Genomic DNA, 57,671 nt, shown 5'->3' on the forward strand with positions numbered 1-57,671 from the left:
AATAGGACTCCTACTTTCTTCGATACTAGTAAAAAGTTTGTTTTTATTATTTGCTCTTCATAATTTTTAAAAACTGGAAATCCATAGTACAAAATACCATCTTCTAAACCCAACTCTTTATCATAAGAATTAATATAATCAATTAAGGCATTGTCCAAACCGGAAGGATTCAATTCTGTTGCTATTATTGTTTCTATTGTCACAAGAAAATCCTAAAAAATATTAATTTAATTTGACATAATACAATACCAAATTTAAAAAAAAAGAAAAACCCGCCAATCAGCGGGTTTTATTTAAATCAATTCAGTCTATTACAGACGAACCAACTCAACAATTTTCTCAGCAACTTCTTCAGCAGTCTCCACTGTATAAGTCACATCAGTACCTTCAGCAGTATCCGTAATCACAACCACACCTGTTTCACGAACTAGTGCAACTTGCTCTGTAGTCAAACCTGCTTTCGCAATCGCAACTACACCTTGCTGAATCAACAAGCTTTCAATCGCTTGCGCATTTTCAAGGGCTTTAGCAGTCACAGTCACAGCAGCAGGTTTTTGACCTAAACGTGCAGCACGCGCTTCAGCAGTTACAGGCTCGTTGTGTGCAGTCCATTCAACTGCAGATTCAACCATACCCGCACCAACAGTCACGTTGCTTAAACGGTCAATAAATATAAATGAACCTGTGTAACGACTGTCTTGGTAACGGTCAAATACCACTGGCGCATCAAACTCAATCGTTACATCTGCAATCGCATTCAATTCAAGCTGTTCAACTTCCGTTTTTTCCAGTGTGTTCACATTGGTACGATAGTTAATTTTCGCAACTTTCGCAGGAATAGTTTGTGTACCAAACTTCACATTATAAAGTTTGCCAACTACTAAAGGCGCATCTGTCATCCATACCACAGAGGCACGTGCAGAACGTGAAATTAACGGCTGTTCGCCCGCTTTTACCAATACGTTACCGCGTGAAATATCAATTTCATCGTTCAGTGTTAAAGTCACTGCTTGACCTGCAACAGCATGGTCTAAGTTACCGTCAAAAGTGACGATTTCTTTAACAGTCGAAGACTTACCAGATGGTAATGCAGTAATGGTATCGCCAACTTTCACTTCACCAAGTGCAATCGTACCGCAGAAGCCACGGAAATCGAGGTTCGGACGGTTGACATATTGAACAGGGAAACGGAATTCGTGCTTGCTCGTATCATGCGAAATTTCAACAGTTTCCAAAGTCTCCATTAAAGTCTGACCTTGGTACCACGGCGTATTTGGCGATTTGTTTACAACGTTATCACCATTCAACGCAGAAATAGGCGTGAAGATGATATTCGCAGGTTTACGGTCGCCTAATTGGTTCACGAACTCGTTGTATTCAGCTTGAATCTCATTGAAGCGTGCTTCAGAGAATTCAACCAAGTCCATTTTGTTCACTGCAACCACAATATTACGAATACCTAAAAGGCTCGCAATAAATGAGTGACGACGCGTTTGAGTTTGAACGCCATAACGCGCATCAATCAAGATGATCGCTAAATCTGCAGTCGACGCACCAGTTGCCATGTTACGTGTGTACTGCTCATGCCCTGGGGTGTCAGCAATGATGAACTTACGTTTTTCTGTAGAGAAATAACGGTAAGCCACGTCAATGGTAATACCCTGCTCACGTTCCGCTTGCAGACCATCTACAAGTAAAGCCAAGTCAGGCGCATCACCCGTAGTACCGACTTTTTTAGAGTCACGAGTTACGGCTTGCAATTGATCTTCATAAATCAATTTTGAATCGTAAAGTAAACGACCAATTAGAGTCGATTTACCATCATCCACGTTACCGCAAGTGAGGAAACGTAGAAGGTCTTTATTTTCGTGTTGTTTTAAATACGCCAAGATGTCTTGGCTAATTAAATCTGATTGATGAGACATTGCTCAAAGCTCCACATATTCTTTTGAAATCGGTTTCTTTTATCCCCTGTTTCCCCTTTATAAAGGGACTTTCTCCTCTCTTTTTCAAAGATGAGCAGCAATGCTGCGCAAGGGGAGAGATTTTTAGAAGTAACCTTCCTGCTTTTTCTTTTCCATCGAACCTGCTTCATCATGGTCGATCATACGGCCTTGACGTTCAGAGGTGGTGGCTAAAAGCATCTCTTGGATAATTTCCGGTAAAGTTGTTGCAGTTGATTCAACAGCACCTGTAAGTGGGTAACAACCTAAAGTACGGAAACGCACCGATTTCATTTGTGGCACTTCACCTTCGTTCAAACGCATACGCTCATCATCAACCATGATCAGAGTACCGTTACGCTCAACCACTGGACGTTCAGCAGCCAAGTACAAAGGAACCAATTTAATATTTTCAAGGTAGATGTATTGCCAAATATCCAACTCAGTCCAGTTAGACAATGGGAACACACGAATACTTTCGCCTTTGTTCACTTTACCGTTGTAAAGATTCCAAAGTTCAGGACGTTGGTTTTTAGGGTCCCAACGGTGTTTGGTATCACGGAAAGAGTAAACACGTTCTTTAGCACGAGATTTCTCTTCGTCACGGCGCGCACCACCGAAAGCCGCATCAAACTGATATTTATCAAGTGCTTGTTTTAAGCCTTGAGTTTTCATGATATCAGTATATTTTGAGCTACCGTAATCGAACGGATTTACACCTGCATCTTTACCTTCTTTGTTTTGATGCACGATCAAATCAAAGCCATGCTCTTTTGCCATGTTGTCACGGAAAGTAATCATGTCTTTAAATTTCCAACCCGTGTCTACATGCAGTAGTGGGAATGGAAGTTTGGCAGGATAGAATGCTTTTAAAGCAAGATGCAGCATGACCGCTGAATCTTTACCGATTGAATACAGCATGACTGGGTTTTCGAACTCAGCAGCAACTTCACGGATGATATGAATACTCTCAGCTTCAAGCTGTTTAAGATGAGTAAGTCTTTCCTCATTTAATGACATGGACAACACCAGCTTAGAATATGTGTACTTATTACACTTTTAAAGATATATATACATTATAGTGATTAAGCTTTCATAACGATTGCTTGTTTTGTGATATTGATATTCTTATTCGTCATATACAAATTGTCTGATACTGCTTATCAATTTTAATTAATTTAATACGATAGACTTATCAATTTCATTATTATTCTAGTCCGAGATCCGTAATTTTACGCAATTTTTTATCAATTAACTAATCGCTAAATCCTCTAAACAATCGGTATTCAAACTCGCTCAAATTACCTAAAGTAGCTATATCACTCTCCAATAGTTATTGATATGCCATATAGTCACTATACGCTTGAAACCTTAAAGTCGCTGATTGAAGCCGCAGGTCTTGCTGGCTATATTTATCAGCATTCTTCACACATGCTCGTGCTCCAAGAAGCCTTGAATGATGACGGCAGCCCATTGAATAACTTTATTCAGCATGAGCTGAGTGCTGACCAAATTGGCCTTCAGTTCGGCCTACGACTTTTGGACAATAAACTCGAATTTTTGATTGGGGTGACTCACAGTAACCAAGATCGCGGCTACGAAATTGGCGCTGGCAATTTAAAGGCCGATCAACGCGCATTTAATCTGCTCTATGCTTTTTATAATTTTCCCAAAGCATTTCACTTAATCCATTTCCCGCTCGCAGCCAATAGCACCCAGTTAGAAGAAGAGATCGAAAAGCAATTGTTTCAACTTGAAAGCATGGGCTTTTTAGACACTGCGATTAAAACCAATCCGATGGGCGAACAAGTGAAGTGGATGAAAACCTTTATTGTTCAAGCGGCTTTAGATATGAAAGTACGCATTCAAACCTCATTGTTATAAAAAGGGTTAAAGCTTACTAAAAAGCGCTCTATTGAACGCCAGTTCAAATCTTCATATGACATCGAAAGTCACGGCAAAGCCCTCAGCACTGCTGTGACGCTTATAAATTTACATTTCCTAACATTGTTTTCTGTGCCGTTTAACAGGCCATTTCTCTCCCTTGAGCACGACCACTTATATATCTGCAATTAGACTGAAAATTTGATTGATCACAATGACTTAAATCTTAAATGGGTAAAGCAGAAATACTATTAACTTTAGATTTAGATAATCCTAACTTAATTGATCAACTATTTTTAAAGAAAAACTTAGTAATAGCTCACATAAAAGCCGACTTTTTGTTAATCCGATCTGTAATTTTTTTACACAATTTCGACAGATAATGTTATTTTATTTACTGAAAAAAATTCAGCCAGAATTATTTTTTTTGATTTTTTATAAGCATAAATATAGAGATAAATATAATGTGGGAATTGTTTACTCACCCGTCTAATATCGTGTTTAGCATCAGTCTCTGCTTAATGTTCTTGTTTGGACTTTTTGAGATTGTGTTAACAATTTTAGGGGGTGGTTCTCAAGGCTTCTTAGATCAATTCCTACCTGAGGATGTTGGTCATAATGCAGAGCTAGGTGTAGATGCCGATGCAGGTATCGTGACACGTGTGCTCGATTGGTTGTATTTAGGTCGTATTCCGCTGTTTGTATGGCTCATCATTTTCTTATGTGTCTATAGTTTATTGGGCTTTACTATTCAAGCCGTCGTTAACCAAATGACCAGTATGATGTTCAGTGCATGGATTATTGCACCAGCCTGTATTTTTCTGTGCATGCCCTTCGTACGTTTTAGCGCAATGCTCATTGCCCGTATTTTACCGCAAGATGAAACAACCGCCATTTATAGTGATGAATTGATCGGTAGAACGGCCACGATCATTTTGGGTGATGCACGACCACAGTCTCCTGCTCAAGCCAAAGTCAAAGATCAACACGGATTGACCCATTATATTTTGGTTGAACCTGAACAAGATGAAATTTTCAGCCAAGGTCAATCAGTGGTTTTAACCCAAAAAACAAATGTAGGCTTTCAAGCCACCATGCTCTAAATTTTGAATGAATTGATGCTCGATCAGTTCTTCTAACACCATATAAATACATTTAGCGCGTCATTCCTTCTGTAAATCTCGAAGTCATGATGAGTCAACAAAATACTGATTTTTAAACCAAACTTGTTAGCACTTTAGAGGGTTAACTTGAACTACAACAAAAGAGATAAACGTCCATGTTAGACATTATTCCAAGCGGTATCCTTGTAACAGTCGGGATAATTTTTGCCGCACTTATTTTTATTGGTTTTATTATTGCTCGACTTTATCGTCGCTCAAGTAAAGAGATTTCATTTGTGCGTACAGGCTTCGGCGGTGAAAAAGTGATTTTAGGTGGCGGTGCTATTGTGCTTCCTGTGCTGCATGAAATTATTCCAGTCAATATGAACACCCTACGTCTTGAAGTACGCCGTGCAGATGACCAAGCGCTGATTACACGTGACCGTATGCGTGTCGACGTGATGGCGGAGTTCTATGTCCGTGTGAAACCAACCGCAGATTCGATTGCTACCGCAGCACAAACGTTAGGTCAAAAGACCATGTCGCCAAATGAGTTAAAGAATTTGGTCGAAGGTAAATTCGTTGACTCTCTACGTGCAGTTGCCGCAGAAATGGCGATGGAAGAGTTGCATGAAAAACGTGTCGACTTCGTACAAAAAGTTCAGCAAGTGGTGTCTGAAGATTTACATAAAAACGGTTTGGAACTTGAAACCGTTTCATTAACTGGCTTAGACCAAACAGGCTTTAAATATTTCAACCCACAAAATGCGTTCGATGCTGAAGGTTTAACTAAACTGACAGAAACCATTGAAGACCGTCGTCGTAAACGTAATGCGATTGAACAAGATGCAGATCTTGCAATTAAGACCAAGAACTTAGAAGCAGAACAAGCACGTCTACAAATTTTGCGTGAAGAAGAATATGCAAAACTGCAACAAGAACGTGAAATTTCAATCCGTCGTGCAGAACAGCTTGCAGAAATTGCATCACAAGAAGCTGCTAAAAAACGTGAAGCCGAAGAAGCGCGTATTGCTGCTGAACGTGAAGTTGACTTAAAGCGTATTACTGCTGCACGTGACGTTGAAAATCAAAATATTCAAAAGTCACAAATTATTCAGCAAGCCCAAGTGGAACAAAAGAAAACCATTGAATTGGCTGAGCAAGACCGTGCCATTGCCATTGCTGAAAAATCTCGTGCTGAATCTGAAGCTAAAGCACATGCCGATCAAGCACGTGCTCAAGCGGTAAAAGCCGAAGAAGAAGTGATTACCGTTCGTCAGATCCAACAAGCTGAACGTCAAAAAGCTGTCGAATTAGTCTCTGCGAAAGAAAAAGCGGAGAAAGATGCGATTGCCATTACTGTCGCGGCTGAAGCGGGTAAACAAGCAGCCGCAGATGATGCAGAAGCGATTCGTATTGCAGCTGAAGCCGAAGCTGAAAAAGTTCGCTTAAAAGCCAAAGGTGAAGCTGACGCAAAAGTTCTGTTGGCTCAAGCGATGGAAAAACAATACCAAGTTGATGCTGAAGGTACACGTGCAGTGAACGAAGCAAACAACGTATTGTCATCTGAACAGGTTGAAATGCAAATTCGTTTAGCGATGCTGAAATACTTACCAGAAATCATTCGCGAAAGTGTTAAACCAATGGAAAACATTGATGACATTAAGATTTTGCAAGTAAATGGTCTAAATGGTGGTCATGCAGGTTCTTGCCAAGGTGATGCTCACCACGAAGGCAGCGGCAATGTTGCCTTATCAGACCAAGTGGTGAATAGTGCCTTACGCTACCGCAGCCAGGCCCCACTGATTGATAGCTTGATGAGTGAGCTTGGTATCCAAGGTGGCGATATTAACGGTTTAACTCAGAGCTTAAACAAAAAAGCTGGTTAATTCGTTTTACACGCTAAAAAACCGCAGCTTAATCCTGCGGTTTTTTTATTGAGATCATCGACAAGGAAGACTTACGAGAGCTTAAATAATTCGTTCAGTACCAAATCATGACTGTAAAATGACGAAATACTGGATCACAACAAAGTGCAAACCAAATCACACTTTTAAGAATAACCCTTCCCCTGCAATCTTGCTACAATCTTCAAATTCATCATATTCTGCTTAGCTGTACTTGCTAAAACGTGCAGCAAAATATGCGATGAAAACATTTACGAATGATAATACGCTCAGTGCAAGTATAAATATGACTTCTTCCTTAAATGCCGTTACTTCCCTACGCCCCTTTAAAAAATTAATAGGTCTAATGACCTGCTTCGGTTTGGTCTTTTCAGGCTGTAGCAGTGCTGAAACGGTACGTATTATCCACCACCCTATACAAGACTTGGTCAAGCAATATCCATCAGCCAATTCTATACATCAAACTTCGACCAACAATACACAAAAGCCAAGTACTCCTGAACGTATGCGCATCATGCATATCGACTTAGATTATGTATATGATGCCAATCAGGCTCAACAAGAACAAAATATCCGTGCATTGATCGAACGTATCCGTCACATTGAAGCCAATACGATTTTTCTACAAGCTTTTGCAGACCCTGATGCCAATGGTTCGGCTGATGCGGTGTATTTTAAAAATCGCTATATCCCAATGCGCTCAGATTTATTTCAACGTGTTTTGCACGAAATACGACAGCAGACTCAAGTAAAAACCGTATATGCATGGCTGCCTTTAATTGCGTGGGAGTTCCCGAAACAGTACCCGCTGCAATATGTAAAAAGCCAAAGTGAAAAGAAAGGTTATATTCGAATATCGCCCTTTGACCCAAGAAACCAACAATACACAGCAGAAATTTTTCTAGACTTTATTCAGCAAAATAAAGTGGATGGCATTCTTTATCATGACGATATCACTCTCAATGATTTTGAGGATAATAGTACCGCAGCGCTTCAGACCTACAAAACATGGGGCTTCGATCAACAATTGATTGGACAACCAAAGCATGCGCAGCAGCTTGAATTTTCACGCTACAAAACCGCTTATCTAGACCAATTTGCTGAAGGCATCAGTCAGATTTTAAAACAGCAGCAACCCGACTTACATTTTGCTCGCAATATGTATGCTGAAGCTGTGCTGAACCCGAACAGTGAAAAATGGTTTAGCCAGTCCAATGCCAGCACGTATCAACATTATAATTACAACGCCATCATGGCCATGCCCTATATGGAAAAGGCAAATGACCATCGTCAGTTTTATTTAAACTTGATCGAGCGTGCCAAAATATATGATCCCAATTTGAGCCGTACCATTTTTGAACTTCAAGTGACCGATTGGAATCATCAAAAACCTATTTCCAATCAGGAACTGACTGACACCATCCGTTTACTGGAACAACATGGTGTGCAACATATCGGGTATTATCCAGATGATTTCATGCAAAATCATCCAGATGCACAGCAAATAAAAAAGGCATTTGCACCTGCCCTAGCTAATGACTGATACAAATGCCTACATCATCAGATCTAGGATTCTAGATCTGATGAAGAACGCTGATTAGCTGTTGATTTTATAGTGTTCTAATTGACCATCATCCGTATAGTGCAATGTGATATTTTTTGATTCTCGCATCGTGGCTATATCACTGGCTTTTACGTGAAAGCTTTTCGCCAAATCTTCATCTTGAGCATTCTCTGGCGCCTTTCTACGGTCTTCCCCATGAAAACGCATCCAGTTATAACTTGCCCAAACAAATAGACAGCAAATAAAGATTCCGATTGAGAAAATCAATTTCATGATCGATAGACTGGTCATCGGTTGGGACTGATCCATAACCTGTGAATACACCACCGTGCCTTCAAACCACCAAAACACAAGGGTTAATAGCGGTAAAAACAACCACATCCAAAGCATCCACCCGACTGCCATCAGACCATAGCCTGCTGACTTGCGTTTGACGTATTCAGGTTTATCAATATATTCAGGTAATTCAAGCAATGATTCATCTTGAATAATTTTAAAATCTGAATCTGCAACTGGCTTCTGATTTTGTAAATTAACTTGGTTCATTGTTTTCCTCCCCTCTAAATCCACGGTCTGGACTGACCCAACGCGCACGCTTTTGGGTTTTAAAAATAGTCTTTGGCAAAGCAACGACCGTTGTCAGCATGGCTAAGATCCAGAAAAATAAGGGATACCAAATCACCCAAAAATAATTTCGCAGTAAGCGTTTTTTGTCGTAAGCGCGATCGATCCATAAACTCACGAGGAACTGGAATAAACAGGTCACGCCTAAAATCACTCCATACCATTGAGGTAAAAGTGATTGAATCGCCCACTCACCCGGTAATGAGAAAAATAGACCATAAAAATACAAGATAAAAATACTGAACATGACATATGCCCAGATCACGCTAATGATAGATTCGAATGCAATCGGCCACATCCGACGTAAACGCCATTTAAATATTTTAGGTAAATAGGCAAATAGTACTTCGATGCCGCCTTGAGCCCAACGTAAACGTTGTTTCCAAAGTCCATTAAATGTTTCTGGCATATAGATATAGCAAAGGGCTTGCGGTACATAGTGCAAATCCCAATGATCAAACTGCAAACGCCATGACACATCAATATCTTCTGTGATCATGTCATCACGCCAATAACCGATGCGGTCTAGTGCCGTTTTTCTGAAACCTGCAATTGCACCTGATACTGTAAAAATACGACCATAGGTTCTTTGAGATCGCTTGATTAAGCCAATAATCGAAGAAAACTCTCCAACCTGAATTTTACCCAAGATGCTTGAACGGTTCACAATACGTGGATTACCGGTTACAGCGCCCACGCGTGGAAAACTGGTCAGATGATGCATCATCCAAAGTGCCGAATGCGGATGCAGCAATGCGTCACCATCTATACAGATCAAGTATTCAAATTGGCTGACCATCGCGCCTGCACGTAACGCATACGCTTTACCCTGATTCTCAGCCAAATGCACCACACGCAATCTCGGATATTCGAGTGCCAATTGGTCTAAAATTTCAGCGGTTCGATCTTTGCTGCCATCATTCACCGCAATCACTTCAAAATTTGGATATTGGCTCTGCATCGCATATCGAATCGTGTCACGTACCTGTGCTTCTTCATTAAAGCAAGGAACAATAATGCTACAACCGTGTACGGTTGGCACGGGAAGTTCAGGTTGTTTCCATTCTCGCTTTAAGTAGAACCACACGCCTCCAGCAATCCAAATCCACGCCATAAACAAGGGGTATAGGAAAGCAAAGGCAAAAAACAGATCGTTAAAACTCAGTTCCCATTCTTGCATTACTGACCTCCTCGTATATACGGATCACGATAAGTCAGTGGACTGCCATTCAAGCTGATGCTTTGATATAGGTGATGTTGAACGCGTTCGCCATCCTGAAGCTGATAATTATTCAGTCCGATTTTTTGAACCGACGCTGCCCGTAAAGCCTGATAGTTTTGCTGATACTGTGTCCAATCTTTCTCGCTCATATTTGGATTGATATCTAAACTGACAATCAAACGTTGCTTTTGCTCTGTATTCAAAGTCTTCAATGCGGACATAAAAGCTTTAAAACTTTGCGGATGCTGACCTGGATTAATACTTAAATACAGAAAGTCCGATGCTGTTAAGGCACGAGTCACTAAAGGTTTTAATCCAGAAAATTGATGTCCAGTTAAATTCACTTTGAGCGCGGTTTGGTTGTCATTACTAATATTGGAATAAAAATGCGCTTGCGCCTTACTACGCTCTTTAATCGCAATAATTTTTTGCACTTGCTCAGTACATGCGATTGACCACTGTGCTGAATGAATAGCGCAGTCCAAGCTGTTACCGGTGTTAATAATTAAACCTTCAAGCGAACTATTGTTTTTCAATAGATCTGCCGTTAGGTCTGTCAAATTAATCCCCTGCTGTAACTCCAAACTGATTGGAAGCTGTGCATACACTCGATTACCAATTCGTGTACGGGCCTGCCATACAGTGCGATTCAGTAAATCTTGTTGCATCGGTAGTTTTGAATTTGGGAAAAATAAGGCATCAATTTTGCCGTCACCATCATGATCAACCGCAGCATTTAAAAGCAATGTATTGGTTTTTAACGCATTGACCTGGTCTAATAATGTCCCCAACTTCTGATCTGATTGCTCAGACGTTGGCGCTTGTAATTCAGCCAAATTAAAATTCAGGAATGTTTTACGTTGTTTATAAGGCGCACGAGCTTCAACGATAAAGTCTTCCATATTTTGGTGGATAAACTCTGGTGTTGGGTTATCCATAATCAAGGCACGCTGATAGGTATGCACTGAATCTGCCTGACTGACCACATTACCCAAGCTAAAGGACATGGGCAGTCCTGCTTTACGTGCATATCCCTCAATTTCCGGTGTAACTGCACCGTATGGCCAGAAGATTGCCATACTATGAATACCCAGTTGACGATCGAGTTCTTGTTTAGATTTCTTCAAATCTTGCACAATACGCTGCTCAAACTCAGCATCGGTTTCATAACGATTTTGAGCTGGAAAATACTGACGTGTAATCGCAGCAGGTTCCATATTTTTTTGTGGGTTTGCCAAAATACCATGATGCAGATCATCCGAATGCGACACAAATTCGGCATATCCCGACTTTTGCATTTCCCGCATTTGATCCCAATTCATCAAATTACCCACACCATAAGCTTCATAAGCATCTTTGGTATTACCATTAATCCAACTGGTTGGAATAGCAAAAACTGCAGGAAATTGATATTGCTTTAACAATGGAAAAACTTTGCTATAACTACTTAGCGCACCATCATCAAAGGTTAATAACAGTGCCTTTTCAGGTAACTTTTTCTTTTGTAAGCGAGCCTGCATGACATCTTCTAAACGAATGGGTTGCCAACCTTCTCGTTTAATCCACGCAAAATATTGCCCAAGATTTTGCGTACTTATCGCATAGACATCTCGATCACCACGTTTGGCAACATCATCCCGAACATCATGAAAAGTCAGCGTTACAAATTGGTTATGTGCGGTACTTTCATCAAGTTCAGGCATCGCCAAATTTGCAGTTTTTGGCACATTATTTTCAGCAAACAGATATGTCGTACTGATGGGCAAAGTCACAGCTAGAACTAAGCTTTGCTTCAACATGCGGTGTATTAATGTATTTTTCATTAGAAGCGCCCCTCAAATCCAACAACTGCATAGCTACGATCTTCATCTTTTCCGTCATACGGATGTGAACCCCAACCTATGCCGTAGTTCAATTTCCACGTGCGTGAGAGTTGCCAATCATGTTGATAATACAAATTATAAATCGGACGACTTGAGTAGCCTTTTTGTCCGAATGTACCGATAGTTGCTGCAAAGTGCTGGTTAAAATGACGTTCATAGTCACGCCATGTCATCCAATCATGTTCCAATGTCACTTCAGCGCTATAGCTATGTTCAGGGTTAAAATATGGCACATCAACCGAATCATTTTTTCCGTAATAACCACGCAGTGTTGCCGCAGAAATATGATGCGGGGATTGTTGGAATTGTTGTTTAAAGTATCCAGAGAGTTCTTGGCGTAGATTTCCATCATCAATATCGGTCAATTGATAACTTGCGCCTGCCTTGCGTGATTCATTTTGTTGCCAGTTCAATGCAAAACGATAAGCCTGCCCTTCGTGGTCCTGTGCCAAAGATTGCAATGGAATATCCGCTTGGCTGTCATAACCCAGTGCATAGTTCCAATGATCATTTAACCAATGTGACCAATCCAATTGCACACCAAAACGGTCGCCATCGGTGCTTTGAGAGAATAATGCAGATGCAGCTTTACGATCCGAAGCCCACTCTAAACCCATGCCAATCCGCTGGTCTTTTAATTTGCCAGACTCATACTTCGACCAACGATTGCTATGGTCTGCAAAGAGTCGATAATTATCGTAAAACCATGGGCTATTGATACGCGTCCAGTTTTCCTGTTCACGTGAACCTTTCAGGCGATTTTGTACACGAGGATCATCCGACTCACTTTTTGCAAAGGTACTCTGATGTTGAATTGACGCACGATTCCGATCATCCAATTCTTTTTTACTTTGTTTTACGCCCGTATCATCACCGACATGGCTGACCATATATTGATTGAGTTCACGCCAAGCTTGAATTTGACTTAAAGCTTGGAAATTCTGCATGCGGTTAATTTGCGTTCCCTGTGAAATGGGCTCCAAGCTATTCTGCTGCGCCAAAGTATGCTGAGACTGCTCTGGTTTTTCACGCCAACGTTGAATTAATGCCAAATTATTTTGATAACCGATATTGCCGGGAGCCTTTGCGGTTAAGTCATTAAAGTAACGTTCAGCTTTTTCATGTTCATTGCGATAAGCAAAGTTCAATCCCTTCAACGCAATAAATTCAGTACGATCATCGTGTGGCGCCTTATCTACCCCTTTCGCATTACTATAAACAAAGGTCGGCAACTGTTTGTCCATAGTGTCGATTAACTGATTGGCTTGTTTAAATTTTTCTTGTTCAATCAAGCTATAGTACAAACCAGCATAGACGTTATAGTCCGCATAATTTTTTTCAGCAAATAAACTCTGATATAAAGGCTCAGCTTTTTCAGGTTGACGTAATTTTAAATAACTGTCTGCCAAAGCATGTCGTACATAAGCAGGCATTTCTTTAGCTGTTTGACCTGTTTTATCTACTTGTGCCAGTGCCTGCTTCGAAGCATTACGTGCATTTAAGGCATAGATATATTCATAGTAAAATTTACGTTTACTGGCTTCATCTGCAGGAAGTGAGTCTTCATAAGCTCTCATTTCAGCCAGAACACGATCTAGTGGTTCAAATGCCGTTGCTCCACGCTTCATATCAAACGCATTTTTTGAAGCTTGAATGCCTTGTTGGATACGCTGTGAGAACTCATTCATCTTGAGCAAATATTGCAACACTGGCTTAGAACTATTGAGTCCATTGGCCTGAATGTAGCTTTGCGCAGTGGCAAAATCGCTATTTTGCAATAAAGCCAATACGAACTGTTCTTGGGTATCTGCATTGGGCTGTTTTTCTAACGCATATTTCGCTGCATTGAGGGATTCAGCAGGCATATCCAATAATCGATAGGCATAGGCCAATTGCGAAAGATAATCTGCACCAAGCGACTGTAAGTTGAGATTTGCCAGTTTTTGTTTTGCTTGATCTTTTTGACCTGATTCTGCCAGCAACACACCCTGCCAAATCAACCACTGTTCCGATTGATCCTGCTGATAAAATTTTTGTGCCCACTGTAAGGCTTGATCATATTGTTTAAGATCACGTAAAGCTTTGATGACACTGACTTTGCCATAATCTGGAAACGTATCTGGATTAATCTGCGCCAAGTAAGTCACATCTCTAGAGCTAAAGGTTGCATTTGCATAACGCAGGAGCGTGTAATCTGCAATGAGCTTCTGATTTTCAGGATGTTGCGCTAATAAAACTTGTAATTGGTTAAATCCCTGATCCAATTTACCGACACGGATATCCGCAACACTTTGTTCTCTTTGCTGATCAATATTATCAACTGCAAATACAACCGTAGGAAGGCTCGAAAAAATCGACAAGAAACATAGACGAGATAAATAAGATTTATAAATCGTGATTATTCACGTTAGAAGAGTAATTATTCATCAAATTAAATTAATGTGACGTGTTTCACATTATATCATATTTTGACGATTAAATTTGGTTAATTATTCATACTAAAGTGTTAATAATGAATGAGAATATGCTGATTTTATAAATTTTCTTTACTATTCACCCACTATTATTAAATAAAAATAAAAAAACCCCTCATTTGAGGGGGTTTTATTAACAGAAACTTACCGTACTTAAGCAAGACCTTTTGACTTTAAGACTTCAAACATAGTTGAGCCTAATTCAGCAGGACTACGGGTATAGGCCATTCCGGCTTTTTCAAAAGCAGCAAATTTCTCTTCTGCTGTACCTTTACCGCCCGAAATGATCGCGCCTGCATGTCCCATACGTTTACCTTTTGGTGCAGTCACACCCGCGATATAACCGACAACAGGCTTAGTTACATTCGACTGGATATATTCAGCCGCTTCTTCTTCTGCTGTACCACCAATCTCACCAATCATGATGATCGCTTCAGTTTGCGGGTCGTCTTGGAACAGCTTTAAGCAATCAATTTGATTCATGCCCGGAATTGGATCTCCCCCAATACCGATACACGTCGACTGACCTAGACCCAGCTTCGTGGTTTGCGCTACAGCTTCATAGGTCAGAGTCCCTGAACGCGAGATAATGCCGATTTTACCTGGTTGATGAATATGCCCCGGCATAATACCGATCTTACACTCACCCGGAGTAATAATCCCTGGACAGTTCGGACCAATTAGACGTGCATTGTTACCATAGGTTTCTAGGTAACGTTTCGCTTTTAGCATATCAAGTGTCGGTACACCTTCCGTAATCACAACGATCAGCTCTACACCTGAATCAATAGATTCAATAATTGAATCTAGGACAAATGGTGCAGGTACATAAATCGAGGTTGCCGTTGCACCCGTTTCACGCACCGCTTCTTTCATGGTATTAAATACGGGTAGATTCAAATGTTGTGTGCCGCCTTTACCCGGAGTCACCCCACCGACCACTTTTGTGCCGTAAGCAATTGACTGTTCAGAATGGAATGTACCGTTTTTACCGGTAAAACCTTGTACCAATACTTTGGTGTCTTTATTAACTAATACGCTCATGATCTCTACTCCCTTAGCCTTTTACCGCAGCAACAATTTTTTCTGCAGCATCAGCCAAGCCATTTGCAGAAATCAATTTCAAACCTGATTCATCAAGTAATTTTGCACCCAATTCTGCATTGTTCCCTTCTAAACGAACAACCACAGGTACAGTCACATTTACTTCTTGAACCGCTGCAATAATTGCTTCAGCAATCATGTCACAACGTACAATCCCACCAAAAATATTAATTAATACACCTTGCACAGAACTATCCGCCAAAATGATTTTAAAGGCTTCAATTACGCGTTCTTTGGTCGCGCCACCGCCTACATCTAGGAAGTTTGCAGGTTGACCACCATAGAGTTTAATAATGTCCATGGTTGCCATCGCTAGGCCAGCACCATTGACCATACAGCCAATATTGCCTTCTAAGGCAACATAGTTCAGATCAAATTCTGATGCTTTCAGCTCACGCTCATTTTCTTGCGTTTTATCGCGTAGTGCTGCGATTTCTGGTAAGCGATATAAAGCATTTGAGTCGATACCAATTTTTGCATCCACACATAAAATCTCGCCATTTTCACGTACGGATAACGGGTTAATTTCAAATAAAGCAAAATCATTTTCAATAAATGCTTGATAAGCCGCAGACATGATTTTGACAAATTGATTCACTTGACCATCTTTTAGGTTTAAAGCAAACGCCACTTCACGTGCTTGGAATGGTAACAATCCAACCAGAGGATCAACTTCAACTTTAATAATTTTTTCAGGCGTTTCTTCTGCAACTTTCTCAATTTCAACACCGCCTTCAGTCGATGCCATAAAGGTCACACGACGGCTAGAACGGTCAACTACAGCACCTAGGTACAATTCACGCTCTACTGGATAAACATCTTCAGATACCAAAATACCGCTGACGGGTTGACCCAATGCATCTGTTTGATAAGTGACTAAGCGTGAGCCGACCATTTGGTTCACATAATCAGTGGCTTCTTGTGCAGATTTTACGACTTTAACGCCGCCTGCTTTACCACGACCACCTGCATGCACTTGGGCTTTGAGTACCGCAAACTTACCACCCAGTTGCTCAAAAGCTTTGACTGCTTCTTCTGCGGTAGTTACAAATACGCTTTCTTGGACTGGCATACCATATTTTTTTAATAACGCTTTAGCTTGATATTCGTGTAGATTCATTGAACAACCTTTTACTCTTTCTTCGCTTTGTTATGACCCATTAAAGCCCAGACATCCGTCAAAGCAGCTTTAACCTTTTTAAATCTTAAAATATTTCTTATCTTTATTTTTAGATGATTATTCAAATTAAAACAACCATCTGAAACAAAAAAGAGCGGCCTAAGCCGCTCTTTTTACATCTTATTTACGTTTACGCTGAATCGCGTGAATTGCACGCCCATCGACTGCAAGTGCAGCTTCGTGAACGACTTCAGAGAATGTCGGGTGACCGAAAGTCATTAACTGTAGGTCTTCAACACTTGATACGAACTCAAGTGCGATCATGCCTTGGTGTACGATGTCAGACGCAGCAGGTCCAATCACGTGCATACCGAGTAGACGATCTGTCTTCGCATCAGCAACAAACTTAACAAAGCCTGCGTTTTCACCAGCAGCCATTGCACGACCATTTGCAGCGAAACCAAATTGACCTGTTTTAACTTCGTGGCCTTTTTCTTTCGCTTGCTCTTCTGTTAAACCAACCCACGCCGCTTCTGGGTGTGTGTAAATTACAGAGATGATAGTGTCATAGTTCACTTGAGCTGCATGACCGTGGATACGCTCAACAGCCATTACGCCTTCTTCCATTGCTTTATGTGCAAGCATTGGACCACGTACCAAGTCACCAATTGCGTATACACCTTCAACTGAAGTTGCACACCAATCGTTTACTTCAACTAAACCGCGTTCAGTGAGTTTAATGCCTGAATCTTCAGCCAATAAACCTTCTGCATATGCTTTACGGCCCACACAAACGATCAATTTATCGAAAGTTTGAGTTTTGTCTTCGCCGCCTTGAGTGTACTTAACAGTAACTTCACGGCCATTGACTTCAGTACCAGCAACTTTAGCGCCAACACGGATATCAAGACCTTGTTTAGTCAATACTTTTTGGTAATCTTTTGCCAAAGCTTTATCAGCCATTGGTAAGAATGCGTCCATTGCTTCAAATACAACAACTTCAGCACCTAGACGACGCCAAACAGAACCAAGTTCTAGACCAATTACACCCGCGCCGATTACGCCAAGACGTTTAGGCACTTCTGGGAACTCAAGCGCGCCAGTAGAGTCAACAATAATGTCTTGATCTACAGGTGCAACTGGAATATTTACCGGCACAGAACCCGATGCAAGGATTACATATTTAGGTTCTAAAATTTGAGTTTCACCTTCGTGAGATACAAACTCAACTTTCTTACCTGCAAGTAATTTACCTGTACCTTTTAACCATTCGATACCATTGCCTTTAAGTAGGCCATCAATACCCATCGTCAATTGGTTAACAATTTTGTCTTTACGATCAAGCAGTTTTGCAAGATCAAATTTCACTTCACCAGTCGTAATACCGTGGTCATCTAAGTGATGAACAGTATCTTCATAGCGGTGAGATGAATCAAGTAATGCTTTAGATGGGATACAACCCACGTTTAAGCAAGTACCACCTAAAGATGGTTTACCTTTATGAATACGTTTTTCAATACAAGCTACTTTAAAGCCTAATTGAGCAGCGCGGATAGCAGCTTCATAACCACCAGGACCGCCACCAATAACAACTAAATCAAATTGAGACATGTGTATCTCCAAAAATGGGCTTAGAGGATCGCTCTAAGCCCATTGCATTATTCTGAAGTATTAAAGATCAAGGATTAGCTTAGCTGGTTCTTCTAACAATTCTTTGATTGTTACAAGGAAGCCTACTGCTTCTTTACCATCGATTAGACGGTGGTCATAAGAAAGCGCTAAGTACATCATTGGCAAGATTTCAACTTGACCATTTACAGCCATAGGACGTTCTTGGATTTTATGCATACCCAAAATCGCAGTTTGTGGCGTATTTAAGATAGGTGTAGAAAGCAAAGAACCGAAAGTACCACCATTAGTAATAGTGAATGTACCGCCAGTCATATCTTCGATACCCAATTTACCATCACGCGCTTTACCAGCGTATGCACGGATACCGTTTTCAACTTCAGCATAGTTCATGCGGTCAGTATCACGAAGAACTGGAACTACGAGACCACGGTCACTTGATACAGCAACACCGATGTCGTAGAAACCGTGGTAAACGATGTCATTGCCATCAATCGAAGCGTTTACAGCTGGGTAGCGTTTAAGTGCTTCAGTTGCCGCTTTAACGAAGAATGACATGAAGCCAAGACGTGCACCATGACGCTTTTCAAAAGCATCTTTGTATTGCGCACGCATTTCCATGATTGGTTTCATGTTTACTTCGTTGAACGTAGTCAACATTGCAGTTTCTTGAGTTGCAGCAAGTAAACGTTCAGCAACACGCTTACGAAGACGAGTCATAGGAACACGTTTTTCGATACGTTCACCAACAGCAACGCTTAATGGCGCAGCAGCAGGAGCAGCTGGTTTAGCTTGATGGTTTGCAACATCTTCTTTAGTGATGCGACCGCCACGGCCAGTGCCAGCAACGTCAGCAGCAGCAATGCCAGACTCAGTCAATGCTTTACGCACTGCAGGAGCTTGATCAGCAACAGGTTGAGCACGTTCAACAACAGGAGCAGCGCCCGCTTGAGTTTGCGCAGCAGCTTGTTCTACTTTCTCTTCTGATTGAACAGCTTGAGTTTGAGCAGCGCCAGAAGCAGCACCTTCTTCAAAAGTCGCAATCACTTCAGCAGAAAGAACTGTATCGCCTTCGTTTTTAACGATTGCAGAAATCGTACCGTCAGCAGGAGCTACAACTTCTAAAACAACTTTATCTGTTTCAATATCACAAATCACTTCGTCACGTGATACTGCTTCACCTGGTTGTTTGTGCCAAGTTGCAACTGTACCGTCAGCAACTGACTCTGGGAATACCGGTGCTTTAATTTCGGTTGCCATTATTAAGAATCTCCTGTTATTCAGCTACGATAGCTAAAGCATCATTTACGAGCTGAGCTTGTTGTTTTGCGTGCAAATATGGTGAACCACAAGCCGGTGCAGCAGAAGCTTCACGACCTGCATAACTAATACGAACTTGTTTGCCCGCTTTCATCACGTCGTCATACAGACGCGGAGCGATGAATAACCATGCACCTTGGTTCTTCGGTTCTTCTTGAGCCCAAACCAATTCTTTAACGTTTGGATATTGTGCCAGAACTTCAGCAAGACGTGCTTCTGGATACGGATACAATTGTTCAATACGAACGATTGCTGTGTTGTTCAATTCTTTTTCACGACGTTTTTCAAGTAAGTCGTAGTAAACCTTACCACCACAAAGCACTAGACGAGTTACGTCTGATTTGTTGATGTTGTCGATTTCGTCGATCACAGTTTGGAATGAACCATTTGCAAGTTCTTCTAATGTAGAGGTTGCAAGTTTGTGACGAAGAAGAGACTTCGGTGAAGTCACGATCATTGGTTTACGGATTGGACGAAGTGCTTGACGACGCATCGCATGGTAAATCTGCGCTGGTGTAGTCGGTGTGATCACTTGCATGTTTTCTTCAGCACATAGCTGTAAGAAACGCTCTAAACGAGCTGATGAATGCTCAGGACCTTGACCTTCAAAGCCATGTGGAAGAAGCATAGTCAGACCGCATACACGTTCCCACTTAGTTTCGCCAGACGCGATGAACTGATCGATTACAACCTGTGCACAGTTTGCGAAGTCACCAAATTGCGCTTCCCAAATGACAAGGCTCTTTGGAAGAGTCGTTGCATAACCGTATTCGAATGCAAGAACCGCCATTTCTGACAATAATGAGTCATAAATAGCTGTACGTGGTTGGTTTTCTTTCAAGTTACATAATGGAATGTAAGTTGAACCATCTACTTGGTTATGAAGTTTTGCATGACGGTGTGAGAATGTACCACGACCAACGTCTTCACCTGTTAAACGAACAAGGAAACCTTCATCTAGAAGAGACGCGTAAGCTAATGTTTCAGCAGCACCCCAGTTCAATGGCATTTCACCAGTCTGCATTTTCAGACGGTCATCAATCACTTTAGCAACCTGACGTTGCATCACGAAGCCTTCTGGAAGCTCGCGCATTTTCGCACCAAGCTCTTTTAGACGTTCGATTGGGAAAGTGGTATCCCATTTGTCTGTGTATTCGTGGCCTAAGTAAGGTTTCCAGTCCACAAACATTTTTGTGTTTGGCTCAAGTACCAACGCATTTGCAACGTGTTTACCTGCTTCAAGGTCAGAACGATACTGTTCAACCATTGCATCAGCAGAAGCACGATCAAGAACACCTTCTTGTACAAGCTTGTCAGCATAAAGCGTACGTGTAGTCGCTTTTTTATTGATGATTTGATACATCATTGGCTGAGTTGCAGCTGGCTCGTCGGCTTCGTTATGACCACGACGACGGTAGCAGAACATATCGATTACAACGTCTTTACGGAATGTATGACGGAAATCGTGTGCCAATTGAGAAACAAATAATACAGATTCAGGATCATCACCGTTCACATGGAAGATCGGTGCTTGGATCATTTTCGCGATGTCAGTACAGTATTCTGTAGAACGCGCATCACGTGGGTCAGACGTTGTGAAACCAACTTGGTTGTTTACAACGATATGAACTGTACCACCCACGGTATAACCGCGAGTTTGTGACATTTGGAAAGTTTCTTGGTTTACACCTTGACCTGCAAATGCAGCATCACCGTGAACGATGATTGGTAATACATCATCACCACCGATATCTTTACGACGTACTTGACGTGCGCGTACAGAACCTTCTACTACAGGTCCAACGATTTCTAAGTGTGATGGGTTAAACGCTAATGCCAAGTGAACTTCGCCACCCGGAGTCATGACGTTTGAAGAGAAACCTTGGTGGTATTTAACGTCACCAGAGCCTTTTTTATGCAGAGATTTACCTTCGAACTCACCAAATAGATCAGCTGGGTTTTTACCCATGATGTTTACAAGAAGGTTTAAACGGCCACGGTGAGGCATACCGATAACCACTTCTTTACAGCCTACTGAACCTGCACGTTGAATAAGTTCATTCACCATAGGAATGAAAGATTCACCACCTTCAACACCGAAACGTTTCGCACCAACGAATTTGTTACCAAGGTATTTTTCTAGGCCTTCAGCTGCAGTTAGACGTTCAAGGATGTGTTTTTTCTGGTCTGCAGTGTAGCCAAATTGACCACGAGTACCTTCAAGGCGTTGTTGAATCCAACGTTTTTCTTTTGTATCAACAATGTGCATGTATTCAACACCAATTGAAGCAGTATAAGTTGCTTCCATTGCTTGAACCATTTCACCAAGTGTTGCTTCAGACTTACCGATTGCAAGGTTACCTGTATTAAACACAGTATCTAAGTCAGACTGAGTTAGACCGTGCGCAGCAAGATCTAGATCAGGCACGATTTCACGTTTTGCAAGACCAAGTGGATCTAATTTTGCGTTTTGATGACCACGGTTACGGTATGCAGCGATCAACTGTAATACACCGATTTGACGGCGTTCATGCTCAGAACTTACTGCACTTTGCACTACTGGCTGAACACGGCTTGAATTACGGCCTAATAATAGGAATTGCTCACGTACATTGCTGTGTGGTTGATCACCTTTCGGGAATTTATCGAAGTATTCACGCCAATCAGCCTCTACTGAGTCTGGAGCCGTTAGATACTGCTCATAAAGTTCTTCAATATACGCTGCACTGTCAGCGCTAAGTTCAGTGTCAAGACGCAGTGCGTCAGCAACTTCTTGCATTTGTGGACCCATTTCCTATTGCAAAACATTTCAGGATGCTTTTTAAGCGAACCCATGATTAGTAATGTCAAATTGGTAATATGACATTAGTCCCCATTAGGCTTAAGCCTTGAGGCGTTATCACTACATTAGGATTACCCAATGTGATTAATGAACAATAACGCCCTCAGCGGCATCATTACTCATTGAGAAATACCCGACATAAATCGGGCAATTTTTGCAAATCGTCTTAGAAAAAATAAAATTTGCGCAATTATCTTTTCTAAAGCGACTTTATTAACATTTATATACCGTCTACAGCGCTTAAATTGTAGAAAAAATGTACCTAATTCAAAGTCATTTTTTACATATAGTGATACTTTAAATGCTAACACGTTCAAGCATTTTCAATTGATTTTTTTGACACATACCTCTCATAAATTAGCGAAATACACTGTTCGTATTTTCATCTATGATATGGTGCTACATATAAAATGATCTTTCAATTAAGACAAAAGTCTACGTTCGATTATTACCTCATCTCATATACAAAAACAAAAGAGAGCTGACATTCCTATCCTCTCTCTTTTTACTACGTTACATAATAACATCTTCTAATCCTTTTGACAGACTTGAACGAGCGTTTCATCAATAAATAACCATTTATCTATCACTTTATACTTTTAATTCACTACGTTTCTATGAAATCCATTTATAACACTCTGCAATGACAGCGAATAACTTTCACTATCATCACTTTTATATATGACAAAAAAAGCGCACCCAATGGTGCGCTTCTTTTTACTGCTAAATCTATTAACCTAGATCTAAAAGCATATTACGGATGTGACCGATTGCTTTAGTTGGGTTAAGACCCTTAGGACATACAGATACACAGTTCATGATACCTTTACAACGGAACAATGAGAATGGGTCGTCAAGACGAGCCAAACGCTCTTGAGTTGCTGTATCACGAGAGTCAATGATGAAGCGATATGCGTTCAACAATGCTGAAGGACCCAAGAACTTGTCTGGGTTCCACCAGAATGATGGACATGAAGTTGAACAACATGCACAAAGAATACATTCGTACAAACCATCTAAATGTTCACGCTCTTCAGGAGACTGCAAACGCTCTTTTGGAGGCGCAGGCTGATTGTTGATTAGGAACGGATGGATTTTATTGTACTGATCGTAGAACTGATTCATATCTACAACCAAATCTTTAATTACTGGAAGACCTGGAAGTGGACGAATTGTGATCACTTCTGGTAAGTCGTTTAGGTTCCAAAGACACGCCAAACCATTTTTACCATTAATGTTTACACCATCAGAACCACAAATACCTTCACGACATGAACGACGGAATGTTAATGATTCGTCTTGAACTTTTAATGCTAGAAGTGCATCAAGCAACATACGATGCTTATCAGTCAACTCTAGTTTAAAAGTTTGCATGTACGGAGCTGCATCCTTATCAGGATCGTAGCGGTAGATATTAAATGTACGAGTACCTCTACTCATCTTACTTCTCCCAATTAGAATGTACGTGGTTTAGGCGGAATAGCATCTACAGATAAAGGCTTGTAACGTACTGGTTTGTACTCAAGACGGTTATCTACAGAGAACCATAAAGTGTGTTTCATCCACTCATCATCACGACGACCGTATGGGTAGTCAGCATGATCAGGTGGTAATTCAAAATCTACCACTGTATGCGCACCACGACATTCTTTACGTGCAGCCGCAGAAATCAGTGTCGCTTTCGCAACTTCATACAGGTTTTCAACTTCTAGAGCTTCAACACGCGCTGTGTTAAATACTTTAGATTTGTCTTTCAAGTGAATGTTACGTACACGTGGTTCGAGCGCAAGAATCTGTTTCACACCCTCTTCAAGAAGTGCAGATGTACGGAATACACCAGCGTGATCTTGAACGATGTCACGGATTGCATCTGCAACTTCTTGAGCATTTTCACCAGAAGTTGATTCATCAAGATGACGAACACGATTCAAAGTTTTTTCAAGAACAGTTGTAGGAAGCGGTGCATATTCATCACCGTGGTGTTTAGTTACATAGTCAACAATATGTTCACCAGCAGCTTTACCAAATACAACCAAGTCAAGTAATGAGTTTGTACCTAGACGGTTAGCACCGTGTACAGATACACATGAACATTCACCAATTGCATAGAAACCTTTCACTGGTTTAGTGAAATCACGGTCACCCGCATTGTGTGAGTACACACCAGTTTCTTTATTGTAGTTCGCAACCAAAGCTTCAGTTTCACGAGATACAGGAACAACCACTTGACCATGAATATTTGTAGGAATACCACCCATTTGGTAATGGATTGTAGGTACTACAGGAATTGGCTCTTTAGTGATGTCAACGTTCGCGAATTTCTTACCAATCTCAAATACAGATGGAAGACGTTTCATGATTGTTTCAGCACCAAGATGCGTCATATCAAGCAAGATGTAGTCTTTCTTAGGACCACAGCCACGACCTTCTTTAATTTCTTGGTCCATTGAACGTGATACGAAGTCACGAGGTGCCAAGTCTTTCAGTGTCGGAGCATAACGTTCCATGAACGGCTCACCAGCATCGTTACGAAGGATCGCACCTTCACCACGACAACCTTCTGTCAACAATACGCCTGCGCCCGCAACACCTGTTGGGTGGAATTGCCAGAATTCCATATCTTGTAATGGAATACCTGCACGAGCTGCCATACCAAGACCGTCACCAGTGTTGATATAAGCGTTAGTAGATGCACGGTAAACACGACCAGCACCACCAGTAGCGAACAATGTTGCTTTACCTTGGAATACTGCAATTTTACCTGTTTCTTGGTCAATTGCTGTCACACCAAGCACATCACCCTCTTCATTACGGATCAAATCAAGTGCGATCCATTCAACGAAGAATTGAGTACCCATTTTCACGTTGCTTTGATAAAGCGTATGAAGAAGAGCATGACCTGTACGGTCGGCAGCAGCACATGCACGTGGAACTGGTTTTTCACCATAGTTCGCAGCATGACCACCAAACGGACGTTGGTAAATTGTACCGTCAGCATTACGGTCAAATGGCATACCTAGGTGTTCAAGCTCATATACAACTTGAGGCGCTTCACGAGTCATAAACTCAATTGCGTCTTGGTCACCTAACCAGTCAGAACCTTTAACTGTATCGTAGAAGTGGTAGTGCCAGTTATCTTCTTGCATGTTACCAAGAGATGCACCAATACCACCCTGCGCCGCAACAGTGTGTGAACGAGTTGGGAATACTTTAGTCAGTACAGCAACTTTCAAACCAGCTTGAGCAAGTTGGTAAGAAGCACGCATACCTGAACCACCACCACCAACGATGACTGCATCGAAAGTTAGGTGTGGAATATTTGTGTAATCTTCTTTAGGGGTTATAGCGCCCATGATATTTTCCTATCAATTTGCCCAAAAAATCTGGATCGCCCAGATCGCGTATGCAAATACTGCAACAATCACTGCAGAAGTCAGCACTAAACGCAGACCGTTTGCTGAAGGACCCATTTGACGAGTAGTCACATAGTCAGTGAATACTTGCCACATACCAATCCAAGCATGCGCAACAAGAGATAAGACAGACAATAAAGACATAATCTTCATTGGTGTTGTCATCATAAAGCCATACCATTGCTCAAAAGTGAATCCGCTATTGCAAAGGATCCAGCCCAGTACAACAATAGTATAAACAGCCAATACAACGGCACTTACACGCTGGATAAACCAATCGCGAGAACCTGATCCTGTTAAACCTGTAGCACTTTTCATTAGAGAACAATCCATACAAATGCTGCAACAATACCGATTGCAGACAAGATCAATGAAATAGTAGCTGCGATACGACCACTTTGAAGTTCTTCAGCAACGCCAAGATCTGCAAATAGATGCTTGATACCACCAATAAGGTGATAAATTAAGCCGGCTACAAATACCCATACGACAAAACGCACAATAAAGCTATCAAACACAGCTTGAACTTGCGCAAAACCTTCAGGTGAAGATAAAGATTTGTCTAAAATCCAAAGAAGGACCGGTACGAGTAAAAATACGATAACACCTGATAGACGGTGTAAAATTGATGCAATAGCCACAGGGGATTTTAAGTTTACGTCTAAAACTTGACCCATGGACAAATTGACAGGTCTGTTGCTTTTCACAGCGGGCATCCTGTAAGTAAAAACTCCATCCGGAGTTTGTTGGAATTAATTCGTAGGAAAGCTAGCATAGTCAGACATTACAATATAATAAACTCTGCAGCTGTCTGATCTTATAAACGACAGGGAATTATAAAACGTGAACTTTCAAAACACAAACGAAGACAATTAGGAATTTTGCAAAATATCCTTAAATAAGAATCATTAACAATAACTTCTCTAAAAACAAATACCTTATTCATCTAAGAAAATCATACTATGTTATTGGTTTTAATCAGTTAAATGTAAGTTTCACTTATTGTTTTTGTGTGTATATGGCGATTTAAACTTTTAGACTAAAGATGAACAAATCTAAATCTTTCTTTTCCCACTACATTTTAAAATCTTCCAACACATTCGCCAAGCCATAATCATAAAAATAAATGTGCATTATTTTCTCAAATGATAAAACTGAAAGATCATGAAACGAAATAAGTACTTAGTCTGTGCATAAAAATCTCAGCAACAGCAAATCTGTTTAATAAAACTCCATTTTTTACCTTTCCAATGACAAAAATGTTCATTTATTGATCTTTTAAAGGCGTTTAATTAACTATTTTTTAACCAAACGAACTTTTTTTTTAAGTACGATTAAGTCGTTTTAATTATGAATAAGAAAAAAGCAATTTAGAGCCACAGATGTGTGTAAGTTACGAAAATTATAATAATTTAATGAAATAGCGGTCTTGTAATTCATATTTGTTTCAGAGTTTTTGAGAATTAAAAATTGCTTACAATTAAGGCAATAGGCTTTTTTTAATCTGCACCTCCCCTGCAAATTGACTTATTATACTGCGTCGGCACTGTGATTTTACTCATTTTTTAAGCGTATGAATTGTGCTTCATTTCAAGGAATGATCCTCAATTTATATCCATAAGTATAATTGACAAAATTTCAGTTCCCTCTAATCTTAGAGCAAATTTTTGATCTGTCTGATTCTCGCATTAAAAGATTAGTACTGAGTCAGATAAAACATTCACCAGGACAGGAGATCTATTGAATGTCTGAAGCAACTGGCAAAAAAGCCGTTTTACAGCTTGATGGCAAAGAAATTGACTTACCAATTTACAGTGGCACTCTAGGCCCAGATGTAATTGACGTTAAAGATGTGTTGGCCGCAGGTCACTTTACTTTTGATCCTGGTTTTGTCTCAACGGCTGCTTGTGAATCTAAAATCACTTTCATTGACGGCGGTAAAGGTGTTCTTCTACACCGTGGCTACCCAATCGACCAGCTTGCTACTAAAGCAGACTACTTAGAAACTTGCTACCTTCTTTTGAACGGCGAGCTTCCTACTGCTGAACAAAAACAAGAATTCGATGCTAAAGTTCGTAACCACACTATGGTTCACGATCAAGTTGGCCGTTTCTTCAATGGTTTCCGTCGTGACGCTCACCCTATGGCGATCATGTGTGGTGTTGTTGGTGCGCTTTCTGCGTTCTATCACAACGGTTTCGATGTTGAAAACATTGACCACCGCGAAATCACTGCTATTCGCTTAATCGCTAAAGTTCCTACTTTAGCTGCTTGGACTTACAAATACACAGTAGGCCAACCATTCGTTTACCCACGTAACGACTTAAGCTACGCAGAAAACTTCTTGTACATGATGTTTGCTACTCCTGCAGACCGTGATTACAAAGTTGACCCTATTCTTGCTAAAGCAATGGACCGTATCTTCACGCTTCATGCTGACCACGAACAAAACGCGTCTACTTCTACAGTACGTCTTGCTGGTTCTACTGGCGCTAACCCATACGCATGTATCGCTGCGGGTATCGCGGCTCTATGGGGACCTGCTCACGGCGGCGCGAACGAAGCTGTTCTTAAGATGCTTGATGAAATCGGCACTGTAGAAAACGTTGCTCCGTTCATGGAAAAAGTGAAAACTAAAGAAGTTAAACTTATGGGCTTCGGTCACCGAGTTTACAAAAACTTCGATCCACGTGCGAAAGTAATGAAAGAGACTTGTGACGAAGTGTTAACTGCACTTGGTATCAACGATCCACAACTTGCTTTGGCTATGGAACTTGAACGTATTGCGCTTTCTGACGAATACTTCATCAAACGTAACCTATACCCTAACGTAGACTTCTACTCAGGTATCATCCTTAAAGCGATTGGTATCCCAACAGAAATGTTTACTGTAATCTTCGCTCTTGCACGTACTGTTGGTTGGATCAGCCACTGGTTAGAAATGCACAGCGCACCTTACAAAATCGGTCGTCCTCGTCAGCTTTACACTGGCGAAACTCAACGCGATATCCAAGGTCGTTAATTCGAAAGAATTGTGCGAATCTAAAAACCGTCCCTTTGGGGCGGTTTTTTTATGCAGCTAGAATTATTTTGCGCTATTGAACAGCCCCATCTGACTGAATTTTCCAACTCAATCATTAGATAAAACGATGCATCACAAGCTATAAAGTATGGTGTATATTGCTGAATGTATTTTAAATCGCCATTTTCTAGAAAATCTCACACTGTTTCATCAGATAGCGTCATAAAAAAAGCCTAATTCCACGTAGAAATTAGGCTGTAAACAAAAGGTTTAAATATTGATGATGCTTTATTTTGGCTTATTGAGTTAAATAACTTTTATTAAGCAACCTTCTCTAAGCAACCGTCTCATAGTCTGCCAAGTCTACCTGTTTAAGACGCTGCTTTAACTGTTTCAGTGACCACGGCCAAGCTGCAAAATTGCGCCCATTGGCATCTAAGTAATAACTCTTACAACCGCCACTATTAAAGACTGTAGTCTGTAAATGCGTCTGTACTTTTGCATTGTGATAGGCCAATACATTTGGCTTAATTTCAAGCCGTTGTATCTTCTCTTGTTTCATTTTTACCAAGGCATCGACGATATACCCAACCTGTGCTTCTGCAATCCCAATGAATGAGTCATAAACCAAAATATTTGGCCCGAGCACCAAGAAGGCATTAGGTACTTGCGCGATACTGGTACCCAAAAATGCTTCAGGAGAGCTGTTTTTCCAAAGTTCTGACAATAATTCCCCTTTGGCATTTTTTACACGTTGTCCAATCGGCGGATGAGAAACTTCAAAACCTGTGCCCCAAATAATGACATCGACTTCATGACGTTCACCATTCGCAGCAATAACAGTATTACCGTCTATTTCAACTAAACCATGTGGTACAAGTTCGACATTGGCTTGCTGCAAAGCAGGATAATAGTTATTGGCAAATAAAAGACGCTTACAACCAATAGAAAAGTTTGGTGTAACTTTTTCACGTAATTCAGCATCTTGAATTTGTGTTTTTAACAACTGACGACCCAAATAATTCACAGGCTCTAAAAGCGAAGGATTACGTAGTCCTAAATTAATACCATTTAATATACCGGCCACACTTTTGCGCCAAGTTTCTTGTACTGTTGGAAAGCGGGTAATGATGCCTTTCGCACGGTCATTCAGTGGCAAATCTGCTTTTGGCAATACCCATGGTGCGGTACGTTGAAACACCACCACACTTTTGGCAATAGGTTGAATCTGAGGAATAAACTGAATCGCAGATGCCCCCGTACCAATCACCGCAATACGTTTATCTTTTAAGTCATAGGCATGGTTCCATCGCGCAGAATGGAACATTTCACCTTCAAAGCTTTCAATACCTTTAATTTTTGGAATTTGAGGTTCAGTAATCGGCCCAGTGGAAAAAATTACCATTCTCGCCGCATACTTACCTTTGCTCGTCTCCAATTGCCATTGCTTTAATTCCTCATTCCATTCCGCTGCAATCAATTCACAGTTGAACTGAATGTTATGATAAAGCCCATGCTGCTCTGCCACATCCTCTAAGTAGTTCAGAATCTCAGGTTGCTTGGCAAATAAATGACTCCATTTATGACTCGGCGCAAATGAAAAAGAATACAACGCCGAAGGAACATCACATCCACAACCTGGATAGGTGTTGTCGCGCCATGTTCCTCCCACGCGATTGGCTTTTTCTAAAACCACATAATCGGTATAACCCCGTCCATTCATTTGATGAGCAGCAGCTAAACCTGATATCCCCGCACCAATCACGATGGTATCGTAGACACGCACTTGATTTTCTACGCTTGGTTTTTCTAGGCTAGGCTCTAGCTCTGATTGGTCTTGTACTGCTTTTTTTGCTTTGGCAGAAGACGTTACAGGACGACGTACATTAGTTTGCGTTGTTGCCTTTTTAGTTTGAGTTTTCTCTTGATCTAATGCTTTTACATCTTCGTCATGTAATTGTGTCGGCATATTCATGCTTTTGCTCCCGACTTTTTAATATAGTTGTTAAATAAGGGATAACCCACCCCCAATAAGCGGGTATAGGTTTGCGGGGATAGACGCTTTAACCACCAAAATAATTTGGCATCAGGTTGCGGAATGGTATACAACTTCCCTGCATCTAAATTATTCAATGTCAAATCGACGACATCGTGGCTCGTCGTAAATGCATGATTCATCAGCAGTTGATCAGCCAAGCCTGAATATCGATTGGGCAAGCGTCCATTTTTCATGATATTAGTCGGCACCAAAGTTGGGCATAGTACATTCACACGGATATTTGCCGATCTAAGCTCTGCCGATAAAGTTTCAGACAATGCCAACACACTCGACTTCGTCACGTTATATGCTGTCATTTCCGGTGCAGCGGTATATGCCGCAGCAGAAGCAACATTAATAATCGCGCCCCCCTGCTTATTTTGTTTCAACTTGGGTACAAAATAATGGCAGCCATGCACCACACCCCACAAATTGACATGCATACACCACTGCCAGTCGTCTAAACTCAGTTCATCAAATTTACCACCCAGCCCGACGCCTGCATTATTGATCACCAAGGTCACAGCATGCCCCATCAACTGCTCAGCTTGCTCTGACAGTGCTTTAACTTCTTCAGCCTTACCTACATCACACTGCACTGCATAAGCATTTGATGAGGTCATGGATTGAATTTGATCAACCGTTTCTTGCGCTGCTTCTAGATGAATATCGGCACAGACCACTGTCCCACCACGACGTGCCAACTCCAAAGCAAAGCTTCTTCCTATACCACTGCCTGCACCAGTAACCACCGCGTAGGCGTTTTCACTTGGCTTATTCTTTTTTCCAAATAGACCCATGGTTTTGTCCTTTTATCGTTTTAATGCTGGGGTAAATTCTTTGACAAAATAAGGTGTTAACACACCATCAACAGGGTTCAGCAATCGCTTTTTGTAATATTCAAGAAATGCAGAAGTGTCATGATCATTTGGGTGAAAACTTGGTCGTAAATAATCAAAAATATGCCCGAGGCTGCTGCCATAAACACCATCTCTTAGACCAAAAATCAGTTGGAAACTGCGCGGAACATCTTTCCAGTAGCTTAGGCTAATCAAATTTGATGGCTTTCTGTAGAAAGGGACAATCGATGCACCAATTGAAATCAAACCCAAAATGGTAATTAATGCAGGGAAAAAGCCAGCAATACGTAAAGCATAATTACCTGATAATTCTTGATAAACATCATAGGCAATGTCTTTGTGTTCAGACTCTTCCAACATATGCCACATCCAAATGGCGCGCTGCTTTTCATCTATTGAATTAAAAAAGATTTCTTCATGATTCATCATGTATTCCGCAAGCACTGCGGTGAAATGCTCAATTGCTGCCATTAAGGATAACTTCATTGGCTGTGGCATACGTTCAAAACCATAGGCAAAGACGTAGTGTTCTAACTTTCTAAAAAATTGCACAGGCAGATTTCTTGCACGATACGCCTCATTCATTTCTTCATGCATACGTGAATGAATAGCCTCTTGCCCAATCAACGACGTGACACGTTGTCTTAATACAGGATCTTGAATAAAGTCGCGATGATATCGAGCAGTATCAATCACCAAATCTTCGCCACGGGTTAAGAAAATAGATAAAGAAGCAAAATAGGCACTGGCCAATTCTGCATTCATATAAAATTTTGGATCAATTTTTTCTGGTTCAAAATCAAATTTCATATGACGAATAGGAACAACGGCAGACTGTTTTGTTGGGTCAAAGACAGGGCCTGCAAATACGCGTGCTAAAGTTTTTTTTATCGGTTGAAAAGCGCTCATGATTTTGCTCTCAATTTGGGTGTTTCCCCTTCATTGACTTCATGTCGATTGAAGTAAAAACACATAGATTGAGGATCAAATTAAGTGAGATAGATCACTAGGCCATTAGCAAAACCGACCTCTCAATTTGCAAAAATGCTCAAATATTTTCTTTGTCAGACAATCTTTAAAACATCGGTGTTGTATGGCTCAAAAGCTTGTCATTAAAGGTCATGGCGTATTTTGATTGAGTGATGATTATTGGATTTTTTGCACTTCACCGGTCGCAGATTGATACACCCATTGATGATCAAACAGGCTGTCGTCTAAATGATCCAGTTTAAAATTACCGATAGCAACAGCATAGAATCCATTGCCCTGCTGCTTCAAATGTGTGATCTCTTGCATGAGTTCTTCAGTCAGTTGACCCATTATAAAGTCGGAAATCACCACCACATCGGCATGTACAAAATTCGGTTGTTTCAGCATGTCCACGGCATGATTCATCGCAGGGATAATATCGGTTCCCCCATGAAATGACTGCCCTAAAAAGTGAATAACATCATCCAAAGCGCTGTTACGCTGTAAATTCAGCGCGGTTAAATTGGTCGAGAAATTCACCAAATACATCGCTCGCTTTTCTTTTAGCGCTCGAATAGATAAATACAAACAAATCGCTTTGGAAATCAGTTCAGGTTGCCCATTCATTGAGCCACTGGTATCTAAGCAGACAATCATCGGGCCTTTTTGTCCGACTCGACGCTGTGTATGGCGTGGGTCTTCGATCACCCGTCCCTGTTGCTGACCTTGTCGATTAAAACTCATCAGGTTAGATTCTAAATATTTCAAATCAAATAAAACCTGCAAGTCTGGATCGGCTAATAGCGCCAACTCGCTAGGTAAAGCCATACTGATTTCTTGTGCCAATTTAATTCCAGTAATTTCCTCTTGCGCCATCGGGGTGTGAATAAGCTGCTGTGGCTCTTGTTCTAACTGAGCAGAAATCCGCTTACGTGGTATATTCGGCTGTGCGCTTCCGATCATTTGACATAAACGTTTAAGCGCCCGATCATGCTCGAGATAATTCGCCCATTGCTCAAAGTTCTGTACATCGTGCTCTGTTAATTGTCCTTTGGAATAGTCCAGAAAAATCCCTGTTTCAAACCCAACACTGTCATGGTGCTTAACCATTTTCGACAATGTCGCGAGAAAATCTTTGATTTCATCTAAAAAGGCATCTCGTTGTAGACGGAGTTGCTCAAACTCCCAATGTGCAATAGCTTCGGTCAATTTGCGCTGCCATTTGCCTTTGAATAGCTCAATTTGTAATTGACGCTGCTGCTCGGTCAGCAACGACTGTTGGCTCTGTTGCCACATTTCAGTGAATTCTGGAATCCCCAAGGTTTGCCTGAAGGCGGCATATTCAGTGTGGAATTGAACAAAATCACCCTGTTCCCAATGCTTTAACGCAAGCCAATGTTCCAATTGTTGCTGTACCACTGCATAGGGATGCTGCTGATCTAAACTCGACTTTGCCTGAAAGGCCCATTCCTGAATTTTTTGATCGAGCTTTTTTGCAACTTTATGATCATCCAACCAATGTTTTAAGCTGGATTGTTTTAATTCATCATAAAGTTGCGAACTTAATTCATCGAGCGCCGATTGGGTTTGTTGTCGTGTCGGTTTTAATTGCGACATAACTGTTCCAAGCGCTCACAATCTTGCAACTGCAATTGATATCTTGCCAATTGCTGCTCAATAGATTGAAATAAATGTTGAATATCCTGTTCAGTGACAAAGACCGATTTAAACTGATGCTTTTGGCTGTTAAAGCGTTCCGTCAACAGATCCAATTCTGTTTGAAAATGTGCTTTGATCTGTTGAACTTCGTGTAACAGCTCATATTGGCTTTGTGCTGAAAGAGAGCTGCGTGGACTACCTTTGGTATGTTTTATATACGGTGTCACCACTTCTTCTAAGCCGTAATAACCACCTTTTAACGTACATACTCTTGAACCATTAAAATTACATACGATGCCACGCACTTCTTCACCAGTATCATCTAAGGCAAAGAAGTCCTTTTTCGTATCCATTTTATCCAGTTCGAGATACAACACTTTATCTTTATAGTGTCGATCTAGATTGGTCACTGCACGTAAGTAGTCAGTGCCATGAATTAAATAACTCTCATAGACATCATCGGTATAATAAAAATGATTGAGCACCCGCTGTTCAAGTGCATCCTTCTCTGCCACATGCTGTTCGAACTGCAACCCATAATTTAAGCCATTTTCAGCCAATACTTCATCTATCTGCTGTGAAACAAAACCAATGTCTTCAGGCTGATTCCATAAGCAATGTTTTAAAATTAATAAATCACTCAAAATCACCGATGAACGATCATTTAAAAATGCACAGGCTTTGACTAAATAAGCCACACGTTGCCAACGACGGTCAGAGACATAGACCACGTGATCTTCAAAGTTATGATTGAGTCGATTTTTAAGTTGATCAAACAGATTTAAAATCGATTCGGGTAATTCCACCTGATAAATCTGTTCCCGCCAATCTTGTAACTCTGCTTTTGTTATTTTTAAAGTTGCATCGACTTCAACACTGACTTGACTCGGTTTGGCCTCTAATAGTGCATGGAAGTTTTCTGCAATAGCAATCGGCGGCACTTCTAAACGCAAAATAAAACGATCATACAATGCATCTAGACCTTGATTTGGTTCGGGAATTTCATTCGATGCACTAACCAAAACATTCAATGGAACTTTTTGGACAATGTCACCATTTTTAAAACTCCGCTCATTCACCAAGGTCAGTAAAGTATTTAAAATCGCTGGACTGGCTTTCCAAATTTCATCTAAAAAAGCAAAATCTGCCCGTGGTAAATAATGTTCTGTTTTACGTATATATTGATCTTCTTTTAAAGCTTTGATCGATACCGGTCCAAAAATTTCTTCCGGCGTACTGAAACGATTCATTAAATATTCAAAATAGTCATGGACTTCAAAAGCAGAAGCAATTCGACGCGAAATCAAACTTTTTGCTGTACCGGGCAAACCATATAAAAAGGTATTCATACCAGCAACACCAGCCAACAAACTCAAAGCAATAATCTGCTCACGTTCATACATATTTTTGCTGATTTCAGAAATTAAAGTATTGATCCGTGCTTGCATCTGACTATCTGTTTGACCGAAAACTAAATTGTAACGCCCTAACCGATTTTTCGCTGTAGCAGATGCAAAAATATCGCTCTTTAAATACATCGCATCAGCGTGATATTGTATTTTCAGGTTATAGTAAATATGTACATTCCTTTAGAGCTTTAGACACCTTTCATCATGTTGCCCTTTTTTCACACACTCATTCGACTATTAAAACTTGAAGGTTTTAAATATCGATCCCTCACGGCAGGTGAAATATCCATGTGTCGCAGTGTGTTTGGTGATTTGATTCAATATGAGCAAGTGAAAGTGATGAATCATCCTTTTCTGCCTTGGCAATCGGCGCATGTGGTCATGGCGCCTCAGGGGGATATCCATGCACGAAATTTACTGTTTAAAGCGGACTATGCCAAAGCATCTTTAGGATATCGCGCCCTGTTTATTCATGAGATGGTATCTATAAGTTTTAAATAAAATGACAACAAATATAAGTTTAATAAAAAATGGACAAACCCTGTTTCAATTTAAGATATTTATTTAACTAAGATTTTTTTGTAAGGTTTAAGGCAACTTCTATAAAAAGACTTTGGCTTCAATATGACAAACAAGGCTAGAAAAATAACCTTATCTAAATTTGCTCAGACAAAAGTTGTGCAACCTTCACATTTTGAAGCAACAGAAATAACCCTACCAACACAAACCAAATACCACGTTGCGCATATAACACAAAACTCTTTTGAATATGATCCAACTTATGGAACACGAGAAACTAAGTCACCTGTTCAATTTAATTTATATCCTCTAGTTGTTGATAGTTATGGAGTGCCTTGGGCTGAAGCTAATATTTACATCTTAGATAGAATAAAAAATAGTCTTAATGTAGTTATGGCAACCTATTCAAATATAGCTAGTGATTTAGTCGCATTTAGGCAATTTTTAGATGATACAAATGTGAATTGGGTTACTTTCGATAAAAACAAATTATATAGACCTACATATCGCTATAGAGCATATCTACGAACAATGATTGAAGCTGAAAAAATCAGCTTTTCCACTGCCCGTAGAAGAATGAGTACTGTAATCTCATTTTATCGTTGGTTAAAAAACGAAGACTTACTGAAGCCTGAATTTCCTATGTGGAAAGAATCAGATCGTTTTATAGATTTAAAAAATGATTTTGGTTCAACTTTTACAAAAAAAATCAAGTCAACAGATGTCTCTATCAAAGTCACTAAATCAAATAATCCATATGCTGAAACCATTAATGATGGTGGACTACTTCGACCATTGTCCAAAGATGAACAAATTCACTTACTAGAGGCCCTATCTGCATTAAAGAACACTGAAATGCTTTTAATCCACCTCTTAGGGTTGGCAAGTGGTGCACGAATTCAGACTATTCTCACTATGAGATTGCATCATGTATTTACCAATATGGAGGGTTTAGAATTAAAGGAAATCAGAATTCCTGCAGGACCTAGCACAGGCATTGACACAAAAAATGATAAGAAAATAGTTTTGCATATTCCTCTTTGGCTCTACCAAAAACTACATATCTATTCACAAAGTGAAAATGCTCAGGTACGAAGAAAAAAATCACTGTTGGGTGATTCAGATGATCAATATTTATTTTTAAGTAATCGCGGTACACCCTATTATCAGTCTAAAGCGGAGATTAAACACTTTCATGAAAATTTTGCACTTCATCATGCTAAGAATGGACAAACTGTGAGGCAATTTATAAATGATAAAGTAATTCCATATATTCAAAATCAATTGAACAATCCAAAATTTAAATATCGCTTTCATGATTTAAGAGCTACTTTTGGCATGAATCTAACAGATGAACAGCTAGAATATGTTGCTAGAGGACAAATAAGTCTTCACCAAGCTCGTGAATTTGTCAGAGTTAGAATGTGCCATGAATCCTCAGCAACGACAGACTTATATCTACAATACCGACAAAATTTAAAACATATTAGACAAGTGTCAGACTCATATAATGATCACCTATTTAAGATTGTTACCTCACTTGACTTGGATCAGAAATTATGAATTTAGAGCGAAGAATGATACAAGTCTATGATTTACCAATTCATTCTAATATTACAATTCTTCGCCCTGAACAAGTGGTGGTGAAATTTCCTCTGGGTAAGACCATTGATATAGGTGCATTGTGCTATTTAATTCGACAACCTACAGCCAAATCACATTTAGGTGTTAAAAGAATTTCAAATGAAGGAAGACTTGTACAGATAGATTCTGTGTATGAACCTCGCAAGGATGATGTACGCCGACTTATAACTTTTATTTCAGAACATATTATCCATAGTGGAAAACGTATTGAAACTATTAGAGATATGATCTCACGTTCAGTAGCCTTTGTATTTTGGGCTGATCAGAATAAATTTTATGATCTATTAAATAAAAAAGAAATAGCTAAACTAGCATTAATTCAGTACACCCAATATTTAAAAGAAAAAGTCTCAAGAGACGAGATCACAATAAATAGTGCTTCAAGACAACAAAGTTCAGTTATTACATTCTTATGTGATTTTTTTGAAGATGATGAATTTGCCATTGGTGTGAACATAATTCGAATAAACCAAAAACTCAAGAAAAGCACACAACCTCCAAGTGAAGATTCACAGGCAAAAGTCTTATCATTGTGTGAAAATATTTTTGATGGAATAGTCTCTTTTATCCTTGAGCATAAACAATATCCACATGAACTCAACATGCCCACATATTTAAATTTCCCAAACAATAAGCTTTGGATTTTCCCTGCAGAGTCATGGTTTATTCATCCTCTTAAATCATTAGACAAACGTAATACTTGTTTAGGTTATAACTACCAATTAGGAATATTAAACACAATTGAACAAATTGATAAATTAAGACTAAAACCCATTATAAATCAAAGAAACACTTACCATCTTTTAAAAAATGCAGAAAATAATTTAATTGCGGCTAATCAAAATTTTAGGCATAGCCAAAGAATACACATTGGAACTATTGCGCTGAATGCTTTTATTATTTTATTTACTGCACAAACAGGAATGAATTGGTCACAAATACTCAATTTGCAATGGGATAATGAATTTCATATATCTAGCACTCATCAATTATTCAGAACAATAAAATGGAGAGCTGCAGGTAAAGAGTGCAGTTTTGAAATACCTGTAGGATTTATGCCTAGATTCAAAAATTTCATTAGATTAAGGAATTATCTTTTAAATAATCAAAAGTTTGAATATTTGTTTTTTACTGCTGGTGAACGAGGTTTAGGCACCCCGAAACAAGTTAAATCATTTACTTTGCATGGTATTTACTCAGCAATTAAGCGAATTGATCCTCTGTTACCCACAATTCAATCAAGAGAATGGCGTGCAGCAAAAAGTGATTGGCTTGTGCGAAATACTGACATTTCAACAACAGCACTAATTTTACAAAATACAGAAAAAACAGTTTTATCTTCTTATATTGCAGGTTCTGAAAGTGCACATTGGGAAGAGATATCAAACTTTCTACATAACATATCTAAAGTTATTCTTTCGCCTAATCACGATCAAAAGCACTTATTACAGAGTGCTATTGGTAAATGCTCCTCCTTTGGAAACCCTGTAATTCCACAGGAAAACGACTCAATAAACACACCTAATTGTATTAATCCCGAAGGTTGCTTATTTTGTCAGAATTATAGAATACACGTAGATGAAACTGATATTCGAAAATTATTAAGTTGTAGGTATTGTATTGAAAAAACAGCACATTTAATAGGAAACTTGGAAGAACAAGATTTAATAACAAAACCAATTTTTGAAAGAATTAATTTAATTATAACCCATGTTAAAAAAAACAATGAACCGCTTGTAAACAAAATTATGTCTGAAGTTGAAGAAGGGGAACTTGACATTTATTGGGCAAGAAAACTTGAAATGTTTATGGAGTTAGATTGGATAATATGACTATTTTAAATCTAGATGCAAAATTAACATTTCCTTCACATCATATTCCACCTGATTCCTTCAATATATTGAATGATAGTTTACCATCGGATGATTTTGTTGTAAGTAGATCACCCACAGGAGCTATAATTTCATTATATGGAGACATTGTTTGGGACTTCACCATTTACCACCCCGATGGCAAGCCAAGTCCGTTATTATTCAGCTATTGGGATCAAGGTGAATTAACCCCTAATAGACAGGAATTAATCAAAGAAATTAAACATATTTTCTTTATATTAATTTGGCTAAGAGATAAAAGCCCGTTAAGTTTTGGGACATTAAGAAATTATCTAACTATTACTCGTGATATTGCAAAATTTGCAGAACGTAAACACACCACGTTAAAAGAAGTCATCGGCAATAATAAATTATTTTTAGAATTCGTTCGATCTCAGAACTCAGGATGGTTTATAGAAACACTTTCATCGCTTTTATTATTACTAATTGCTAGTAGTTATCAAAATCTTGCAATCAAGATAATTGAACCAGAAATAATAAGACAACTGCAAAAACAGAACAAACAGTACAGAGCATCTTTAAATCAACATGCCCCTATTCCTACCAGAATCTATTCTGAAATTTTAAAAAATTGGACATGTTATTTAGAGGAGTGGGAAAAAGTATCAAATGAATTAATGCAATTAATTTTGGAATGTTATGAATATAAACTAAGTTGTTCAGCTAAAAGAGCTTATTTTCATTCAATTTTGGATAATGTATCTGAACCATTAAAAAACTTCGTTAATGAACATACTGGACAATTCACAATAAAGCAAATCTCTAGCTTAGTTACAGCAACGCAGTGTATTTGTAAACTTGTAATTCAAGCTTTTTCTGGTATGCGAGACGAAGAGGCACAAACTATCCCTTATCAATGTATTAAAGAGGTGATCTCGAACTCACAAAAACATTATTTGATAATTGGTAGAACAACTAAGTTAAACCAGGGAAATGCCAAGACCACCCAATGGATAACAAGTATTGAGGGTTTAAAAGCCGTCAGAATTGCTCAAAAAATTGCTGATCATATTTACCAAATTCTTGATGAACAAGGAATTCAAAAAAGCACAGATATTTTTCAGTATCCCCTGTTTATTTCAGCGAGTTACTTTGGATTTTCAAGTAAACCGATTGAGTCAACAATTAAACAATATCGCATTGGAACTCTATACAGTAAACAAGTAGTTGATAAACTGATACCCCAAATAAGATTGGCTGATGTTGAAGAACTTGAACAAATTGATCCTCACAGAGCATGGAGATCAGAAGAGATTTTTCTTATTGGGCAATATTGGCCTTTTACTACTCATCAATTACGTCGTTCATTAGCACTTTATGCTCAAAGATCAGGTCTTGTATCTTTACCCTCTCTACGAAGGCAGTTACAACATATCACCAATGAAATGACCAGTTATTATGCTAAAGGTTCTACATCTGCAAAAAATCTAATAAATGACGATAAAAGTCATTTTGCAAATGAATGGCAACAGACCCAATTAGAATCTAACTCATTGGGGTATATTTTTAACGTTTTAATGTCTAATACCCCTTTATATGGTGGTCATATACATTGGATGGAAAATACGCTTAAAAATGAAGAAGGAATGATAATATTTGACCGCAAGCAAACATTACAACGTTTCAGAAAAGGCGACATTTCCTATAAAGAAACAATCATGGGCGGCTGTACCAAAGTTGGAGCTTGTAATTTTACAGCGACTAATTGGCTTCAAATTAATTGCTTAAAAGATAATTGTAGACACTTAATTGTCAGCCTACCTAAGCTAGAAAAAGTCATTACAGCACAAGAAAAAATGATTAACTTTTTAGATATAACCTCGCTAGAATATCGAACTGAAGTATCACATTTACAAATACTTAAAGAAACAAAGCATAAAATTATTGAACTTAAGGGTGCAGAATAGAATGTCAGAAGCTCTTATTGAATATTTTGAAGCACTTGAACGACTGAAAGTAAATAAGCCTATTCGTATAGATATTGGAACGAAAATTTCTAACGATTCTGTAGCTTTAGAAGCTGGTCGTAGTAAAGGAGCAATCAAGAAATCAAGATTAATATTTGCAGATCTAATTGTAGCAATTGACAGTGCGGCAAAAGAACAAAATATAACGCCTCTTGATCAACGTAAGCTTTTAAAAATACAAGAAGAATTGAAAACTGTCCGTGAAGACTTAGAAAAAGCATTGGGAAGAGAAATTTCGTTACTTTATGAAAATTATCAACTCAAAAAACAACTCAACGCCTTAAATGGAAGCAATATCATACCAATCCGTCAATCCGATCATGATTAATTAGCTTCGAATGATAATATTAGGGATTTTTTCAAAAAAAATGTCGCGCGCAATATCACCTTGTTGCTCAATATTATATTGCTCAAACCGTTTTCCATTGATCAATTTGTATTTATATGGATCATACATCTTAAAACTAAGATAATAAGCACTCTGTAAAATAAAGCCTTTAACTACTACATTCGTATGCTTTTGATATTGAAGTACATGGGTGAGCTCATGAATAAATACACCTTGCATAACAATTGAACATTTTGAATAGTCTTTAGCGAAAACCTGCTGGCTTACAAATAACCTGCCATTTGGAGCCATCAATATGTCTTTAGGTTGCCAAGGTAAATAAGGAATATTAAAAATTTTTACTTCATTATAATTGATGAGGTCATTAAATACTTTTTTTGCAATTTCCACTTCGCCATCAGTAAGCCCTCTATATTCAAAATCCTGTATTTTCAAAATCTTATATAAAAAAAACCACAATTTATAGATATTTTCTTTAAAAAGATTCTTCATGATATTAGTTTAAATTTAAATAGTTAAGGGAAGAATACATATTTACTGAATAGTATTTCAAGGTAAAAAAATTTTGGGATCAGTATCTAGAGCTGAAGCAATTTCATACAGTTTTTTAATCGTTATATTTACTTCCCCTCTTTCAATTCTTCCTAAATAGCTTCGATCTATACCACATTGTAATGCCAAGTTTTCTTGACTTATTTTTTTTGATTCCCGAGTAAAGCGTATTAATTGACCAATTGATACCGCTAAATCATTCATAAATAATCGATAGTTCAAAAAATAGAACTATCAAATTTTGATGTTTATAAGTCCACGGCTTATAATCCTCATTGCTTCAATTTAGGGTTTTCTAATGTCAAATCGCCTTTTACCATTCTATTCAAAATTTTTTAATACTTTTGAAAAACACACTATTGAGAAATGGGAAGCAAAAGATTTCATTTTAAACGTTTTAGATGAGCACCTTCGCACAACACAAAATAAGCAACGGATCTATCAAGGTATCAATGTGCTTGTTAATTGTGGATATTTAAAAAAAGTTATAAACCCTCGGAAAAAGAATACATACCTTTATTCAGAAGCAGAAAGACTGAGTGATTATCGAAGTACCAAAAAACAAGAAAATATAGCGAAAGCTTTAAGTGAAAAAATGGATTTTGTACAAGAAAGTATCGTGAAAAAAAACTTTGAGGTGGATTTTATAAATGGGCTAAAAGATGAGTACCCCAAAATAGCGAGCCAACTAGATATTATTGAGCAAGAACATATTGATAGCTTGAATAACTTAACAACACAACAAAATGTTATTAAAAGCCTCATGAGCCGTTTCAGTATCAATGAAGAAATTTAATAACATGACGAAGTATCTTTGAAAAACGGGTAACTGTCAGATCAGTTCTGAGCTAGTACATTTCATTATATACATTAACTAAATAGCCTAGCTGCCATATTATCTAATCGTACTTTCACTATCTCCCAATCAGGCATAACTTGACTTAGAAGTTGATAGAAACGCTCGCTATGATTATGTTCAACCAAATGACAAAGTTCATGCAAAATCACATAATCAATGCAAATTGCGGGCGCTTTAACTAGATGCGGGTTCAGTGTAAGAAGACCTGATGGTGAACAGTTCCCCCACTGTGTGCGCATTGTCATGAGTCGAATATCAGGCTTAGCTTCAACCCATAAGGCTTTTTCAAGAATCTGCCTCAATCGTACTTCAAATATGACTTTTGCTCGAGATCTGTACCATTCATTTAAATGAGATTTAATACTTTCAATATCCGTATCTAAGGTATTTAGCTCCAATCTTCCCCTCAGAAGTTTTACACCATTTGGCTTGGTATCATCTTGAATCACTTTCAATTGATACTGTTTACCCAAATAAAAGTGGCTTTCACCACTTTTATATTGGCGAGGCGTGATAAATTTGCTTTGTTCACGAAACTCTCGTAATTGCTTATAGATCCAACGACTACGTTGCTTTACCGCTTCAATGATTGTTTTATCATCTGTATTTAACGGTGTTGATACAACTACCCGACAATCAGCATAGACTTTAATCAGTATTTTTTGAGAACGACTAGAACTTTCAAGCACCTCAAAATCGATAACTTCATCACCATATACAATGCTTAACTTTTTCTCTGGCAGCGTATTCATCCTAGAGCCCATTCAAACCGACCCGAGTAATTTGTACGATCATTTCCACAATTTTTTTGGCTTGATCCATACCACTCCCAATGGATTTACATTCACGGAACATCTGAGGTAATAGTTTTTTACGGATATCCGCTTCAATATTTTGTGGATTAATTGAGTTTTCAGCTACAGAGCTCATGACAGAACGATCAACCTCGAAAGCAAGCTCAATCCACTTATCTTGATTCTGTTGATCTGTTATCGAGAATGCTTCAGGTAATAGTTTCTTGAAGACACCATAATAAGCTTGAGCATGCTTATTACCACTGAACACATCAGGAATTTCATCTAAACGACGAGCTTCTACTTGCTCTTCAAACTCTCTAAACAGCATGTGTTGCTTCAATGGGTGATCGAATTCTTTCTCTGCATCCTCAATGACTTGACGTAACAGCTTAGAGAAAGCCTCCTGAGCATAAGGATCATCACGCAATTGCTGCTCAATCATCTTCGTTACACGAGTTTTGATGATATCCGTTTCATTACGTGTTTTCTCTTCACTCCAATCTTCAGGCTGAGCTATTTTACCCATCTTGCCGACTTCATAAACCCCATCAGGGTCCTTAACTTCAATGCCCACAACATGCTTATCAATCAGTTTTTTAACTTGCTCAGAATACTGATCGTAGTCAATAGTCTCTCCAGCATCTCGTTTCACAATTTGACGCAAGCTTGTAAATAGTTTGACTGTTTCTTTGTAGTGCTGACGATCTGTATCAGAAAAGCTTTTATCTTCAAAGAAGGTTGCTGACTGCAATGCAACTTTTAAGCAACTTGCAAATTCTGTAAGTGCTTCATAAAAATCATCGCGAACTTTTAAGTGAATATCGACTAACTCACCCTCACGTTCTTCAATACGAGGGACTAAAACTTGGCGTAACTGCTCTGGATCATTTTTATTTTTAACATCAGCAAAAATTGCCCAAAGTGCTTTATACAAACGAGGTAATCGTTTGTATTCGGAACTCATTTGCGTATATAAACCTGTAAGATCACTAATATCATAGCCACCTTGGGTACGGGCAGCGAGATCTTGGTAATCAAGAATTGTGGCGTCCAATTCTTTTAAAATACCTCGATAGTCGATCAATAAACCAAACTTTTTCATCGGATGAAGCCGGTTTACACGCGCAATTGCTTGGATCAAATTGTGCTGTTTTAAATTTTTATCAATATAAAGAACAGCATTTTTAGGTTCATCAAAACCTGTTAAGAGCTTATCCACCACAATCAGCAATTTAAGCGAATCATCTTTTTCAAAACGCTCAATCACTTGTTTGGTATAGGCTTGCTCATCCTGAGTGCCGACATTCTCCTTCCACCATTGGGTCACTTCAGGGGTAGTCGATTCATCAACATCAGTATTACCTTCACGACTATCAGGTGGACTCATCACCACAGCAGACTCAAACAAGCCTGCTTCATCCAAGTACTTTTTATACTTAATCGCTGAAGCCTTGCTATCACAAGCAAGCTGTCCTTTTAAACCATCATCAATATTTTTCACAAAGTGATTGGCAATATCTAACGCAATCAGACGAATACGATCGTCCGCAGTATAGATCTCACCTTTTCTCGCAAATTTACGTTTTAAATCTGCTTTTTGTTGATCGTTTAAACCTTCTGTTATCCGTTCAAACCACGTATCAATCGCTCGTTCATTGACATCTAAATCAGGGATTCGTTCTTCATAGAGCAAAGGCGTTACAGTTTTATCTTCTACCGCTCTTTGCATAGTATACGCATGAACGATAGGACCAAACTTATTAACGGTCTTTTCATCTTTAAGTAATGGCGTACCTGTAAATGCCACGAATGCCGCATTTGGCAGTGCGAGTTTCATACGTACATGGTTTTCACCACCTTGGCTTCGATGCCCTTCATCAATCAGGACAATGAAGTCTGAACTCGTGTTAACACATTCAGGAAGCTTGGTTGCAGAATTAAACTTCTGAATCAAAGAGAACATGATTCGTTCTGTACCCTTACCAATTTGTTCAGCCAAGCGTTTGCCTGAAGTCGCCATGGCATTTTGCTTGTCTTTTTTTCCTGCCAGTTCACCACCTGATACAAAGGTTTTACTCAGTTGATCTTCTAAATCAACACGGTCAGTGACAACCAAGATACGGCATTGTTTTAAAGATTCATGCAAGATCAAGGCTTTACTGAGAAAGACCATCGTAAAAGATTTACCTGAGCCTGTTGTATGCCAAATGACACCACCTTCGCGTCCACCTTTGCTGTTCTTCGTACTAATACGCTCAATGAGGCGTTTGATACCAAAGATTTGCTGATAACGGGCAACAATTTTTCCTGCTTTCTTATCGAAAAGAGTATATAGGCGAACAATTTCGAGTAGTCGTTCAGGCTTTAATAGACTAATCAGCAGTTGATCTTGACCTGTAACAGCTAAGTCTCCACCTGAAATTAAATTTTCATACCAATTTAAGTCATCGACTGGACGATAAGAAAATAGGCTCTGTTTTTGTGAAGAACTTAATTTTTTATTTTTAAGCGCATACATCTCTGCATCAGAAATATCTTCTTCTCGCCATGCTGCCCAAAATTTTGCAGGGGTATTACATGTGCCGTAACGGCCTTCATATCCATTAATAGAGAGTAGCAGTTGGCTATACGCAAACAGATGAGGAATTTCATCAGGTCGCTGATTACGAAGCGTTTGAGAAATCCCTTCATTAATCGTTGGACCTTTCTTTGCCTGACTATCAGGGCGTTTTGCTTCAATCACAACTAAAGGGATACCATTTACAAAGCAAATGATATCGGGTCTACGTGTATCTACACCACCTGAGCGTGTGACAGCAAATTCTTCAGTGTATGAAAAGTCGTTGTTATGAATGTTATGCCAATCAATCAATGGAATCGTAGGGCTAACTTTTTTCCCGTTTACAAATTCAGTTACAGGAATGCCGTAGAACAAATGGTCATACATTTTTTCGTTGGCGGTCAGTAGCCCTTCATTCAAAGCAGGACTACATATTTCAGCAATTAAGTTATCAACTGATTTTGGCGATAGTGGATATTCTTGACCCGCAAATGGAAAAGTACGTTTCGAAAGTTCTTTACGCAGGATTTGGCGTAATACCACTTGGTCTTGTTTTCCATCACGGGCAACGAGTGCCTGTGATGGGGATAAGAATGACCATCCTAAGTTAGTCAACAAGGTTAGAGCAGGAATCTTTCCACTATATTCTTCTTGAAACCTTGGATTATAAATATTCACGCATTCACCCTAAAATGACTTTATCTTGTACTTTGTTTAAATAACTTTATGAGATTCCTAAATTTTGGTTTAGTTCATCCAATAGTCTTCATCTTTCTCTAACCAATTTTCATCAAAACCATAAAATTTCAATAATTCATTTGGACATTTCTTTAATACTGCTTCAATGCGCTCTAACCAATCATATTCATGATTAAACTCCTTTAAGAACAGGAATAAAATACAGATATAATTATAGAGTTGATGCTGGGTCTTTAGAGGAGCTTTTTTACCCTGTTTAGGCGGAAAGGCAAATGTTCTGTTAAATAAACGCCCTTGATGCGCACAGACATTGCGTAAGTAGGTCAACGCATGTAACCATGACTCCAATAACTCTGGTGACAAGTCAAACTGTTTTGAAACCTGTTTACGATCTTTACTCTGCACCAAATGCTCATATAACTTAGACCATGAGCCTAAAGGTAAAACCTCAGCAATCATCCAACATGGCGGGTATTCTGGTGTGTCATAAGCCTGATAATAATGATGTATGAAAGTTTCTCTGAGCTTTTCTTTTTCACTACCAGCATCTGCTTTTTTAGCAGTAAATTGCTTAATCTTACCCAAAAAATCTTGATGTTTAAATTGATCAGAGCTTTGGAACAAATTTTCATCTAAGAACCAATGAGAGCTATTATACTTAATCGATAATTCATGATTAATAACATTTCTTACTTCGACTTCAATACGGTCTATTGCCGCTAAAATCAGACTACGTAATTCAGCATCAATCATACTCATATGAATTAAAGTAACTAACTCAACATTAGGCTGATATGTACTTAACCTTTTGCCAGTTTCATCATATTGTCGAAAAGCCAGTCCATAGCCTTTTAATCGGTAATAGCTGATCTGTTTAAGGTGGCGTAGTGCAGCTGTCTGATCTGTAATCTTTAGACCATCAGATTCTAACTTTTGTAATAATTCTAGGTATGTTTTTGGGTCTTTTGAAAAAGTTTTAGTCATAAAAAAACCCACACTGGTACGCTTAAATCAGAGGCGCTGTGGGTGTTGTTAAACATATTATGCTTACCCATAGCCGAAATTGCAAGATGCTTTTGTAAATTCAATAAGAATATACGTATTTGTGGTGTTACATTTTCTTTATAAAGAAAATCAAAAAATAGCACCAACATATTAAATTTCAAATACTTTTTCAAAAAATCCCCCTTTAATTTTAAGCAAATCTAGTGCTTAAGCAGCTTAAAACTCAGCTGATAACGATAAAACTCAATATTCTGAGCCACACTCAAAGCACGACAAATTCTTAAGTCATCTTCTAGTGCGATGATGACACCCTTAACTTGCTGATCCGCCTCAGCCAATTCATCTTTGACATAGCCCATATAACGCTGAATTTGCCCCACAACACGATCACTTGCACGACCACGTTTAAGTTCAACAACAAGCAACGTCTTTTTATCCTTACTGATTGCCAAAATGTCGATAGGTCCTGTATCTGAAGGATACTGCTGACCGACCAATTGATCTTCTTCGGTATAAATGTCGTATGTTTCACCCAACTCAGTTTTAGACCAGTTCTCCACCAAGAAATGCTCTAAATGCTTTTCTAAAGCAAAAGCGGTTGAGTCTTCGAGTACTTCATCAGGTTCGAGATGCTCAACTGTTTCTTTACCATCAATAAGCGTTTTAAGCTCTTCTGCATACTTGGTGATATTACAAACCGTACCTACCGAGCCTGACGAGTTCTTTAACTCTTGGGACATCAATTCTCTAGGTAAAGTTTGTTCAAACCATTCAACTTTTCTGCGATGGCTTAATTCACCAGAAGGCACGTAGTAATAGTCTGAAATGACTTTGCCCACGAGATAATGACCATCCCCACGAGGTGTAAGGATAATGTCACCCTGTTTAATCCCTTTGCAGATGGTGTGTAACATGCCACAGGCTAAGCCTGCCGAAATTTTGGTTTTATCAGGTAAGGCTTCAAGATAGACAGGAATAAAACGGTGATTAAACTCACGCCAATCATCAGGTAAGTCATGTGTTAAGTCTTGGTCAATGTTCCAGTTGGCGGCAATAAAGCCGCCCTCTAGAAACTCTTGAGCAAATACAGACTTCGCACCCGCCATAATGCGGTAATAGCTAGGTGTTATTTGCATCATTAGGCAGCCACCTTGACACGTTTTTTACCTGTCAAAAGTTGTTGCATGAGTGCTTTTTTCTCTTGCTTTAAGCAATCAAGTTTTTTCTGCAGCAATTCAATTTGTTGATCAGCTTTAGAAAGAACAATAGCAATAGCTTGTTGCTCTTTTAAAGATGGTGGGATACTCAGCTTTGTTGCTAAAAATGGTTCAATTTTAACCGCCATTCTTTCAACTAGAGTTCCTTCAACCATTGCTGCAAAACGATTAATTTGATCTTTAGTCATTAACTTTTGTGCTATAAACTCAAGAGATACCTTGTCTTTTTCTGAGACATATAAAACTTCATAAATAGGAGAAACAACTACAGAATGGTTTAAACGACTAAAATTAATTGCCCCCCACCTTAAATTTGCAGGGTTGTAAACAATATCTTTCGGTCTCACAACTTTATATTTTTTCTCTTCAGTATTCTTAACCAAAAATTCACGATTATATCGATCCGACTTTGGTGTAATACCATTTTCAATTGTCAGAGAAAATAAAGGAACCTCAGCTGTTGGAACTTGTCTTTCTTTACGAACTTTTAGTAGATTAGAAACTTTAACAAGCTTCCACTCTCCATCAAATTGTGCTCCACTCTCATCCAATAGCCGCTTCTTACCCGTCAACAATTGTTGCATCAATGCTTTTTTCTGCTGTTGGCTATTTTCAAGCAGTTTTTCAGTAGCCGAAATCGCTTGGTCCCAAGTTGAAAGGATTTGGGCGATTGCCTTTTGTTCATCTAGAATTGGATGATAAATTTTTAACTTTTTAACTTCAGCAATATTAATACCTTTGACAGCTTGGCCGACTGTATTCAAAGTAATTTGTTGCTGAACATTAAATGATTGCAACGCATAAAATATATAAAGTGAATCATCATTTGATGAAACTCTAATTCTTGCCGTATCTTGCGTTATATTTGCACCATTTAATGAGTTAGGCACAATCGCAACACGTCCTGTAGTGCCGCGTATCGTCAATAAAATATCGCCTTCTTTTACTTCGGCTCGCTTATATTGTGCATGAATTTCAGGCGTAGTCTTGAGTAAATCATCTTCTAGAATTACGCCGCCTATAATATTCTTTACTTTAATTACAGGAATTCCACCTTCATAGTGATCACCCGGCTTCAAAATGCCATAACAAATAGGAGCATCATTACTAACAAAAGTATCTAAAGGCGTTATTTTATTAATTGACATAACCTAGCTCCTCTAAATACTTCGCCATTTGCACTTCAAGCTCAGCAAGTTGAGTCTTTAACTGCTCACGCTCAGCACGTACAGCTACCAAATCAATCTCAGCTTCTTCTTCAAAGGTATCCACATAACGAGGAATATTCAGGTTGTAATCGTTGTCTTTCACTTCCTGCAAAGTCGCCAAATACGCATATTTATCTACACTTTCACGAGCACGATAGGTTGCAATAATCTTGGCAATATTCTCTTCTGTTAAGTTGTTTTGATTTTTACCTGACTTAAACTCACGGCTTGCATCAATAAATAAAACCGAATCATCAGACTTTTGCTTTTTGAAAATTAAAATCGCAGCAGGAATACCCGTACCGTAGAACAGCTTTTCAGGTAAACCAATCACCGCATCTAATAAGTTTTCGTTAATCAACTTCTCACGAATCTTACCTTCAGATGAGCCACGGAATAACACGCCATGTGGAACCACAACGCCCATACGACCCGTAACAGGTTTTAGCGTCTCAATCATGTGAGAGATAAAGGCATAATCACCTTTGGTCTTTGGTGGTAAACCACGACGGAAACGATCAAACTTATCATTCTCAGCTTGCTCATAACCCCATTTATCTAATGAGAATGGCGGGTTTGCTGTCACAATATCAAACAACATCAAGTCGCCATTTTTATCCAATAATTTTGGATTACGAATGGTATCGCCCCACTCAATTTTGTGGTTGTCTTCGCCATGCAAGAACATGTTCATTTTGGCTAATGACCACGTTGAACCAATCGCTTCTTGCCCATAAAGCGCATATTCTTTGCTGTTGTGATTTGATACAACTTTACGACCACACTTCATTAACAGTGAGCCAGAACCACAGGCAGGGTCACAAATGCTGTCACCTTTTTGCGGATCAAGTAACTCAGCAATTAAGTCCGATACTTCAGGTGGCGTATAGAATTCACCTGCCTTTTGACCACCACTTGCAGCAAAGTTTTTAATCAAAAATTCATAACCGTTGCCAATCACATCAAGTGAACCGACACGGCTTGGTTTAAGATCCAACTCAGGTACAGCAAACACTTCTAAAAGATCTTTTAGAATGGTATTTTTTTGCTTTTCTTCACCCAATTTATCGGTATTAAAAGAGATATCTTGGAAGACACTTTTTCCTACATCTTTGAGCTTTGTACCATTAGCTTCTTCAAGCGCATGTAAAGCCATATCAATACGTTCACCATTGCCCGGCTCAAAGCGACGCTCATGCAAGGTATAGAAATTAGATTCACGAGGCAGGACAAAACGCTCGTTTTTCATCATTTCTTCAATCAGTTCAGGCTCATCACCATATTCATTTTTATAATTGTCGTAGTGATCTTGCCATACATCCGAAATGTACTTTAAGAACAACATCGTCAAAATATAGTCTTTATAGGTATCAGCACTCACTGTGCCACGGAATACATCACATGCCGACCAAAGGGCTTTATTGACTGTATCTTGATTAATTTGAGTAACCATTATTTGTTTCCTTGAAGCAGTTGTTTAAACATGCCCATCATCATTTGTTCACGATTTTTAAGTAATTGTTGGGTCAAGATCTGCTCTTGCTCCCAAAGACGGTTTAATTCGATTATGCGTTGCTGAATGTCCAAGCTAGGGACTTCAACCTCAAACTGGTTGACTGTTGATACGCTAAGCATCGGCATCTTAGAACCCTGACTTTCTTTACGTAACTCGTATTGCACATGAGGTTGATTCAAGTACCAGCATAAGTATTCAGGCAGTACATTTTGATTTGGCATTAGAATCAAAAACTGGCTACTCACAATGAGTGGAAGTGCTTTTGATTGATCTAGATGGCCTACAAAATAATGTGCCTTGAGATACTCTCCACGACAGGGCAACAATACAGACTCAGGCGATACGATGGCATTATCTTTACCTTGCCAATCAATTTGTGGTAAGACATCAGCAAAAAGCGTATACCCACATGTATCCGTTGCAATGTTACGAATATCTTTGATCTGCAATACATAGGCATTACCTGACTCGACTTCTTCAACCTTTTCACGGAATGTAAAACCCGTTCGAATTTCTGCAAGATCGCTAAGTTTTATGAATCTCTTTAACTTTGACATAAATATTTACTCTGAAAGAGAGTGAGCCATCCTTGGCTCAGTCCACTTAAGATGCGTTACCAACATATTTCTTTAGCCAATCAGTCATTGATTTGTCTTTATCTGAATCCAAATTTACCCAAGCCGCATCTCGTTGCAAACGAGTCACTAATAAACCATCATCATTATCTAGCGCCTGTCGTAGATCATTCAAAATCTGCATAGCAGATTTATCAGAAGCAATAATCCAACAAGATTTTAATGGTCGACACCATGTCCCATAAGCCTTAATTTTTTTATTAAGCTCTTCATAGTTACGTTGTTTACGCAGGTCATAATTGATCTGATATACTTTCATTTGTTCTTAACTCCTAATGTTTAGTCGCGTTATTGGTTTTGAATTTGATGACAGGCGGCCACCTGTCATCACTAAAATTACACAGTAGAACAGCTATGCATTCCACATAACTTAAATATTGGAGTGCTTTTAACTTAATGTCAAGAATTATTTTTATGCAGTAGATCATCTATGAAATATTGATTGCACTATCTTAGTGAGATTTAGAATACTCTTCTCATTTATAGCGTTACTAGCTAGGAAAAACACAAAGCGTCATACAGTGACGTTCTTAATACTGTCTGAAAGATATTCCCTTTATGACTCTCTATATTTGTGAGCCCTATATTTGTGAACCTTGATTTGTAACAAAATGCAACACGACTAAAAATTAGTTGTCCATTTTTTGAAGGAAAACAATGGACTATATTTAGAAAATAATTTCCATAACCCCTTAATATCTCTATGTCCATTTTTTATAACTTATAAGTGAAATGACCCATATTTATCAATACCAGCAGCAGATCAATGTTTTGGGTCGGGGTGCTGTTTTACAGATGGCGTATTTCTTCAGTTTTAAAAAATATAATCCTTACCGCTATACCCTCAAACCACACAAAGCATTTTTTGACTACAACATTGAGCAACAAGGTGACATTGCTCGTGACATCTATTTAAAGCGAATTAAAAATATTATTTTATATCCAGAACTTGTTCATCAAATTGAGCTGTAAAGCTTCCATGCTCTTTGACGAATATTTATGGATAAAATTGAATATCGCCTGATCATTCTATTTCACACTAGTGCTCGGCCATTGACGCTATTTTAAGTACAAAAAAACAGCATTAATATTTACTTTATGGCACATAAGCTCAGCTAGGCTTTTAAAAGCTATGAATACCTCTAGTATCTCGCTTAAATTCAGATAAAATAGGTTCACCTTATTTTTTTGCTTTGCATCAAAACAAGTGAATTATCATACGATGATGGTGTTTTGTTTTCGCCTTTCGGCAGTATTTTTCGTATCTAAATACACTCGCTGAATAATCACAATAATACAAATCAGTGTGTTAAGTGTATTCACCTATAGGAATAGGATTTAGTTGGAATGAATAGTTTTAAAATTGCACTTGCTCAGTTCTCTCCGCATATTGGTAATCTAGAATCAAACGCAGCAAAAATGCTTCAACAAGCCAATGCTGCAAAAGAACAGAACGCAGATATTATTGTTTTTCCTGAACTTTCTACAGTTGGTTATCCTGCTGAAGATTTATTATTACGTCCAAGTTTAAATAAACGTACACAGCAAGCTTTTGAACAATTGGCGAACGTTAAGGACATCGTTTTAGTCTTTGGTTTTGTGAATCAAACTGAAGATGGTCAGCGCTATAACTCTGCTGCTGTCATGAAAAATGGTCAAGTTCTCGGGATTTACAATAAACAAAATCTTCCAAACTATAGCGTTTTTGATGAAAAACGTTATTTCAGTGAGGGTCATCAACACCTTGTCTTTGAATATTTAGGTCATAAGTTTGGTGTGTTGATTTGCGAAGATGTTTGGGCATTACCAACTGTTCAACAGCTTGCTCAGTTAAATGTTGAAACCGCTTTGGTGTTGAATGCTTCACCTTATGAAGTTGGTAAACCACAGCATCGCATTGAAACCATGGCTGCATTGACCAAACAATTGAACATCAATCTGGTTTACTGCAACCAAGTGGGCGGTCAAGACGACCTTGTCTTTGATGGTACAAGCTTTGTGATGAACAATTCAGGTGAAGTTGCATTGCAAGCACCGAGTTTTGTTGAAGATCTATATATCGCAGAATACGATGCTGAACAAAAAGCCTTTAAAACAGGTGCAATCACGCCTGTATTAAATACCATGGCTGAAATCTACCAAAGCCTTGTGATCGCAACACGTGACTACGTACAACGTTCAGGCTTCCCAGGTGTGATTTTAGGTCTATCTGGTGGTATTGACTCAGCATTAACTTTAGCGATTGCTGCCGATGCGATTGGCGCAGATAAAGTTCAAGCGGTCATGATGCCATATACTTATACTGCACAAATCAGTGTTGAAGATGCGGCTGAACAAGCCAAGAATATGGGCGTAACTTTTGGTATTGCCGAAATCAATCCAATTGTGAATGGCTTTATGCAAACCTTATTCCCTTTCTTTGGCGCTGCACCGACTGACGCGACTGAAGAAAACCTACAAGCGCGTTCTCGTGGTACGTTGCTAATGGCCTTATCGAACAAGTTTGGCAATTTAGTCCTTTCTACAGGGAACAAGTCTGAATTATCTGTTGGTTACTGTACATTGTACGGTGACATGGTCGGTGGCTTTGCAGTTCTTAAAGACGTTTATAAAACGATTGTATTTGAACTAGCAAAATACCGTAACAGCATTTCAGAAACACCAGTGATCCCTGAACGTGTAATTACTCGTCCACCTTCTGCGGAACTTCGTCCAGATCAGAAAGACCAAGACTCATTACCTGAATATGAAGTATTGGATGCCATCTTGTATGCGTATATCGAAGAAGACATGAGCCAAGATGACATCATTGCCAAAGGTTTTGATGCTGAAGTCGTGAAAAAAGTCATCCGTTTGGTTGATCTAAACGAATACAAACGTCGCCAAGGCGCGATTGGTCCACGTATTAGCTCACGTGCATTTAGCCGTGAACGACGCTACCCAATCGTGAATGGTTGGAAACCGGGTATCTAATTACTCGATTCAAATTAAAAAAAGCCCAGTTATAGAACTGGGCTTTTTTATAGGCGCAAAATACGCAGCAGTAAGAATAAAAAATAATTGAGATGTGTATTTCAAAAGTTAGGACATCAATTCATAACATCAAAGATTTGAGTTCTCTTTTATTTCTACATTAACATCGTAAATAGATCATTTTATTAGTGCTGTAATTATCTGAATCTATTTGACTTTTTCTAGGCACAAAAAAAGAGACCAAGCTGAGAGCTTGGTCTATAAAAATGGTGGCTATGACGAGACTTGAACTTGTGACCCCCGCATTATGAGTGCGGTGCTCTAACCAACTGAGCTACATAGCCGTAAACTGTGGTGGCATTATCTAGATTTCATACATTATCGTCAAGCATTTTTGTTTGCAATTGTTCAGAGTTTAAACAAGCAAAGTTCAAGATGTTACTATTTAAGCAAATCATGCTATTTTTAGCCCTAATTACTATATTTTTTGATTAAAAATTAGAGTTTTATCATGCAATTCAATTCGATAAAAAAAATCTGTCTGACCCTTAGCCTAACCGTTATGACACTGACGGGCTGCCAAATCGTCTCCCCAATTTTTGTTGACTATAATGGTGTGCGACGTGATGTGGCGACTTGGATTAATAAACAGCCTTTATTGAGCATGCAACAAAAGCGCAGCATGGCTCAACTTAGCCGAGCACAGCAGCCTATCATTCGTCTCGACTTCAATGATCAGGAGAAATTAGTCAGTGTTGCTCGCGCCAATGAAGCTGCAATGTATTGTGCCAATTAGTATTTATCCGCTCGACAGATTCAACGGCTACAAAAACAGATTTTTCCTGAAGATGCGTTGCATAAATTAAGCTTGCTTGAGCAACAAGCGTTGCATATTAACCTGACAGAGCAAGAGAAACGGTGTGATTAAAACCATGTCCGCTGTTAAATGAAATTATCAAAGCTCAATTTTTTCTGCACCAAATTGTCTTACAATCTAGACATAGCTGCTTACATTATTGAGCATTTTTGCTATCGCTAAGCGAGGTGAAAACAAGTCCATATTTTTGCAATATTTTTATTGCGAATTTTGCAATATCCTTATGAATTTACTTGGTTTTATTCCTAAATAAAAAAGCGTATGATGAAACTATGATCAATGTAAATAGCGCTTTTTTTCAGGTTTTTCCATCCAAATTCAATTGATCAGATAAGGAGAAATAAGATGGCTTTAAATAATATTTTAGTTCCAGTGGACGGTTCAGAAACTTCTTATGCTGCGGTGGCTAAAGC

General features: G+C 39.0%; 44 protein-coding genes, 1 tRNA gene and 2 pseudogenes (1 of these 47 running past the window's edge). 15 read left to right on the forward strand and 32 right to left on the reverse strand.

Translation table 11 applies throughout. The features are described from left to right. From AVJ20_RS05070 to cysD, 3 genes are all read right to left on the reverse strand, one after another. Positions 1-203 (reverse strand): hypothetical protein (locus AVJ20_RS05070; RefSeq protein ID WP_162689730.1); only part of this gene is annotated, 203 nt, incomplete at its 3' end. 108 nt (positions 204-311) lie between these two features. Then, entirely contained in the window at positions 312-1,925 is a 1,614-nt protein-coding gene (gene cysN, locus AVJ20_RS05075; protein ID WP_111884394.1) for a sulfate adenylyltransferase subunit CysN, read from the reverse strand. 123 nt (positions 1,926-2,048) lie between these two features. Further along, positions 2,049-2,963 (reverse strand): sulfate adenylyltransferase subunit CysD, encoded by a 915-nt coding sequence (cysD, locus tag AVJ20_RS05080; protein WP_078189893.1) that lies wholly within the window; start codon positions 2,961-2,963, stop codon positions 2,049-2,051. Between the two features lie 321 nt (positions 2,964-3,284). Between cysD and AVJ20_RS05085 the strand changes: the two genes are divergently transcribed. The 4 genes from AVJ20_RS05085 (at position 3,285) to pgaB (AVJ20_RS05100) (ending at position 8,380) form a co-directional block, all read left to right on the forward strand. Then, the gene (locus AVJ20_RS05085) at positions 3,285-3,827 is read left to right on the forward strand and encodes a hypothetical protein (RefSeq protein ID WP_111884395.1); all 543 of its coding nucleotides are present in this window, start codon (positions 3,285-3,287) and stop codon (positions 3,825-3,827) included. A 464-nt stretch (positions 3,828-4,291) separates the two neighbouring features. After that, positions 4,292-4,930, forward strand: coding sequence for a YqiJ family protein (locus AVJ20_RS05090; RefSeq protein ID WP_111884396.1), 639 nt, complete (start codon positions 4,292-4,294; stop codon positions 4,928-4,930). Positions 4,931-5,106: 176 nt separating this feature from the next. Further along, positions 5,107-6,819: a flotillin family protein gene (locus tag AVJ20_RS05095; protein ID WP_111884397.1), complete on the forward strand. Its 1,713-nt coding sequence runs from the start codon at positions 5,107-5,109 to the stop codon at positions 6,817-6,819. 304 nt (positions 6,820-7,123) lie between these two features. Continuing rightward, entirely contained in the window at positions 7,124-8,380 is a 1,257-nt protein-coding gene (gene pgaB / locus AVJ20_RS05100; protein WP_171319211.1) for a poly-beta-1,6-N-acetyl-D-glucosamine N-deacetylase PgaB, read from the forward strand. Between the two features lie 54 nt (positions 8,381-8,434). Here the strand turns inward: pgaB (AVJ20_RS05100) and pgaD are convergent, their stop codons facing one another. From pgaD to sdhC, 13 genes are all read right to left on the reverse strand, one after another. After that, positions 8,435-8,947 (reverse strand): poly-beta-1,6-N-acetyl-D-glucosamine biosynthesis protein PgaD, encoded by a 513-nt coding sequence (gene pgaD, locus AVJ20_RS05105; RefSeq protein ID WP_111884399.1) that lies wholly within the window; start codon positions 8,945-8,947, stop codon positions 8,435-8,437. Next, positions 8,934-10,205, reverse strand: a complete 1,272-nt coding sequence (gene pgaC, locus AVJ20_RS05110) for a poly-beta-1,6-N-acetyl-D-glucosamine synthase (RefSeq protein ID WP_111884400.1) — start codon at positions 10,203-10,205, stop codon at positions 8,934-8,936. Before pgaC ends, pgaD begins: the two co-directional genes overlap by 14 nt. Continuing rightward, positions 10,205-12,070, reverse strand: coding sequence for a poly-beta-1,6-N-acetyl-D-glucosamine N-deacetylase PgaB (pgaB, locus tag AVJ20_RS05115; protein ID WP_111884401.1), 1,866 nt, complete (start codon positions 12,068-12,070; stop codon positions 10,205-10,207). Before pgaB (AVJ20_RS05115) ends, pgaC begins: the two co-directional genes overlap by 1 nt. Beyond that, positions 12,070-14,490: a poly-beta-1,6 N-acetyl-D-glucosamine export porin PgaA gene (pgaA, locus tag AVJ20_RS05120; RefSeq protein ID WP_228157161.1), complete on the reverse strand. Its 2,421-nt coding sequence runs from the start codon at positions 14,488-14,490 to the stop codon at positions 12,070-12,072. Before pgaA ends, pgaB (AVJ20_RS05115) begins: the two co-directional genes overlap by 1 nt. 267 nt (positions 14,491-14,757) lie before the next feature. After that, positions 14,758-15,648: a succinate--CoA ligase subunit alpha gene (sucD, locus tag AVJ20_RS05125; protein ID WP_078192987.1), complete on the reverse strand. Its 891-nt coding sequence runs from the start codon at positions 15,646-15,648 to the stop codon at positions 14,758-14,760. 13 nt (positions 15,649-15,661) lie between these two features. Then, a complete protein-coding gene (gene sucC, locus AVJ20_RS05130; RefSeq protein WP_111884403.1) occupies positions 15,662-16,828 on the reverse strand; it encodes an ADP-forming succinate--CoA ligase subunit beta in 1,167 nt (388 codons plus the stop codon). A gap of 180 nt (positions 16,829-17,008) precedes the next feature. Then, complete coding sequence (lpdA, locus tag AVJ20_RS05135) at positions 17,009-18,439, reverse strand: dihydrolipoyl dehydrogenase (RefSeq protein WP_078192989.1); 1,431 nt, start codon at positions 18,437-18,439, stop codon at positions 17,009-17,011. A gap of 60 nt (positions 18,440-18,499) precedes the next feature. Further along, entirely contained in the window at positions 18,500-19,717 is a 1,218-nt protein-coding gene (odhB, locus tag AVJ20_RS05140; protein WP_111884404.1) for a 2-oxoglutarate dehydrogenase complex dihydrolipoyllysine-residue succinyltransferase, read from the reverse strand. Positions 19,718-19,733: 16 nt separating this feature from the next. Then, entirely contained in the window at positions 19,734-22,556 is a 2,823-nt protein-coding gene (locus AVJ20_RS05145; RefSeq protein WP_111884450.1) for a 2-oxoglutarate dehydrogenase E1 component, read from the reverse strand. A gap of 795 nt (positions 22,557-23,351) precedes the next feature. After that, the gene (locus tag AVJ20_RS05150) at positions 23,352-24,059 is read right to left on the reverse strand and encodes a succinate dehydrogenase iron-sulfur subunit (protein WP_078189905.1); all 708 of its coding nucleotides are present in this window, start codon (positions 24,057-24,059) and stop codon (positions 23,352-23,354) included. Positions 24,060-24,073: 14 nt separating this feature from the next. Continuing rightward, entirely contained in the window at positions 24,074-25,972 is a 1,899-nt protein-coding gene (gene sdhA / locus AVJ20_RS05155) for a succinate dehydrogenase flavoprotein subunit (RefSeq protein WP_078192991.1), read from the reverse strand. A 12-nt stretch (positions 25,973-25,984) separates the two neighbouring features. Further along, entirely contained in the window at positions 25,985-26,350 is a 366-nt protein-coding gene (gene sdhD / locus AVJ20_RS05160) for a succinate dehydrogenase, hydrophobic membrane anchor protein (protein WP_078192992.1), read from the reverse strand. Next, positions 26,350-26,748: a succinate dehydrogenase, cytochrome b556 subunit gene (gene sdhC, locus AVJ20_RS05165; protein ID WP_078192993.1), complete on the reverse strand. Its 399-nt coding sequence runs from the start codon at positions 26,746-26,748 to the stop codon at positions 26,350-26,352. Before sdhC ends, sdhD begins: the two co-directional genes overlap by 1 nt. Before the next feature lie 1,028 nt (positions 26,749-27,776). Between sdhC and gltA the strand changes: the two genes are divergently transcribed. Beyond that, on the forward strand, positions 27,777-29,054 hold the full coding sequence (gltA, locus tag AVJ20_RS05170) for a citrate synthase (RefSeq protein ID WP_078189909.1): 1,278 nt from the start codon (positions 27,777-27,779) through the stop codon (positions 29,052-29,054). Positions 29,055-29,388: 334 nt separating this feature from the next. Here gltA and AVJ20_RS05175 read toward each other — a convergent pair whose 3' ends face one another. From AVJ20_RS05175 to AVJ20_RS05195, 5 genes are all read right to left on the reverse strand, one after another. Then, a complete protein-coding gene (locus tag AVJ20_RS05175) occupies positions 29,389-31,029 on the reverse strand; it encodes a flavin-containing monooxygenase (RefSeq protein ID WP_416240537.1) in 1,641 nt (546 codons plus the stop codon). Continuing rightward, complete coding sequence (locus AVJ20_RS05180; protein ID WP_111884406.1) at positions 31,026-31,892, reverse strand: SDR family NAD(P)-dependent oxidoreductase; 867 nt, start codon at positions 31,890-31,892, stop codon at positions 31,026-31,028. The genes AVJ20_RS05175 and AVJ20_RS05180 overlap by 4 nt, the downstream gene beginning before the upstream one ends. 12 nt (positions 31,893-31,904) lie before the next feature. Further along, positions 31,905-32,861 carry a metal-dependent hydrolase gene (locus tag AVJ20_RS05185; RefSeq protein WP_111884407.1) on the reverse strand — a complete coding sequence of 319 codons (957 nt, stop codon included), beginning with the start codon at positions 32,859-32,861 and terminating at the stop codon, positions 31,905-31,907. 237 nt (positions 32,862-33,098) lie between these two features. Next, positions 33,099-34,538 (reverse strand): VWA domain-containing protein, encoded by a 1,440-nt coding sequence (locus tag AVJ20_RS05190; RefSeq protein ID WP_111884408.1) that lies wholly within the window; start codon positions 34,536-34,538, stop codon positions 33,099-33,101. Continuing rightward, positions 34,526-36,118: an AAA family ATPase gene (locus tag AVJ20_RS05195; RefSeq protein WP_228157162.1), complete on the reverse strand. Its 1,593-nt coding sequence runs from the start codon at positions 36,116-36,118 to the stop codon at positions 34,526-34,528. Before AVJ20_RS05195 ends, AVJ20_RS05190 begins: the two co-directional genes overlap by 13 nt. A 75-nt stretch (positions 36,119-36,193) precedes the next feature. Here AVJ20_RS05195 and AVJ20_RS05200 point away from each other — a divergent pair. The 5 genes and pseudogenes from AVJ20_RS05200 to AVJ20_RS05220 form a co-directional block, all read left to right on the forward strand. Next, positions 36,194-36,478: pseudogene (locus AVJ20_RS05200) on the forward strand (hypothetical protein); the annotation flags it as partial. Between the two features lie 135 nt (positions 36,479-36,613). After that, positions 36,614-38,071, forward strand: a complete 1,458-nt coding sequence (locus tag AVJ20_RS05205) for a site-specific integrase (protein WP_111884410.1) — start codon at positions 36,614-36,616, stop codon at positions 38,069-38,071. Further along, positions 38,068-39,984, forward strand: a complete 1,917-nt coding sequence (locus tag AVJ20_RS05210) for a hypothetical protein (protein ID WP_111884411.1) — start codon at positions 38,068-38,070, stop codon at positions 39,982-39,984. The genes AVJ20_RS05205 and AVJ20_RS05210 overlap by 4 nt, the downstream gene beginning before the upstream one ends. After that, positions 39,981-41,951 (forward strand): hypothetical protein, encoded by a 1,971-nt coding sequence (locus tag AVJ20_RS05215; RefSeq protein ID WP_064095643.1) that lies wholly within the window; start codon positions 39,981-39,983, stop codon positions 41,949-41,951. The genes AVJ20_RS05210 and AVJ20_RS05215 overlap by 4 nt, the downstream gene beginning before the upstream one ends. 1 nt (position 41,952) lies before the next feature. Further along, the gene (locus AVJ20_RS05220; RefSeq protein WP_064095644.1) at positions 41,953-42,339 is read left to right on the forward strand and encodes a hypothetical protein; all 387 of its coding nucleotides are present in this window, start codon (positions 41,953-41,955) and stop codon (positions 42,337-42,339) included. On the opposite strand, the gene AVJ20_RS05225 is transcribed toward AVJ20_RS05220, so the two are convergent. Together AVJ20_RS05225 and AVJ20_RS05230 are read right to left on the reverse strand one after the other, a co-directional pair. Further along, entirely contained in the window at positions 42,340-42,852 is a 513-nt protein-coding gene (locus AVJ20_RS05225; RefSeq protein ID WP_064095645.1) for a hypothetical protein, read from the reverse strand. 57 nt (positions 42,853-42,909) lie between these two features. Further along, on the reverse strand, positions 42,910-43,116 hold the full coding sequence (locus tag AVJ20_RS05230) for a helix-turn-helix domain-containing protein (protein ID WP_081406341.1): 207 nt from the start codon (positions 43,114-43,116) through the stop codon (positions 42,910-42,912). 94 nt (positions 43,117-43,210) lie between these two features. Here AVJ20_RS05230 and AVJ20_RS05235 point away from each other — a divergent pair, with 94 nt between their 5' ends. Further along, positions 43,211-43,708: a hypothetical protein gene (locus tag AVJ20_RS05235; protein ID WP_111884412.1), complete on the forward strand. Its 498-nt coding sequence runs from the start codon at positions 43,211-43,213 to the stop codon at positions 43,706-43,708. Between the two features lie 74 nt (positions 43,709-43,782). On the opposite strand, the gene AVJ20_RS05240 is transcribed toward AVJ20_RS05235, so the two are convergent. The 8 genes from AVJ20_RS05240 to AVJ20_RS05275 all read right to left on the reverse strand — a co-directional run bounded on the left by AVJ20_RS05240 (position 43,783) and on the right by AVJ20_RS05275 (position 53,667). Beyond that, positions 43,783-44,523, reverse strand: coding sequence for a M48 family metallopeptidase (locus AVJ20_RS05240; RefSeq protein WP_081406342.1), 741 nt, complete (start codon positions 44,521-44,523; stop codon positions 43,783-43,785). Between the two features lies 1 nt (position 44,524). Then, on the reverse strand, positions 44,525-47,806 hold the full coding sequence (locus tag AVJ20_RS05245) for a type I restriction endonuclease subunit R (RefSeq protein WP_111884413.1): 3,282 nt from the start codon (positions 47,804-47,806) through the stop codon (positions 44,525-44,527). Positions 47,807-47,875: 69 nt separating this feature from the next. Continuing rightward, on the reverse strand, positions 47,876-48,811 hold the full coding sequence (locus AVJ20_RS05250) for an Abi family protein (protein WP_111884414.1): 936 nt from the start codon (positions 48,809-48,811) through the stop codon (positions 47,876-47,878). Between the two features lie 221 nt (positions 48,812-49,032). Then, positions 49,033-49,971: an endonuclease NucS domain-containing protein gene (locus AVJ20_RS05255; RefSeq protein ID WP_111884415.1), complete on the reverse strand. Its 939-nt coding sequence runs from the start codon at positions 49,969-49,971 to the stop codon at positions 49,033-49,035. Further along, a complete protein-coding gene (locus AVJ20_RS05260; RefSeq protein WP_213066182.1) occupies positions 49,971-51,197 on the reverse strand; it encodes a restriction endonuclease subunit S in 1,227 nt (408 codons plus the stop codon). Before AVJ20_RS05260 ends, AVJ20_RS05255 begins: the two co-directional genes overlap by 1 nt. Then, positions 51,187-52,710, reverse strand: coding sequence for a type I restriction-modification system subunit M (locus tag AVJ20_RS05265; RefSeq protein WP_111884416.1), 1,524 nt, complete (start codon positions 52,708-52,710; stop codon positions 51,187-51,189). Before AVJ20_RS05265 ends, AVJ20_RS05260 begins: the two co-directional genes overlap by 11 nt. Continuing rightward, the gene (locus AVJ20_RS05270; RefSeq protein ID WP_111884417.1) at positions 52,710-53,330 is read right to left on the reverse strand and encodes a restriction endonuclease subunit S; all 621 of its coding nucleotides are present in this window, start codon (positions 53,328-53,330) and stop codon (positions 52,710-52,712) included. The genes AVJ20_RS05265 and AVJ20_RS05270 overlap by 1 nt, the downstream gene beginning before the upstream one ends. Positions 53,331-53,376: 46 nt before the next feature. Then, positions 53,377-53,667, reverse strand: coding sequence for a hypothetical protein (locus tag AVJ20_RS05275; protein WP_111884418.1), 291 nt, complete (start codon positions 53,665-53,667; stop codon positions 53,377-53,379). 464 nt (positions 53,668-54,131) lie between these two features. On the opposite strand from AVJ20_RS05275, the pseudogene AVJ20_RS05280 reads away from it, so the two are divergent. Continuing rightward, a pseudogene (locus AVJ20_RS05280) lies at positions 54,132-54,380 on the forward strand (hypothetical protein); the annotation flags it as partial. A gap of 375 nt (positions 54,381-54,755) precedes the next feature. Next, the gene (locus tag AVJ20_RS05285) at positions 54,756-56,381 is read left to right on the forward strand and encodes an NAD+ synthase (protein ID WP_111884419.1); all 1,626 of its coding nucleotides are present in this window, start codon (positions 54,756-54,758) and stop codon (positions 56,379-56,381) included. Between the two features lie 267 nt (positions 56,382-56,648). On the opposite strand, the gene AVJ20_RS05290 is transcribed toward AVJ20_RS05285, so the two are convergent. Next, a tRNA-Met gene (locus AVJ20_RS05290) sits at positions 56,649-56,725 on the reverse strand. Between the two features lie 167 nt (positions 56,726-56,892). Here AVJ20_RS05290 and AVJ20_RS05295 point away from each other — a divergent pair. Together AVJ20_RS05295 and AVJ20_RS05300 are read left to right on the forward strand one after the other, a co-directional pair. Continuing rightward, positions 56,893-57,177: a hypothetical protein gene (locus tag AVJ20_RS05295; protein ID WP_162689732.1), complete on the forward strand. Its 285-nt coding sequence runs from the start codon at positions 56,893-56,895 to the stop codon at positions 57,175-57,177. Between the two features lie 426 nt (positions 57,178-57,603). Continuing rightward, positions 57,604-57,671 carry the start of a universal stress protein gene (locus AVJ20_RS05300; protein ID WP_078189919.1) on the forward strand. It continues 373 nt past the right edge of the window, so only the first 68 of its 441 coding nucleotides appear in the window; it begins with the start codon at positions 57,604-57,606; the stop codon falls past the right edge of the window.

Origin of the sequence: Acinetobacter sp. CFCC 11171 (genome assembly GCF_003268405.1) — a bacterium.
Lineage (GTDB): Bacteria > Pseudomonadota > Gammaproteobacteria > Pseudomonadales > Moraxellaceae > Acinetobacter > Acinetobacter amyesii.

Excerpts from the sequence above, each read along its gene's own strand:
- cysN (WP_111884394.1), bottom strand. The coding sequence starts at position 1,925 with ATGTCTCATCAATCAGATTTAATTAGCCAAGACATCTTGGCGTATTTA.
- cysD (WP_078189893.1), bottom strand. The coding sequence starts at position 2,963 with ATGTCATTAAATGAGGAAAGACTTACTCATCTTAAACAGCTTGAAGCT.
- AVJ20_RS05085 (WP_111884395.1), top strand. The coding sequence starts at position 3,285 with ATGCCATATAGTCACTATACGCTTGAAACCTTAAAGTCGCTGATTGAA.
- AVJ20_RS05090 (WP_111884396.1), top strand. The coding sequence starts at position 4,292 with ATGTGGGAATTGTTTACTCACCCGTCTAATATCGTGTTTAGCATCAGT.
- AVJ20_RS05095 (WP_111884397.1), top strand. The coding sequence starts at position 5,107 with ATGTTAGACATTATTCCAAGCGGTATCCTTGTAACAGTCGGGATAATT.
- pgaB (WP_171319211.1), top strand. The coding sequence starts at position 7,124 with ATGACTTCTTCCTTAAATGCCGTTACTTCCCTACGCCCCTTTAAAAAA.
- pgaD (WP_111884399.1), bottom strand. The coding sequence starts at position 8,947 with ATGAACCAAGTTAATTTACAAAATCAGAAGCCAGTTGCAGATTCAGAT.
- pgaC (WP_111884400.1), bottom strand. The coding sequence starts at position 10,205 with ATGCAAGAATGGGAACTGAGTTTTAACGATCTGTTTTTTGCCTTTGCT.
- pgaB (WP_111884401.1), bottom strand. The coding sequence starts at position 12,070 with ATGAAAAATACATTAATACACCGCATGTTGAAGCAAAGCTTAGTTCTA.
- sucD (WP_078192987.1), bottom strand. The coding sequence starts at position 15,648 with ATGAGCGTATTAGTTAATAAAGACACCAAAGTATTGGTACAAGGTTTT.
- sucC (WP_111884403.1), bottom strand. The coding sequence starts at position 16,828 with ATGAATCTACACGAATATCAAGCTAAAGCGTTATTAAAAAAATATGGT.
- lpdA (WP_078192989.1), bottom strand. The coding sequence starts at position 18,439 with ATGTCTCAATTTGATTTAGTTGTTATTGGTGGCGGTCCTGGTGGTTAT.
- odhB (WP_111884404.1), bottom strand. The coding sequence starts at position 19,717 with ATGGCAACCGAAATTAAAGCACCGGTATTCCCAGAGTCAGTTGCTGAC.
- AVJ20_RS05145 (WP_111884450.1), bottom strand. The coding sequence starts at position 22,556 with ATGCAAGAAGTTGCTGACGCACTGCGTCTTGACACTGAACTTAGCGCT.
- AVJ20_RS05150 (WP_078189905.1), bottom strand. The coding sequence starts at position 24,059 with ATGAGTAGAGGTACTCGTACATTTAATATCTACCGCTACGATCCTGAT.
- sdhA (WP_078192991.1), bottom strand. The coding sequence starts at position 25,972 with ATGGGCGCTATAACCCCTAAAGAAGATTACACAAATATTCCACACCTA.
- sdhD (WP_078192992.1), bottom strand. The coding sequence starts at position 26,350 with ATGAAAAGTGCTACAGGTTTAACAGGATCAGGTTCTCGCGATTGGTTT.
- sdhC (WP_078192993.1), bottom strand. The coding sequence starts at position 26,748 with ATGCCCGCTGTGAAAAGCAACAGACCTGTCAATTTGTCCATGGGTCAA.
- gltA (WP_078189909.1), top strand. The coding sequence starts at position 27,777 with ATGTCTGAAGCAACTGGCAAAAAAGCCGTTTTACAGCTTGATGGCAAA.
- AVJ20_RS05175 (WP_416240537.1), bottom strand. The coding sequence starts at position 31,029 with ATGAATATGCCGACACAATTACATGACGAAGATGTAAAAGCATTAGAT.
- AVJ20_RS05180 (WP_111884406.1), bottom strand. The coding sequence starts at position 31,892 with ATGGGTCTATTTGGAAAAAAGAATAAGCCAAGTGAAAACGCCTACGCG.
- AVJ20_RS05185 (WP_111884407.1), bottom strand. The coding sequence starts at position 32,861 with ATGAGCGCTTTTCAACCGATAAAAAAAACTTTAGCACGCGTATTTGCA.
- AVJ20_RS05190 (WP_111884408.1), bottom strand. The coding sequence starts at position 34,538 with ATGTCGCAATTAAAACCGACACGACAACAAACCCAATCGGCGCTCGAT.
- AVJ20_RS05195 (WP_228157162.1), bottom strand. The coding sequence starts at position 36,118 with ATGTATTTAAAGAGCGATATTTTTGCATCTGCTACAGCGAAAAATCGG.
- AVJ20_RS05205 (WP_111884410.1), top strand. The coding sequence starts at position 36,614 with ATGACAAACAAGGCTAGAAAAATAACCTTATCTAAATTTGCTCAGACA.
- AVJ20_RS05210 (WP_111884411.1), top strand. The coding sequence starts at position 38,068 with ATGAATTTAGAGCGAAGAATGATACAAGTCTATGATTTACCAATTCAT.
- AVJ20_RS05215 (WP_064095643.1), top strand. The coding sequence starts at position 39,981 with ATGACTATTTTAAATCTAGATGCAAAATTAACATTTCCTTCACATCAT.
- AVJ20_RS05220 (WP_064095644.1), top strand. The coding sequence starts at position 41,953 with ATGTCAGAAGCTCTTATTGAATATTTTGAAGCACTTGAACGACTGAAA.
- AVJ20_RS05225 (WP_064095645.1), bottom strand. The coding sequence starts at position 42,852 with ATGAAGAATCTTTTTAAAGAAAATATCTATAAATTGTGGTTTTTTTTA.
- AVJ20_RS05230 (WP_081406341.1), bottom strand. The coding sequence starts at position 43,116 with ATGAATGATTTAGCGGTATCAATTGGTCAATTAATACGCTTTACTCGG.
- AVJ20_RS05235 (WP_111884412.1), top strand. The coding sequence starts at position 43,211 with ATGTCAAATCGCCTTTTACCATTCTATTCAAAATTTTTTAATACTTTT.
- AVJ20_RS05240 (WP_081406342.1), bottom strand. The coding sequence starts at position 44,523 with ATGAATACGCTGCCAGAGAAAAAGTTAAGCATTGTATATGGTGATGAA.
- AVJ20_RS05250 (WP_111884414.1), bottom strand. The coding sequence starts at position 48,811 with ATGACTAAAACTTTTTCAAAAGACCCAAAAACATACCTAGAATTATTA.
- AVJ20_RS05255 (WP_111884415.1), bottom strand. The coding sequence starts at position 49,971 with ATGATGCAAATAACACCTAGCTATTACCGCATTATGGCGGGTGCGAAG.
- AVJ20_RS05260 (WP_213066182.1), bottom strand. The coding sequence starts at position 51,197 with ATGTCAATTAATAAAATAACGCCTTTAGATACTTTTGTTAGTAATGAT.
- AVJ20_RS05265 (WP_111884416.1), bottom strand. The coding sequence starts at position 52,710 with ATGGTTACTCAAATTAATCAAGATACAGTCAATAAAGCCCTTTGGTCG.
- AVJ20_RS05270 (WP_111884417.1), bottom strand. The coding sequence starts at position 53,330 with ATGTCAAAGTTAAAGAGATTCATAAAACTTAGCGATCTTGCAGAAATT.
- AVJ20_RS05275 (WP_111884418.1), bottom strand. The coding sequence starts at position 53,667 with ATGAAAGTATATCAGATCAATTATGACCTGCGTAAACAACGTAACTAT.
- AVJ20_RS05285 (WP_111884419.1), top strand. The coding sequence starts at position 54,756 with ATGAATAGTTTTAAAATTGCACTTGCTCAGTTCTCTCCGCATATTGGT.
- AVJ20_RS05295 (WP_162689732.1), top strand. The coding sequence starts at position 56,893 with ATGCAATTCAATTCGATAAAAAAAATCTGTCTGACCCTTAGCCTAACC.